This window comes from Clostridium sp. UMB9555A, assembly GCF_030222355.1.
Classification (GTDB): Bacteria; Bacillota; Clostridia; order Clostridiales; family Clostridiaceae; genus Sarcina; species Sarcina perfringens.
In genome coordinates, this window is record NZ_JASORQ010000006.1 from 57672 (window position 1) to 115342 (window position 57671).

General features: G+C 27.0%; 49 protein-coding genes and 1 riboswitch (1 of these 50 only partly in view). Of the genes, 14 read left to right on the forward strand and 35 right to left on the reverse strand.

Annotated elements, in window-relative coordinates; genetic code table 11:
- Positions 1-153 precede the first annotated feature (153 nt).
- The 15 genes from QP548_RS13885 to QP548_RS13955 form a co-directional block, all read right to left on the reverse strand.
- Positions 154-972 carry a class C sortase gene (locus QP548_RS13885; protein WP_061426129.1) on the reverse strand — a complete coding sequence of 273 codons (819 nt, stop codon included), beginning with the start codon at positions 970-972 and terminating at the stop codon, positions 154-156.
- A gap of 455 nt (positions 973-1427) precedes the next feature.
- Positions 1428-2996 carry a SpaH/EbpB family LPXTG-anchored major pilin gene (locus tag QP548_RS13890; RefSeq protein ID WP_061426128.1) on the reverse strand — a complete coding sequence of 523 codons (1569 nt, stop codon included), beginning with the start codon at positions 2994-2996 and terminating at the stop codon, positions 1428-1430.
- Positions 2997-2999: 3 nt separating this feature from the next.
- A complete protein-coding gene (locus tag QP548_RS13895; protein ID WP_061426127.1) occupies positions 3000-5174 on the reverse strand; it encodes a SpaA isopeptide-forming pilin-related protein in 2175 nt (724 codons plus the stop codon).
- Positions 5175-5235: 61 nt separating this feature from the next.
- A riboswitch (cyclic di-GMP riboswitch) is annotated at positions 5236-5319 on the reverse strand.
- Positions 5320-5810: 491 nt separating this feature from the next.
- The gene (locus QP548_RS13900; protein ID WP_061426126.1) at positions 5811-7580 is read right to left on the reverse strand and encodes a glycoside hydrolase family 3 protein; all 1770 of its coding nucleotides are present in this window, start codon (positions 7578-7580) and stop codon (positions 5811-5813) included.
- A 66-nt stretch (positions 7581-7646) separates the two neighbouring features.
- The gene (locus QP548_RS13905) at positions 7647-9035 is read right to left on the reverse strand and encodes an MFS transporter (RefSeq protein ID WP_061426125.1); all 1389 of its coding nucleotides are present in this window, start codon (positions 9033-9035) and stop codon (positions 7647-7649) included.
- A gap of 117 nt (positions 9036-9152) precedes the next feature.
- Positions 9153-10553, reverse strand: coding sequence for a glucuronate isomerase (gene uxaC, locus QP548_RS13910; protein ID WP_061426124.1), 1401 nt, complete (start codon positions 10551-10553; stop codon positions 9153-9155).
- Positions 10554-10581: 28 nt separating this feature from the next.
- Positions 10582-11634, reverse strand: a complete 1053-nt coding sequence (uxuA, locus tag QP548_RS13915) for a mannonate dehydratase (protein WP_003452650.1) — start codon at positions 11632-11634, stop codon at positions 10582-10584.
- 90 nt (positions 11635-11724) lie between these two features.
- Entirely contained in the window at positions 11725-12333 is a 609-nt protein-coding gene (locus QP548_RS13920; RefSeq protein WP_061426123.1) for a bifunctional 4-hydroxy-2-oxoglutarate aldolase/2-dehydro-3-deoxy-phosphogluconate aldolase, read from the reverse strand.
- A gap of 14 nt (positions 12334-12347) precedes the next feature.
- Positions 12348-13199, reverse strand: coding sequence for an SDR family oxidoreductase (locus QP548_RS13925; protein WP_003452601.1), 852 nt, complete (start codon positions 13197-13199; stop codon positions 12348-12350).
- A gap of 201 nt (positions 13200-13400) precedes the next feature.
- A complete protein-coding gene (locus QP548_RS13930; protein WP_061426122.1) occupies positions 13401-14090 on the reverse strand; it encodes a GntR family transcriptional regulator in 690 nt (229 codons plus the stop codon).
- Positions 14091-14230: 140 nt separating this feature from the next.
- Positions 14231-16030, reverse strand: coding sequence for a beta-glucuronidase (gene uidA, locus QP548_RS13935; RefSeq protein ID WP_061426121.1), 1800 nt, complete (start codon positions 16028-16030; stop codon positions 14231-14233).
- Positions 16031-16096: 66 nt separating this feature from the next.
- Complete coding sequence (locus QP548_RS13940; RefSeq protein ID WP_003452612.1) at positions 16097-17122, reverse strand: sugar kinase; 1026 nt, start codon at positions 17120-17122, stop codon at positions 16097-16099.
- A 28-nt stretch (positions 17123-17150) separates the two neighbouring features.
- On the reverse strand, positions 17151-17996 hold the full coding sequence (locus QP548_RS13945) for an HAD family hydrolase (RefSeq protein ID WP_057258231.1): 846 nt from the start codon (positions 17994-17996) through the stop codon (positions 17151-17153).
- Between the two features lie 731 nt (positions 17997-18727).
- Entirely contained in the window at positions 18728-19180 is a 453-nt protein-coding gene (locus tag QP548_RS13950; RefSeq protein WP_061426120.1) for a hypothetical protein, read from the reverse strand.
- A 464-nt stretch (positions 19181-19644) separates the two neighbouring features.
- On the reverse strand, positions 19645-20061 hold the full coding sequence (locus QP548_RS13955; protein WP_060669444.1) for a MarR family winged helix-turn-helix transcriptional regulator: 417 nt from the start codon (positions 20059-20061) through the stop codon (positions 19645-19647).
- Positions 20062-20230: 169 nt separating this feature from the next.
- Between QP548_RS13955 and QP548_RS13960 the strand changes: the two genes are divergently transcribed.
- The 4 genes from QP548_RS13960 (at position 20231) to QP548_RS13975 (ending at position 22049) form a co-directional block, all read left to right on the forward strand.
- On the forward strand, positions 20231-20689 hold the full coding sequence (locus QP548_RS13960; protein WP_061426119.1) for a DUF2798 domain-containing protein: 459 nt from the start codon (positions 20231-20233) through the stop codon (positions 20687-20689).
- Positions 20690-21062: 373 nt separating this feature from the next.
- Positions 21063-21281, forward strand: coding sequence for a DUF3955 domain-containing protein (locus QP548_RS13965; protein WP_043013051.1), 219 nt, complete (start codon positions 21063-21065; stop codon positions 21279-21281).
- Between the two features lie 52 nt (positions 21282-21333).
- Positions 21334-21822: a DUF2975 domain-containing protein gene (locus tag QP548_RS13970; RefSeq protein ID WP_061426118.1), complete on the forward strand. Its 489-nt coding sequence runs from the start codon at positions 21334-21336 to the stop codon at positions 21820-21822.
- 20 nt (positions 21823-21842) lie between these two features.
- A complete protein-coding gene (locus QP548_RS13975; protein WP_061426117.1) occupies positions 21843-22049 on the forward strand; it encodes a helix-turn-helix domain-containing protein in 207 nt (68 codons plus the stop codon).
- A gap of 186 nt (positions 22050-22235) precedes the next feature.
- On the opposite strand, the gene QP548_RS13980 is transcribed toward QP548_RS13975, so the two are convergent.
- Both QP548_RS13980 and QP548_RS13985 read right to left on the reverse strand, forming a co-directional pair.
- Positions 22236-23792: an ABC-F family ATP-binding cassette domain-containing protein gene (locus QP548_RS13980; protein WP_061426116.1), complete on the reverse strand. Its 1557-nt coding sequence runs from the start codon at positions 23790-23792 to the stop codon at positions 22236-22238.
- A 267-nt stretch (positions 23793-24059) separates the two neighbouring features.
- The gene (locus tag QP548_RS13985) at positions 24060-24185 is read right to left on the reverse strand and encodes a hypothetical protein (RefSeq protein ID WP_003448566.1); all 126 of its coding nucleotides are present in this window, start codon (positions 24183-24185) and stop codon (positions 24060-24062) included.
- Positions 24186-24586: 401 nt separating this feature from the next.
- Between QP548_RS13985 and QP548_RS13990 the strand changes: the two genes are divergently transcribed.
- Positions 24587-25132 carry a 2'-5' RNA ligase family protein gene (locus QP548_RS13990; RefSeq protein WP_061426115.1) on the forward strand — a complete coding sequence of 182 codons (546 nt, stop codon included), beginning with the start codon at positions 24587-24589 and terminating at the stop codon, positions 25130-25132.
- A gap of 153 nt (positions 25133-25285) precedes the next feature.
- On the opposite strand, the gene rbr is transcribed toward QP548_RS13990, so the two are convergent.
- The 3 genes from rbr to QP548_RS14005 form a co-directional block, all read right to left on the reverse strand.
- Entirely contained in the window at positions 25286-25873 is a 588-nt protein-coding gene (rbr, locus tag QP548_RS13995; protein WP_061426114.1) for a rubrerythrin, read from the reverse strand.
- 831 nt (positions 25874-26704) lie between these two features.
- Positions 26705-27631, reverse strand: a complete 927-nt coding sequence (locus QP548_RS14000; protein ID WP_061426113.1) for a CPBP family intramembrane glutamic endopeptidase — start codon at positions 27629-27631, stop codon at positions 26705-26707.
- 649 nt (positions 27632-28280) lie between these two features.
- Positions 28281-29519, reverse strand: a complete 1239-nt coding sequence (locus tag QP548_RS14005) for a competence/damage-inducible protein A (protein ID WP_061426112.1) — start codon at positions 29517-29519, stop codon at positions 28281-28283.
- 333 nt (positions 29520-29852) lie between these two features.
- Between QP548_RS14005 and QP548_RS14010 the strand changes: the two genes are divergently transcribed.
- Positions 29853-30746, forward strand: a complete 894-nt coding sequence (locus tag QP548_RS14010) for a DMT family transporter (protein ID WP_061426111.1) — start codon at positions 29853-29855, stop codon at positions 30744-30746.
- A 220-nt stretch (positions 30747-30966) separates the two neighbouring features.
- Here QP548_RS14010 and QP548_RS14015 read toward each other — a convergent pair whose 3' ends face one another.
- From QP548_RS14015 to QP548_RS14035, 5 genes are all read right to left on the reverse strand, one after another.
- Positions 30967-31119, reverse strand: a complete 153-nt coding sequence (locus tag QP548_RS14015; RefSeq protein WP_003457587.1) for a hypothetical protein — start codon at positions 31117-31119, stop codon at positions 30967-30969.
- A 200-nt stretch (positions 31120-31319) separates the two neighbouring features.
- A complete protein-coding gene (locus tag QP548_RS14020; protein WP_061426110.1) occupies positions 31320-32339 on the reverse strand; it encodes a YeiH family protein in 1020 nt (339 codons plus the stop codon).
- Positions 32340-32851: 512 nt separating this feature from the next.
- On the reverse strand, positions 32852-33859 hold the full coding sequence (locus tag QP548_RS14025; protein WP_061426109.1) for a TDT family transporter: 1008 nt from the start codon (positions 33857-33859) through the stop codon (positions 32852-32854).
- Positions 33860-34328: 469 nt separating this feature from the next.
- A complete protein-coding gene (locus QP548_RS14030; protein ID WP_061426107.1) occupies positions 34329-34655 on the reverse strand; it encodes a hypothetical protein in 327 nt (108 codons plus the stop codon).
- Positions 34656-34942: 287 nt separating this feature from the next.
- A complete protein-coding gene (locus QP548_RS14035; protein ID WP_061426106.1) occupies positions 34943-35659 on the reverse strand; it encodes a class A sortase in 717 nt (238 codons plus the stop codon).
- 642 nt (positions 35660-36301) lie between these two features.
- On the opposite strand from QP548_RS14035, the gene QP548_RS14040 reads away from it, so the two are divergent.
- Positions 36302-39178 (forward strand): VaFE repeat-containing surface-anchored protein, encoded by a 2877-nt coding sequence (locus QP548_RS14040; protein WP_139315344.1) that lies wholly within the window; start codon positions 36302-36304, stop codon positions 39176-39178.
- Positions 39179-39300: 122 nt separating this feature from the next.
- On the opposite strand, the gene QP548_RS14045 is transcribed toward QP548_RS14040, so the two are convergent.
- The 3 genes from QP548_RS14045 to QP548_RS14055 form a co-directional block, all read right to left on the reverse strand.
- Positions 39301-39498, reverse strand: coding sequence for a BhlA/UviB family holin-like peptide (locus QP548_RS14045; RefSeq protein WP_061426104.1), 198 nt, complete (start codon positions 39496-39498; stop codon positions 39301-39303).
- A gap of 330 nt (positions 39499-39828) precedes the next feature.
- On the reverse strand, positions 39829-41808 hold the full coding sequence (locus QP548_RS14050) for an ABC transporter permease (protein WP_061426103.1): 1980 nt from the start codon (positions 41806-41808) through the stop codon (positions 39829-39831).
- Positions 41798-42568, reverse strand: coding sequence for an ABC transporter ATP-binding protein (locus QP548_RS14055; protein WP_003448577.1), 771 nt, complete (start codon positions 42566-42568; stop codon positions 41798-41800). The genes QP548_RS14050 and QP548_RS14055 overlap by 11 nt, the downstream gene beginning before the upstream one ends.
- Before the next feature lie 497 nt (positions 42569-43065).
- Between QP548_RS14055 and QP548_RS14060 the strand changes: the two genes are divergently transcribed.
- From QP548_RS14060 to QP548_RS14070, 3 genes are read left to right on the forward strand one after another with little or no spacing between them, the layout of a single operon-like run.
- Positions 43066-44181, forward strand: coding sequence for an ABC transporter permease (locus tag QP548_RS14060; RefSeq protein ID WP_061426102.1), 1116 nt, complete (start codon positions 43066-43068; stop codon positions 44179-44181).
- Between the two features lie 3 nt (positions 44182-44184).
- A complete protein-coding gene (locus QP548_RS14065; protein ID WP_061426101.1) occupies positions 44185-45408 on the forward strand; it encodes a hypothetical protein in 1224 nt (407 codons plus the stop codon).
- Complete coding sequence (locus QP548_RS14070; RefSeq protein WP_061426100.1) at positions 45409-46089, forward strand: ABC transporter ATP-binding protein; 681 nt, start codon at positions 45409-45411, stop codon at positions 46087-46089.
- Between the two features lie 123 nt (positions 46090-46212).
- On the opposite strand, the gene QP548_RS14075 is transcribed toward QP548_RS14070, so the two are convergent.
- The 5 genes from QP548_RS14075 to QP548_RS14095 form a co-directional block, all read right to left on the reverse strand.
- Positions 46213-47226 (reverse strand): sensor histidine kinase, encoded by a 1014-nt coding sequence (locus tag QP548_RS14075; RefSeq protein ID WP_061426099.1) that lies wholly within the window; start codon positions 47224-47226, stop codon positions 46213-46215.
- Positions 47223-47903 carry a response regulator transcription factor gene (locus tag QP548_RS14080; protein ID WP_061426098.1) on the reverse strand — a complete coding sequence of 227 codons (681 nt, stop codon included), beginning with the start codon at positions 47901-47903 and terminating at the stop codon, positions 47223-47225. Before QP548_RS14080 ends, QP548_RS14075 begins: the two co-directional genes overlap by 4 nt.
- Positions 47904-48071: 168 nt before the next feature.
- Positions 48072-48296, reverse strand: coding sequence for a DUF2922 domain-containing protein (locus tag QP548_RS14085; RefSeq protein WP_061426097.1), 225 nt, complete (start codon positions 48294-48296; stop codon positions 48072-48074).
- Positions 48297-48588: 292 nt separating this feature from the next.
- A complete protein-coding gene (locus tag QP548_RS14090) occupies positions 48589-48816 on the reverse strand; it encodes a DUF1659 domain-containing protein (RefSeq protein ID WP_061426096.1) in 228 nt (75 codons plus the stop codon).
- A gap of 145 nt (positions 48817-48961) precedes the next feature.
- On the reverse strand, positions 48962-50515 hold the full coding sequence (locus QP548_RS14095; protein WP_061426095.1) for a DUF1002 domain-containing protein: 1554 nt from the start codon (positions 50513-50515) through the stop codon (positions 48962-48964).
- 443 nt (positions 50516-50958) lie between these two features.
- On the opposite strand from QP548_RS14095, the gene QP548_RS14100 reads away from it, so the two are divergent.
- From QP548_RS14100 to QP548_RS14115, 4 genes are all read left to right on the forward strand, one after another.
- Complete coding sequence (locus QP548_RS14100; protein ID WP_003448558.1) at positions 50959-51210, forward strand: TM1266 family iron-only hydrogenase system putative regulator; 252 nt, start codon at positions 50959-50961, stop codon at positions 51208-51210.
- Between the two features lie 105 nt (positions 51211-51315).
- Complete coding sequence (gene hydG, locus QP548_RS14105; protein WP_061426094.1) at positions 51316-52737, forward strand: [FeFe] hydrogenase H-cluster radical SAM maturase HydG; 1422 nt, start codon at positions 51316-51318, stop codon at positions 52735-52737.
- Between the two features lie 831 nt (positions 52738-53568).
- A complete protein-coding gene (locus QP548_RS14110; protein WP_061426093.1) occupies positions 53569-53853 on the forward strand; it encodes a hypothetical protein in 285 nt (94 codons plus the stop codon).
- Between the two features lie 769 nt (positions 53854-54622).
- Positions 54623-55945, forward strand: coding sequence for a GTP-binding protein (locus tag QP548_RS14115; protein WP_061426092.1), 1323 nt, complete (start codon positions 54623-54625; stop codon positions 55943-55945).
- A 137-nt stretch (positions 55946-56082) separates the two neighbouring features.
- On the opposite strand, the gene QP548_RS14120 is transcribed toward QP548_RS14115, so the two are convergent.
- Complete coding sequence (locus QP548_RS14120; protein ID WP_061426091.1) at positions 56083-56955, reverse strand: DUF975 family protein; 873 nt, start codon at positions 56953-56955, stop codon at positions 56083-56085.
- A gap of 102 nt (positions 56956-57057) precedes the next feature.
- Positions 57058-57671, reverse strand: the 3' portion of a protein-coding gene (locus QP548_RS14125) for a DUF975 family protein (protein WP_061426090.1). Its footprint extends 127 nt past the window's final position; 614 of the gene's 741 nt are visible here — the last part of the coding sequence; its start codon lies off the right edge, out of view — the gene reads right to left on this strand; it ends in the stop codon at positions 57058-57060.

Sequence of the window (57671 nt, forward strand, 5' to 3'; positions counted from 1 at the left end):
AATTACTATTTCCTATTAATAAAACTTATTTCATAACTCCACCACTTACAATTAATATTTGTACTTTAATTTATTATCATATGAATTTCACTAAAATAACTAGATTTAAACTTATTAATTAAGGCTTTAATTTTAATCTAAATAATTTAAACTTTACTTTTTATTCTTACCTTTAAATTTCATAATTAAAAACAATAAGAAAATAATTATTAGTGTTGAAATTAATATTATAACTATTAGTATTAAATTTTCATTTGAATGATTAAAAGTACTTATTTCCTTTTGAATATGCTCTACATTACTTTGACTTAAATCAGTTCTCTCTCCCCTTACTAACAAACGTTCAGTGTTAATTCCATAAGGATAACAAGTTAGTAAAGTTACATAGTCATTTCCCTCAGATATTTTTAGTTCATCAATTTCATCTGGGTGAACAACTTTTATTTGATTCACTTTATAAGCAAGATCTTTTTTTAAAATGTGTAGGTAAAAAACATCCCCATCTTTTAGCTTGTCTATATCAGTAAAAAGTTTTTGGTTTGTTAATCCAGTATGAGCTGATAAGACTGAATGTGTGTTTTCTCCTCCTACAGGAAGTGATGTTCCCTCTAAAACTCCAACTCCCTTTTTTAAAATATCAACTGAAGTTCCATAGTATATAGGTAATTTAATACTTATACTAGGAATTTCTATATACCCTAAGACATCCCCCTTATTAATATTTAAGTAATCTGGTAATTCATTCTCGGCAGTTCCATTGAATAAATCTTCATTATATTTATTAATATTTTTTATAAAATCATCAACTTCTTCATCATTAACATTATTTATCTTCTCTGTATAATCAGAAATTGTAGAAACTGCAAATTTATTATTTATGTAATTAGAAAAACTAGGATATAACAAAAATCCTAGGGCAATAAGTGTAATCAAAATTAAAATAGAAAAATATATTCTTTTTAGCCTTTTCAAAAAAATCTGGCGCTATATCAAACCTCATTAGCTATAAGTTATTTTGATATGCACCAACTCACCTCCTAAAGTTTAATTAGCCTAAAAGACGTAAATCCTCATGTCATAAAAAAACTTCTTTTTATAATTCAAATTAAAAAGAAGTTTTTATTTATATGCTCTATATCAAAATACTTTTATAAAACTTACAAACATATTCCGAGAATTACTAGATTTTAAGTGAAAGACCAAATTTTTAATTTAGATTTTTGAACTTATGCAATCTAACTTTGTGAGATTGTATTCCTAAGAAATTAACAGTCTCAGCTTTTTAACGTAATATCTTCTCCGTAATAATTTAAATTCTAAATCTTATCTAGATATTATCTTCATACTGTTTGTAAGTTTTGTTATTTTATTTTGATTTATAGCTCTGTATTTAATTTTTAAGTCTATTTTTAAGTCTATTTTTAAGTTTAATTCTTAGTCTTTCTGCTATTTTCAAATTTAGTGTAACCAAGTCCTAGTATAGCTAAAACACAAACTATACTTAATAAGATAATAGCTATTTTTATAAATCCTGTGTTTCCTAATCCCCCTGTTGATGGAAGAGAAAATCCAGCATGGTTTTCTATTTGAACATTAAATAATATATTTCCATCATTCTCTGAAATATCATTTATTATTTTTCCTGCTTTATTACTATTAGAAACCTCTATAGTTGCAGCTCCTGTATAATTTCCAGACTCATCTTTATTAGCTGTAATTGTCACTTCTACTGGATTTTTTAATAAGCTATATCCAGATGGAGCTACTTCCTCTTTAATACTGTACTTTCCTTCTTTTAATCCTATGAACGTTGTAACTCCCTTTGAATTAGTTATCCCATTTCCACTTAAAGAAACTACTTGTCCTTTTTCATCATATGTATATTTAGCTACTGTTTTTCCACTTTCATCCTTTACTGAAAACTCAGCACCTTGTAAAAGCTTAGAATTAACTTCTGAATCAACTTTTTTAATTCCAAATCCCCAAGTATAAGTAGTAACCTTGTCATTTAATTTCTTATAACTATCTTTAACATGTGGGTTATTTGTATAATCTAATTGTATATTATTAGGATTTCCTTCATTAGCTTGAGTATTAATAACTGCATCCTTATTTAATGTAGCTTGGTAATTTAAAGTTATTCCAGTTTCTGAATAAGCTTTTATATTATCATAATTAAAGTTAATTATAATAATTGTTGACCCATCTTCTTGTTTTTTTACATCTACAGTATAATCTGTACCCTTAGTAAAAACTTTATCTCCTGAAGTTACCTTAAAGCCAGTTTTCTCGTCGTATGTTAAGCCTTTGCTCATAGTATCAGTAAATTTATACATTATATTTTGTGCATTCTTTTGATAAACTGGTATAGATGCTTTTACTTCGTATTTAACAACATCTCCAATATTCTCAGATGAAGTTTTAACTCTTTGCTCCTCTTTAACTATGTTTTTTTCTAATATAGGAGTATTATCCTTTGGGTTAATAGTTACATCATAATTCCATGAATCTCCTGAAACTTGAGGAACGGAAACTATTATAGGTGTTGAAGCAACAGCTGCCCCATCTGAAGTACTTGAAGTTTCTGTAACTAGGTAATAACCTAAGTCAACAGTATTCTTTTGTCCATCTGTAAGTTCTTGTCCAGATATCTTATTATCAAGAACATATTTATGTAAGTTAACAGCAAATTCTTTTACTTCTTCTCCACTTAATTTCGGTATTGCTTCTTGGCTATAAGATCCATACTGAGAATTATTGAAAAAATCTTTAAAATTATTACTTGGTGAGTATTCATATGCATCACCACTTTTAATCGCATCTAATAACTTATATGCAGTAAAAACAGCACCTTTTTTTGATATTGTGATGCTTCCCTTGCTAGGAGCATCTTTAGAAATTGATGGCGTAGACGCAAATACAGGTATTGATGTTGTAATAAAAATAAACATAAACGCCATTATAAAACTAAACTTTTTTAATATATTGTTTCTCATCTATTAATTCTTCCTTTCTCTTAAAATAAATTTTGTAGTAAATAACAAGCTTAATACACCTGCTAGCAATGTAATTCCAATGAATGAAAACTTAAAAGTTCCACTGCCACCTGTTTCAGGTAATATTATTCTTGGAATATTTTTAACTGAAATATCGTATGTATCTGTTTCTGCGTTTTTATTTAAATTTATTTTTTCTCCTTCTTTTCCAACTCTATAAAAACTTTCTTCAGAATTTAGAGTTATATAAATATCGTCACTTAATTTATATCCCTTAGGAGCCTGTACTTCTTTTAATATGTAATTGCCATAAGGTAAATTGTTAATTTTAAAAGATGCATTTTTCCCTAAAGGTGTTAATTTCCCAATTCCATTTGGATCTAATTCATAATTATTTTTCTGAGAACTAAATTTTAAAACTTTTTTTTGATTCCTCTCTTCAAACAATTTAAATTTAGCTCCTAAAATAGGAATTTCCTTTTCATTTATTTTGTTTATAACTAAGTTGCAAGTAGTTGGTAGAGGATCATCCTTAGCCACCACCTTAACAATCTTACTTTCATCATTTACAGTAAATTCAATAGGAGTTTTATCAAGTTTATACCCCTTAGGAGCCTTTATTTCTTCTAATTTATAATCTCCATTAGGTAATTCAAATCTTATTGGCCCTTCAGAACCAGATGTAAACGTTTTAATTTCTTGGTTGTACACATCCTTAACAGCTTTACCATCTTTAGTTGTTAGTTTGAAAACTGCTCCTTCAAGTAAATTTGATTCTGTATCATCTTTAGAAACCTTAATTATTTCTACTAAAGGATTTTTTTTAGTTGAAACTTCATTGGTTGGATTTCCATTTATATATGCAATATTTTTAACTTCATCCCCTGGACTTACATCTTTCATACTTGCTTCTATGGTGATATATGCTGGCTTTTTAGCATCTATATTTCCATTACTATTTTTAATAACTAGCTCTTTTGTATTTTCATCAAAATCAGTTATAAATTGATCCGTAGCTGTAATTTTAATATCACTTAATCTAGAATCTAATTTATCAAAAATATTTAAAGTATCTTTTAAAAAGTATCCATAAGAATCAAACTTAATTTGATATTTAATTTTTTGATCATTAGGATCATTTTTTACTTTTGTTTTATCTACATATTTATAAGCATTTAAAGCACCTGCATCTTTTGATAATTTTGAGTAATGTTTTGAAGGCAAATCTTTATCACCATCATAATGTAAGTTAGCATCATTTAAATATCCACTTTCAGTAGAAGTAATTCTCGTCTGATAGCTAATTGAGTAACGTTCATATTTTATGTCTCCAAAACTTATTTCTAAATGTTTGGTATCAGCTTTTATTCTATTACTCTCCCAAAAATCTTTTGTAACATCTTTACTTCTTTCATCATGATATCCCATTCTTTTTATGGATATACTATTTACATCTAAAGCCATTCCTTTTGGGATATTATCAACAAAATCAGCATTTCTCAAATAACTTCTTGTATTTGGATTTATACCATCACCTAAATTTACCTCTACATAATATTGTATCGGCTCATTTCTATTAACTATTTCTCCGTAATATTCCTTTCCTTGTCCATTATCTGTAGCAGCTGTTGGCAAGTTAGCAGTTTTATACATAAGTGGATATTGACCCCCAGAACTAGGATGTGAATACTCTTCTCCTGTTATATAAATAGTCTTTGGATTCCCATTTAAATCAATACTAACTGGGTAACTTACTCCCTTTCTAATATTGCTATTTCCTACAAATCTTATAATCATATATCCTGTTACGGCTTTTTCTACATTTTCATTAAAGGTTAAAGTTACCACTCCATCCTTAACATCAAAATCTTTAAAATGTTGCTCAGGACATTTAGGTTCTATGTCTTTGAATATATCTGGTAAACTGATAATAATTTTATCACCATTTTTAAGCTTATCTTTATTCAAAATTTTATAATCAATTCTTAAATTATTGCTTATATCTTTAGCTACAGTATTGCTTTCAAAAGTAGCACTTGTAATTTCAACAGCACCATCATTTTGAATTGATTTTGATTCTTCCCCTAAAGCAATAATACCAGGTGACATAATAATCAGCATCATAGAAATAATAATTGACCAAGTTGTAAATATACAACACTTTTTGCTATTTTTCATAAAATAAGCCCTCCTCTCTTAAAAAATGGAAAATAAAAAACCGACTATATTTATAACTTTTTATAAATATAGTCGGTTGCATCACTAACTCAGTATATCCCAGATGCCCAGATACAGAATATACATCAACGTTTCTATAACATTTTAATTATTCACTAATTATTTATTAAAATTCCCTTGTTTTTAAAAATTTAATTTTCGATTTGTATACTACAGTATTTTTGAAAAACTGTCAAAATATATATAAATTTTTTAACAAACAAACTATTAAATATATTTGAATTTTATTAAAAAAATAATATTTTTTATCAACTTTATTTTTCATTTTATTAAAATTCAATTCATTTTTTTATATTTTTCATTTATACAGCTACTGATTATTTTTAAACTTATTTTACACTTTTTCATCCTAAACTTTGTATATATTTTTTAAGTTAAATTTAATTCTTTTATATATTCCACTGGAACATAATCACAAATCCACATGCTATTTTTTCCTTTTTATATGTTACAATTAATTATACAATTTATAACAAAAAAGCATTTTCTTAAATCATTAAGAAAATGCCTTTTTTATTGTTGATTTTTAGTTATAATATTTTAATTGTTTGGTGTTTTTATAGTAACATTATTTTATTAATATCTAGTATCTTTAAGTCCGCAGAAAGCATCTACTGAACTTACTCCTTTAAATTCTGAACGTCCCATCATTTTATCAACTAAAGCTTTAATATTAAATTCTTTAGAATCATAAGCATTTATATAAGTTTTAACTTGTGGAACATCAGCTAAATGGAATGGGCATTGTAAAGATATAAAGATAGTAGGTATTTCATTAACATAGAATGGAATATCTGGTGTACCTTTACTTGGTGGCCATTGAAGACGTTGATCAACACTTGCCCCTACATCAGCTAAATTTATAATTAAATCATATTTTGAAGTTAATTCAGCTATTGGACGCTTGCCAGCATAAATATTTCCAATAGCAGCACCCATCTCTTCTTTTGGTAACTTCATGATCTTATCTACTGGTGATTCATATATTTCTACTTGGAATCCTTCCTGTTCTAATAATTCTTTCATTATATCTACAGGACCCTTTTGAGCTCCTTGCATAAGAGCTAAGAATTTACCAAATCCACCTTCGAAACCTTTAACCTTTACAAGTAATACCCTTTTAGTCTTATCTGGTGAAATTGGGAATATTTCTTCATTATTCTTAACTAAAGTTATTCCCTTATCTGCTATTTCTAAAGCAGCCTTTTTATTTTCTTCTAAACCAATCTTAGCCATAGCTTCTTCTTTTGGTTGTAATATTTCAGTCTTAGCTTTCTTATGAAGTCCTAAAGATGCCTTTAATCCTAATATTCTAGTTAATGCATCATGAAGTCTTTCTTCAGTTATAACTCCATTCTTGTATCCTTCCATCATCCATTGAAAATCTTCATCTGGATCATTAAAGAATAAGAATAAGTCACTACCTGCTGCAATTGCAGTTGGTAACATATCTTTACGCTTCATAGCTGAAGTCATAGCAACCATGTGAGATGCATCAGTTACAACCAATCCATTGAATCCCATTTGACCTTTTAATAAATCTGTTAATATATATTTACTTAAAGTTGCAGGCATATTCATTTCTTTAATTGTAGCATCTGGATTAAAATATTTTACATATTCAGGCAAAGCAATATGTCCAGCCATTATTGATGGAAGACCAGCTTCAATTAATCCAGAGTATACTTTTCCGAAAGTAGCACTCCACTCTTCAACTGATAAAGTATTTGGAGCAAATGATAAATGCTGATCTCTTTCATCTATACCATCCCCTGGGAAATGCTTAGCAGCTGGTAAAATTCCAGATTCCATTATACCTCTCATATATTCTAAAGATAACTCTAAAGTTTGATCGGCATCTGCAGACCAAGTTCTAGTAGATATTATTGGATTTCTCCAGTTTCTATTTATGTCAACAATTGGAGCAAAACTCCAGTTACATCCTATAGCAGATGCTTCAATTCCTGATATTCTTCCTAACTCATAAGCATAGTGTGGATCTTGAGTAGCAGCAATTTTAACCTCATTACCAACATATGTTCCATCTGTACAAGCTCCATTTCCACCCATTTCTGTATTAGCTGCTATTAATAGTGGAATTTTAGAATTTTCTTGTAGTATTCTATTTTGTTCATATACTTCTTCAGCCTTACCTGGATTATAACGAACAGCTCCAATATGATAATTATCTAAAACACTTTTTAAATATTCTTCATCACGGCTTGCTCCCATGTTTACAAATAGTTGTCCTATTTTTTCTTCTATAGACATATTTTTTATTGTATCTTCTACCCATTTTATAGATTCTTCATCTAGATTATATGGCTTTACTTTTAAATTTACCATTTGCCTTTCTCCTTTTATCCTCAAAATTTCTAAGTACCCACATACTTATTGGATGTTTTTATTTTATTAAGCTTCTCTTCTTTCTTCTAATACTTTATTCATTTCATCTACTTTTTTCTTAGAAAGATTATATACAAATACTAAAATTACTGTAGTTAATATAAATCCTCCGGCAGCCATTCCAATTCCTATATTTTTGATACCAATACCAATACTTTCCGCTTGTACTGTAGCTCCTGATTGATATCCTAATAAAGATAAGGCAAATCCTCCCATACCACCAGATATAACTTGACCTAACTTTCTAGCTAATGAATATGAAGAATAAACTGTACCTTCATTTCTTTCACCTGTAGTGTACTCTTGATAATCAATAGCATCTGAAACTAATGCCCAAATTATTGTATTTACTAATCCTGATCCTAGTCCTGCTAAGAATGATAATACAAGGAATATCATTACTGATAAATTAGGTATAAATAACATTACTGTATACATACAAGCTGCAAAAGCTGATCCTAATATTGCTGACTCTTTCTTTCCTAATTTTCTAACTATTGCTCCAGCAAATGGTATAACAATTATAGATGCTAACATACCAATCATTCCACCAAAAGCTGTAAGACCAGGCTCTTTAAAATAATCCTTAAATATATATACATTTAAACTATTTAATGTAAATGAACCACCTAACATTAAAAATGAAGCTATTGCAACTCCTAAAAAAGCTCTATTTTTAAATAATAATGCAATTGTTTGTCCAATACCTTTTTTACTATTACTTGCTTTGTGTACTATTCTTTCTCTAGTTAATCTAAAATTAAAGAAAAATGAAACAGTTGAAATAATTGCTAGTATTACAGCACAAGTTATAAATCCTTCTGCTGTAACTTCACCTTGTGCATTAAAGATTATCTTAGGAACTAATATCATTACTAATACATTAGCTAACATAGATCCAAGATTTCTAAAAGTTGATAATGCAGTTCTTTCATTAGAATCATTAGTCATTACTGAAGCTAATGATCCATAAGGTATATTAACAGCAGTATATAACATACCATATAAAATATATGTTACATATGCATATGGTAATTTCATATTATCTGGTAATCCTGGTATTGCTGTAAAAGCCAGTATTCCAACAATAACCATTGGCACTCCAAATCTAACAACATAAGGTCTAAACTTACCATGTCTAGTGGCTTCTGCCTTATCTAAAAGTACTCCCATTATAGGATCATTAATGGCATCCCAAAATCTAGCTACTATAAATAGTGTACCAACCGCTGCTGCACTAATCCCTAATACATCTGTGTAAAATACCATTAAATAACTACTTACAAAAGCAAAGAATGTTGCACATCCAAAATCTCCAAATGCATATCCAATCTTATCGCCCATGTTAAACGATTTCACTTGTTCTTCTTTTTTACTTATTAAATCAAGAACCATAATTGTTTATCCTCCCAGAATATTTTTCATCATTTAATAAATTTATATTTAAACTCTTATAATACCCATATAGAATGGAAATTTTAATTAAGTAATATTTCCATCCTATATCAATTATTATCTTTTAAAATACTTAGCTGAATTTTTATAGCAAATATTTTGAACAATTTCACCTAGGATTTCTTCGTCATAAGGATATTGTCCTGACTCAACTAAATTGCCTAAGTAATTACATAATATTCTTCTAAAATACTCGTGTCTTGTATAAGATAAAAAGCTTCTTGAATCAGTTACCATACCAACAAATTGACTTATAAGGCCAAGTTGTGATAATGCCATCATTTGTCTTTCCATACCATCCTTTTGATCATTAAACCACCAGCCTGATCCAAATTGTATCTTTCCTGCTATATTTCCACCTTGGAAATTACCAATCATAGTACCAAGTACTTCATTATCCTTTGGATTTAGGCAATATAAAATAGTTTTTGGAAGTTTATCTTCCTTATCTAATTCATCTAGTATTCTTGAAAGTGAATATGCTATTTCTCCATCATCAATACTATCAAAACCAGCATCTGCACCAATTCTATTAAACATTCTTGTGTTATTATTTCTTAATGCACCTATATGTAATTGCATTACCATATTTCTTTCGGCATACATTTTTCCAAGTGATATTAATAAAGCTACTGAATATTTTGATGCTTCTTCATTATTTATATTTTCCCCATTTAATGCTTTAATGAATATTTTGTTAATTTCTTCACATGAAAATGTATAAAAAACAACTCTCTCTAAACTATGGTCTGTAATCATACATCCATTTTCATAGAAGTAATCTAATCTTATTTCTAAGGCTTTCTTTAAGTCATCAAAAGATTTAATTTCAACATTACTTACTTCAGCTAACTTACCTATATACTCTTTAAATCCTTCATTTTGTATCTTCATTGCCTTTTCAGGTCTAAAACTTGGATTAACAGAACATTTAAAGTTGCTATCTTCTTTTAATTGCTTATGATATCTTAGGTCATCTATAGGATCATCAGTAGTTCCAATATAAACTACATTAGCCATTTCAATTAATTTCTTTGCAGTTAAATTATTATTTTCTATGACTTTATTACATTTTTCCCATATAGTACTAGCTGTTTTTTCACTTAATGTTTCTTCTACTCCAAAGAATCTTTTAAGCTCTAAATGAGACCAATGATAAATAGGATTTCCAATTAAATATGGCATCATTTTTGCAAACTGATAAAATTTATCATAATCACTTGCATTTCCTGTTATGTATTCTTCATCTATACCAAAGCTTCTCATGGCCCTCCACTTATAGTGGTCATGGTATAGCCACATTTCAGTTAAATTTTTAAATTTATGATTTGTGGCTATTTCCATAGGAACTAGGTGACAGTGATAATCAAACACTGGCACCTTTGAAGCATAATTATGGTATAAAACCTTTGCTACTTCATTTTCTAGTAAAAAGTCTTTATCCATAAATTTCTTCATTTCATTATCCCCTTATAAATTAATTTTATTAATTTTTCTTATTCTTTTTAATTGCCTCAATTAATCCATTTATATACACTGCACCTAAAGCTCTATCATATAAACCATATCCAGGTCTACCTGTCTCTCCCCATATCATTCTTCCGTGGTCTGGTCTGTATGGACCTGCAAAATCATAATCACAGTATGCTTTTACTATTTCATAGAAATCTAATGATCCTGCTTCTGATAAATGAGCAACTTCATTAAAGCTACTATCTCCAGTTATCTTAACATTTCTAAGATGAGCAAAATGTATTCTATTTCTTTCCTTACCGAAATAATTAATCATTTGAACCATGTCATTTACCTTTGTACATCCTAAAGAGCCTGTACATAAAGTTATTCCGTGATATGGACTATCATATAAATCTATAAATCTCTTTAAATTATCAAAGTTAGTTATTATTCTTGGTAATCCAAATATTCCCCATGGTGGATCATCCGGATGTATTGCCATTTTCATTCTTACTTCGTCAGCAACTTTCATTATTCTTTGTATAAAGTAATTTAAATTGCTCCATAGTATTTCTTCGTCTATATCTTTATATTGTTCTAATAAACCTTTAAGTCCACCTTCTCCATAAGAAGTATCCCAACCTGGTAACTCTAATTCTCCTAAAGCTGGATCCATCTTCTTAACTTGTTCTTCATCATAAATTAAGCATGTTGAGCCATCTTCTAACTTATAATTTAAATCAGATCTTGTCCAATCAAATACCGGCATAAAGTTATAGCATATTGTATCTACACCAGCTTCTGCTAAATTTCTAATTGTTTGTATATAGTTGTCAATATATCTATCTCTTGTTGGTAAACCAAGTTTTATATCTTCATGTACTGGTACACTTTCTATTACTGAAAGCTTTAACCCATGACTTTCTATTTCTTTTTTTAATTCTAAAATTCTTTCTAACGGCCATACTTCTCCAACTGGAATATCATATATAGCCGTAACTATTCCCTTCATTCCTGGTATTTGTTTGATGTATTCAAGTTTAACTGGATCATCTTTACCATACCATCTGAACGTCATTTCCATGATTTTTCCTCCCCTTAATAAATAAACCTTTATTTCTTAACCTTATTAGCATTCTTTGAAATACTAGTATACAAATTTATTCAAAAAATTTTAACAACGAATTTTCTCCATCTTTTTCATGAAAGCTTTAGCTGTGTTTTCTATATCCTCAAGTGATCCTTTTATTAATGAACTTCCAACTCCAACGCAAGAAACTCCATTCGCAAACCACTCTTCAATATTATCTACTGAAACTCCACCAGTTGGCATTATTTCAACATTTGGAATAGGTGCCTTTATTGCTTTTACATATTTTGCACCAAAAACATCTCCTGGAAATAATTTAATCATTTTATTTCCTGCATCCATAGCTTTCATTATTTCACTTACTGTCATACATCCCGGTAAATAAGGAACATTCATTTCTTTGCATACCTTATTAACTTCTTCACTATATCCTGGACTTACAACATACTTTGCCCCAGCTTCAATAGCATCGGAAGCCATTTTACCATTTAAAACACTTCCTACTCCAATTAATGCTTCTGCATGTGAGCTATATTCTTTAATAAGCTCACATACATTTGGTATTGTATAAGTAAGTTCTAATGATTTAATTCCACCTTTTAAACAAGCTTCCATGTATCCTCTAGCTTCTTCATGACTTTTCCCTCTAACTACAGCTACAATTCCACTTGCTTTTAATTCATCTAAAATCATTACTTCTTTTCCTCCTATACTCCTGAGTAAGCTGAAAATGCTCCATCAACTGGAATAACTACTCCATTTACAAATCCTGATGCTTCTTCTGATACTAAGTATAATAATGTTCCTATTAATTCACTAGCTTCTCCGAATCTTCTCATAGGAGTACTATTTAATATCTTTTCTGTTCTTGGTGTTGGTGTTCCATCTTCATTAAATAATAATTTTTCATTTTGAGCTGTTACGAAGAACCCTGGTGCTATAGCATTAACTCTTATTCCAACTTTAGACATATGTACCGCAAGCCATTGAGTAAAATTACTTACTGCAGCCTTTGCTCCTGAATATGCAGGTATTTTAGTAAGTGGTGTAAATGCATTCATTGATGAAATATTAATGATTGTTGCACCTTCTTTATTAATCATATCTTTACTAAACTCTTGTGATGGAAGTAATGTTCCTAAGAAATTTAAGTTAAATACAAATTCTACTCCCTTTGCATCTAAATCAAAGAATGTTGTTATGTCTTCATTTTCTAAATCTTCTACTTCTAAGTATTCTTTAGTTGTAGTTCCTTTTGGATGATTTCCTCCAGCTCCATTTATTAATATATCAACTGTTCCAAACTCTTTAAGAATTATTTCATGAGCTTTTTTTAGATTTTCTTTATCTAAAACATTAGTTTCAATTCCTATTGCTGTGCCGCCCTTTTCATTTATCTCTCTAGCTTTATTATCACAAGCTTCTTGTCCTAATGCTAAAATTGCGACTTTCGCTCCACATTCTGCAAGTGCGTCTGCCATTGCTCCACATATAACCCCTGTTCCACCTGTTACAACACAAACCTTATCTTTTAAATCAATATTAAACGGTAATTTCATTTTCCATTCCTCCTTGCAATACTATACTTGTATACTAGCATATTAATATATGAATTACAACAGCTTTTTTGAAAACATTTAAATTTTTTTTATAATAAAAAAGTCACATAATATTAAATTTAATATTATATGACTTTTAACCATGTTATGACTTATGATTTTATTGTTTATTTCTATTTTATAAATGCTTTAGAATATTTCTTACCATATTATAAGATTAGCTATTTCAGGTTCTTCTTTTATTAGTTTCTTCCACTGTTCAACTGGCGCTTTTATATGCTTTGATACAACTTCATCGATAATATTACTATCTTTACTTTTTATAATATCTAAATACGTTATATGTTGATCTACTAAAAATTCTTTATTTAATTTTATTTCTGCCAATAATCTCATTCTATTATAATGAGTACTTATATTACAGATAGATTCCCATACATTAGATTTATTTATCCCAACAAATAAAAACTTATGGAATTCTTTATCTAAATTATGAAACTCTAATAAATTATTGCCCTTTTGTGCAACTAACTTTTGAGCAAATAAACATTTTTCCATTTCAATTAATATATCTTCAGAGAAATTTTCACAAGCTTCTCTTAGCGCTTCTTTTTCTAGATTATATCTAATAAAGATAGCCTCTTCTATTAAATTCCAATCTATTGGAGAAACATAGGTACCAGCTTGTGGCTTAACCTCTATTAATTTTTCAGCCTTAAGCTTTATTAATACTTCTCTTATAGGTGTTCTTGATACATTTAATTTTTTTGACAAATCCGATTCACTTAATATCTCACCTGGACTTAACTCTAAAGACATAATATTATCTTTTAATACTCTATAAACATACTCTTTACAAGTTTCCTTATCCAATTTTTCATAAAGAATCATCTTAAAATTCCTCCCCTTATATTTATCTAAAAACTTAATTTTAAACCTTAAAATCTAGTACACTAGTATATGCCATTATAACATAAGAAAAATTAGGTACACAATGCATACCTAATTTTAAAATAAAAACTAATAAAATTTTATTTTTTGTAGCCAAATTCTGGTATATTTGTCCATCTTTCACGTAAAGAATGAGCTATCATTTTAGGCTTTCTTTCTCTAGTAAATATACCTTTTTTATTTCCTTGAACTCTTATAATTCCTTGGCTTGTAGCAAAATCAGCAAAATTCCATACTTGTTCACCAACAAAGTTTTTACACTTATCCATAACTTCATGATTTGCCTTATAATATTCTACTTGATATTCTTCAGTAAACATAACTGGAACTGTGTCATGAAGCCCTGCAACAGTATCTGCTCCATATTCAGTAAACATTATAGGAGTATTAGGACATCTCTCTTCCCATCCTTTTAATTCATCCTCTAACATTCTCTTAGCTTCCTCTAAATCGCCTCCAGCTACATACCATCCATAATATCTATTTAAACATAATACATCTACTATGTCTCCAACCTTACATCTATCTGGTGTAGACATTAAATAAGTAACTACAGTAACAGGTCTTTTTTGTGGATCTAATTCTTTAGTTAATTTTATTAATGGTTCAAAATATTCTTTTGCTCCTTCTGAATCTGAGTCTGGCTCATTTGCTACAGACCACATTACAACACATGGATGATTCTTATCTCTAGAAACTAATTCTCTTAAAATTCTTTCATGAGCTTCTTTAGTACCAATTTCTTTCCATGTATCTCTTTTAGTAGCATCACCACCAAATCCTGTTGCCATAAAGTTTAAATGTAATCCAACAGCTGGCGTTTCATCAATTACAACTATACCTTCTCTATCTGCAAGTCTCATTATTTCTTCAGAATATGGATAATGAGATGTTCTGAAAGAATTTGCTCCAATCCACTTCATTAAGTTAAAGTCTTTTATATTGATAGCTTCATTTATTCCTCTTCCATTAACATAAGAATCCTCATGTTTACCAAAGCCCTTAAAGTAAAAAGGTTTATTATTTATTAAGAATTTACCATCTTTTACTTCAACAGTTCTTACTCCGAATTCTTCAAAATAAGTATCAATAATCTCTTCATCATCTAATAATTCTACTTTTAACTTATAAAGATATGCATTCATAGGCTCCCATAAATGTACATTATTTATAGTAAGCTTTCCTGACTCACCTTCTCCTTCTGCAACTATATTATTTTCTTCATCAATTATAGTTACTTTAATATTACATTTACCTACAGCTTGTACTTCATAATTAACATATCCATTGTTTTCTTTAAAATCTGTAACAATAGTTATGTCTTCTACATAACTCTTTGGTGTTGTATATATTTTAACTGGTCTATGTATCCCTGCATAATTAAAGAAATCAAAGTTAACTGAATTTTTTATAACCTTTTTTCCATCCACTTCAACTTCTTTTACTAATCCTACTGGTAAAGTAGTTTCATCAATTATATTATTAACTGCTACAGTTAATCTATTATCCCCTGATACTAATAAATTATTTATTTCAGCCTCAAAAGGAGTAAATCCTCCCTTATGTTCAACTAATAATTCTCCATTTAAATATACCTTTGCTTCATGTGTTGCTGAACCAAATCTTAATACTATTCTTTCATTAAGTAATGTTTTAGGAATAGTAAAATTTCTTTCATACCATACCCATCCAACATGATCTCTTACTTCTTGACTTTCTACTAAATCATTATATGATGATGGTACAGCCATCTCTATAGTATCCTTTAATGGAGCTTTACTTAACTCTTCTGTTAAGCCATTTCCTTCATTCAACTTAAATTTCCATATACCACTTAAGTCTATTAATTGTCTTGATTCTGTGATTATTGGATATAACATATATAATTCCTCCTAAAATATAAATTTTTAACCCTTTTTTTTATTATAAAACTGTATATGATTTTATTATCTTTTTACATTGCATAAACCATTATCTATAACTGAATTAATAGTATCTTCATCAATTATATTTATATCACCTATTATTGAATGCTTTAATGAACTAGCACATGTTCCAAACTCAACAACTCTTTCATTTGGCATTTCATTTAAAATTCCATGTAAGATTCCTGCTGTAAATGCATCTCCACCACCAACTCTATCTAATATATCAAAAGTATATGAATTTGATTTTAATAATTCTTTTCCATTAAATAGGTAGCCTTTTAAAGTATTATTATTAATTGAATTTACAATCCTTTTAGTACAAGCTGCATATCTTAAGTTTGGATATTTTTTAAATAACATTTCATAATGATATTGTAATTTTTCATCAAAATCTAAGCTATTATCCTCAAATTTTAATATATTAATCATATCTAGAGATCCTAAAAAAGCAAAATCTACATAATTTAATATTTCCTCTAATACTTCCTTTGCTTCATCTATAGACCATAATTTTGATCTATAATTTGAATCATAGGAAACTAAAATCCCTTTCTTTTTGCATTCCTTTGCAATCTCTATTATAAGCATTTTTAAATCCTTACTTAAAGCTGGAGTTATTCCCGATAAATGAACTAATCCAACACCTTTTAGCATATTATCTATATTAAATTCATCCTTTGAGGCCATAGATATTGCAGAATATTTTCTATCATATATAACTTCAGTACTTCTAAGACCATGTCCAATTTCAGAGTAATATACTCCTAATCTACCTTCTCCAATCACAATATCGTTTACATCAACATTATAACCTCTAAATTTACTAATAACCTTTTTTCCTAGATAATTATCTGGAAGTTTAGTTACAAACTTAGTATCATGTCCTAATATGGCAAGACTTGCTATTACATTTGCTTCTCCACCTGAATACACAGCTTCAAAGGAATTTGCTTGTATTATTTTTTGGTTATTTGGAGGAGTAAGCCTTAACATTATCTCTCCAAAGCCCAAAACCTTTTTACTTCTAAATCCTAACTCATTCATACTTACTCCATCTCCTCGTTAAATGGCTTTATTTAGATAAATTTTCTTTAAATTCAGCTATAACTTTCTCTTGGTATTCACCATAATAAGAATTACTAGTAAATCTTTCTAAAGCCTCTTTAGAAAATCTACTCCATGATTCTTTTTCTTTTCTAACCATTATTGGGTAATATAAAGCTTCGTTCTCTTCAGCTGCCTTAAGATCTCCTAAAGCATCTCCAACCATTAATACATTATTTCTACTATATCCTTTTGCAATAAGTTTATTTATACAATAAGATTTTGATCCAATGTTTTGAGTTAAAACTATATCAACATTTTCTAAAAGACCATGTTTATTCCACTCATCTAAAACTGCTTTTTCATTTGCAGATGATACTATTGCTATATCTGCAACTTTTTTAGCCAATATAATAGCTTCTTTTACTCCTTCAAATGGACATTTTTCATCATCACTTAATAAATCAATTGATTTGTTTACTGACTTAGACCATTCTAAAGCCTTTTTTAAACAAATATTATTTGTTTTTTCTATTTCAACTTCTAAGGATTCATTTGAAAGTTCTTTAGTTTCTTCAGTCCATCTTACAAATTCATCTAATCCTTCTATTGTTATATATTTTTCATTAATTTCTATAAGCGCTACAGCTAACCCCTTGAATCTATTTATTCCTCTAGTTAATGTATAAAGATTAACTTCATTCCATCTCTCTAGTATAGGTTCTTTCCACTCTTCAAGATTCCATTCTGTTACCATACATGGCCCAAAGCACTTTATATGCTTTATATCCATAGTATCTATTGCGCATCCATCAGAATCTATACAAATTAAAAAATCTTTTTGCTTATTAAAGTTATCTAAAATATTACTCATTCATTTCACCTACTATTATTTATTTTAAGGCATATATGTAATTAGTATCACTACTTTTACGTGAACATTATATTTTATGAATAGTTTAATTTTGACAATAAAGTTCAAACCCCTTATTAGTATACTAGCATATTAGTATTTTCATTTCAATAATATTTAAATCTATTTATTATTTATACACAAAATAAATGCAAGTAAATAGATATTATCCAATTTACTTGCATTCATATATTACTTATTTTTGAATCATTATTTTTCATGCCACCACTCCCATTACTCTCCTATGATATTTCTAACTTATCCTAATAAAGAATAATAAAATTATCTTCAAAAATAAATTTTACATTATTCATAGGATTCTCTTCTTAATAAGAAAATTCTATCATAAATAGAATCTTTTTTACTGCTTAGACCATGTAAATTTAATCTCTAAAAGTATTGTGACAGACTTGTACCAGACTTTTATAAATCCGTCACATGCTTTAAACCCTTGATATAACTTACTTAGAAGGACTTATGACGGACTTTGACGGACTTTTTTCTATTTCTATGTATACATGTATACTATATATTTTTTTATCTATATATTTTATTATTTTTTTCTGTATACTACAGAAAAGGAAAAAGTCCGTCACTTCCGTCAAAACCATTGGTATCACTAGAAAAACTCCGGTTTCAACTCCGTCAAAAATACGTCACAACTCCGTCACTAAAAGATAAAACATTAAAATTTATTTATATTTTTTCAACTCATCATCTACCTGCTTTTGAACCCTTTCAAAGGAAATTTTTTTATCTTCTCCATCTAAAGTTAAAAAACTTTTAGATAAATCTTCAACAGTAGATTCTAATATATTCATGAATTGTGTATACGCAAAATCAAATTTAGGATCATTTTCATCTTTTCCAAAAATTAAATAAATTAATTGTTCAATCATCTGATCCATTCCCCATAATTTTAGATTAAGTAATTCATGTATAATTACTGGCTCTAAATTATTTTCCTTAGGATTATAATTATTTATCATAACTATAGCTTTTTTATCTGTCATATCAATTTTAATATCACCAGTCTTATTCCATTCTTGATTGATCAATTGAAGTTTTATATCCCAATCTTTTAATCTAAGCCTTTCTTGCCATTTTCTTAAATACTTTTCTATTAAATTCTCATCAAAACTCATATGCTAGCCCCCCCTAATATTTATCTTAAATTTACTTTATTATTCTTTATATTCTTTTATTTATTTGTTATTTAAAATTAAACTTACAGTCTCCCATTAAATAGAATTGAATTTATATCTTTATACAAATTATACTATATCAATTATATTTTAAATATTATCCCTATAAGTATTTATAATTAAATATTAGATAAATATAGCCTCCAAATAGAGCTATGATTAAAAATTTATTTTGTAATTATTTTAATCTAAACTCCACATACTAAAAATTATTCTTTTAACTTACTAATATTATTACCTCATCTACAGGATAATTTCTGAAACTTCCTAATTGCTTATTTGAATAAATATCATACTTCTCTCTTCTAAACATAAAAAACTCTTACTTGTATATATAAATACAAGTAAGAGTTTATTTTTTCTAAATTAATAATCTAAACTCATAAATATTAATACTAAATCTATTATTTAATACTCCAATCCCTACTTAATAAATCTTTAAGGGCTTCTACTTTATCTTTCCCTAGAACCTCTGCTATTTCTCTCTCCATTTGTTCTTTCAGTTCTGTACTCTTTTTACAATAATCTTTTCCCTTATCCGTAAGCTCTGTATACTTATTATTACTTTCATTTACTACAAATTTTAAGTATCCTCTTACCTCTAATTTTTTAGCACACTTAAACATGGCTTGACGAGATATGTTAGCCTGTCTTGCTACCTCTGCAATAGATATCTTCCCCATATTAATTTTAGCTAGAAGAAGTGCTTCTGTATGTGATATATCCTCTTCTTCAAGCTCTGCCCATCGCTCTTCAACACCCCTTCTAAGTATAATATGTTTTTCACTTATTAAATCAATTATATTTAAATCTCTCTTCATTTTCTCACCTTATTTTTATATAATAATATATTTTACCATATATATTATTATATTTTAATTTAGCATATCCATCCAGTCAACTAAGTTGACACAATCCATGTTTACTGTTATACTTTCTTAGTCAACTAAGTTGACTTTTTTGATTTTATCATAGGAGGAAATTTTTATTATGGGAGAAACAAAATTTCAAAAATTTATTTTTACATTAATGATGTGCTTTGGTATGGTTCTGGGTATGACTATTTATAATATGCTTTTAAATGAAGGATTTCATCCTCAATTCTTTAATAATCTTTTAAAGGACTTTTGGCCAGGATTTTTTGTAGCACTTGTATTAGATATATTTATTGTGGGTAAAATTGCAAAAACTATTGCATTCAAAATTGTAAAACCAACCAAAGATACAAAACAAATTAAAATCATATTAGCAGTTTCTATTTGTATGGTTACAGGAATGGTATTTTTCATGTCTATGTATGGAGCTATTGTCGCTGTTGGATTTAATAGTACAGCTTTAAAAATTTATCCACTATGTATTGCTAGAAATTTCATTATAGCAGTACCTCTTAACTTAATAATTATATCTCCTTTAGTTAGAATATCATTTAATAAAATATTTTCTAATTAAATTATTTTATTAGAAATTCTATAAAATTTAAAATATAAGTATCAACTTGAATTATAAATTCAAGTTGATACAAGTAAATTCGTAAATATACATCTATATTTAATTATTATATATCTGATTTCTTACTTAACTCTCCAAACATTATCCAAAAAATAAACCTAATTACTTTGTATTGTAAGCAATTATATACTATAAAGTTGATTTATTTTATATATTCCAATACCCTAGATATATGTACTTATAATAGCCTTGCTATTATATCAACCATATTATTTTAAAACAACAATAGTTTATCGTTTATCGATAATTTATTGTTGTTTTTTAATTATATGTATGCTATTATAAACTTACAAATTCAAAAGGAGTACTTTATATGAAAAAATACATTTACATTTTACCATTTATTTTAGGAATATTTTGCTTTATTATATCTGGAATCTCTGGTTCAAGTATTGCACCTAATGGAATGCTTATTGAACCATTTTTCTTTTTAATTCCTATTGGATATATATGCTTCTTCATAGGAATAATCATGTTTCTTACTAAAGTTTTATTTATCTTATATAAAAGATTAAAAAAATCTAATTTTTAAGCTTTTTAATTATTTATTTTTTTGATAATATTTAATTCATGGAGGTAACAAAATGAAAGAACATTTAACTGCAAAGATTTTAAACGTAATTTTAATATTAGGTATAATATTAACATTCTTTGCTCTTTTAGGAACGCCATTAATTGGTACTGCTTTTTTCAAAAGTGAATTTGGAATTTTAAATCATTCATTAATTTTTAAAGTATCTTTTTGTATTTATTTATGTGCAATACCTTATATAATAGCCTTATTTAAATTAAATAAACTTTGCAAGTTAGTAATTAAAAATAAGTCCTTTTCAAACGAAAGTATTACATGTTTAAAAACAATAGCCATATGTGTTTTTAGTGAAATGTTAATCTTTATATTTGCTTCACTATTTTTAAAATTCAACACAAATATTTTCAATGACTTTACTATGATTCCTATAATGATTCTAATTTCAATAATCTGTATACCATTAACGCTTCTATGTTTGGTATTCTCAGAATTGTTTTACAATGCTAAAGAAATTAAAGATGAAAATGACCAAACAATTTAATTGATGAGGAGATTTTTACTATGGCAATAATGATAAATTTAGATGTAGTAATGGCTAAAAATAAAATATCTTTACAAGATTTGTCTAAAAAAGTTAACATAACTAATTCTAATCTTTCTATATTAAAAAACGGAAAAGCCAAAGCTATACGATTTTCTACTTTAGAAGCACTTTGTAAGGAATTAAATTGTCAACCAGGAGATATCTTAGAATATAAAGATACATAACAATACTACTTTTGATATTACACTTATAAAGAAGTATTAATATTTAACTTATATTAATACTTTTAATATTAATACCTCACAACATAAATAAGGTTATACTAAAATAAGCTATAATAAAGAAATAATTTTAAATAAAATAAAAAGCTATGGATTTTAAACCATAGCTTTAATTTATTTAATTATTTATTATACAATCTTAGTCGTCCATTCTTCGCAATTCCATATATCTGTTACTACATCTCTATAAAATTCAGGTTCATGGCAAACTAAAAGTATGCTTCCTTTATATTCTTTTAATGCTCTCTTTAATTCATCTTTAGCTTCAACATCTAAGTGGTTTGTTGGCTCGTCTAGGATAAGTATGTTTGTTTCTTTGTTTATTAGCTTACAAAGTCTTACCTTAGCTTGTTCTCCCCCACTTAATACTGCTACTGAGCTTTCTATGTGCTTAGTTGTTAATCCACATTTAGCTAGGGCACTTCTTACTTCGTATTGAGTGTATCCAGGGAACTCTTGCCACACTTCTTCTATACATGAATTATAGTTTGCTTCTTTTATTTCTTGTTCAAAGTATCCTATGCTTTGGTAGTCTCCTGTTTCAACCTCTCCACTTATTGGTTTTATTAATCCCATTAAGCTTTTTAGAAGTGTTGATTTTCCAAGTCCGTTAGCTCCAACTAAGGCTATTTTTTGTCCTCTTTCCATTCTTATGTTAAGTGGTTTACTTAATGTCTCATCATATCCTATAACTAAATCTCTTGCTTCGAAGATTAATTTACCTGAAGTTCTTCCTTGCTTAAAGTTAAACTCTGGTTTTGGTTTTTCAGCAGCAAGCTCAATTCTATCCATTTTATCTAATTTCTTTTGTCTAGCTCTTGCCATACCTGTTGTAGCAACTCTAGCCTTATTTCTAGCAACGAAATCTTCAAGCTTAGCTATTTCAGCCTGTTGTCTTTCATAAGCAGCCTCTAATTGCTTCTTGTTAGCTTCATATACTCTCATAAAGTTATCATAATCACCTGTGTATCTAGTCAAGGCTCTATTTTCAACATGGTATATTACATTTACTACACTATTTAAGAATGGAATATCATGTGATATTAATATAAAGGCATTCTCATATCCTATTAAATAGTTCTTAAGCCAAGCTATATGTTCCTCATCAAGATAGTTTGTAGGCTCATCTAGAAGTAATATATCTGGTGTTTCTAATAAAAGCTTAGCTAATAAAACCTTAGTTCTTTGTCCTCCACTTAAATCAGTAACATCCTTATCTAATCCAACATCTCTAAGACCTAATCCAGCTGCAACCTCTTCAACCTTTGCATCTATCATATAAAATCCATTATGATCTAACATATCTTGAATTGTAGCTGTTCTTTCTAAGGCTTTAGTCATCTCATCCTCTGACATTTCACCCATTCTTTCATAAAGACCATTCATTTCAACTTCCATATCAAAAAGATATTGAAATGCTTCTCTTAAAACTTCTCTTATAGTTTTACCTTTTTCAAGCTGAGCATGCTGATCCATGTATCCAACTCTAACTTTATTACTCCATTGAACATCTCCCTCATCTGGCATAAGTTTACCTGTAATTATGTTCATGAAAGTTGATTTACCTTCTCCATTTGCTCCTATAAGTCCAACGTGCTCCCCCTTTAAAAGTCTGAAAGACACATCTTCAAATATAGCTCTATCTCCAAAGCCATGATTCATATTTTTAACTATTAAAATACTCATTTAACTACAATCTCTCCTTATCTAAAAATCTCTATAAAAATAATCTCATAAAATATATGAACTCAAAATACTATCCCTTAATAAAAAAATCTATTTTCTAAACTAAATCTCATATTATGTAAAATACTAAATATTTTAAGCTGGAATTTTTATTTACACTCACTTTATCCATATAAAGAAAATCCTTTCCTTAACCATTATTGAAATTTCATTTCCTTATACAGAACTTATATCTATGTAAACAAACTCCAACTAAGTAGTAAATTCTTAAAGAAACATTTGGCTACCAACAAATAAAATTAAAGCTAAAAAGCAAATTCCAACTATATTATATAGAACTGACATCTTAGATGATTTTTTCTTATTTAATCTACTTACTCTGCTTTCTACCATTTCCCTATTCCACCTTTCAAAAATCTTAAACTAAAATATACGTTAATTAAAAATAAAATTATTTTAAAATTCTCTAATACACATTATATATAGTATATTATCTAACTTTAGTTTTTCAAATATATTTTTCTTCCTCTCCATAAAATTTATCTCTTTTTTTATTCTTGGTTTACTAAGACTTTTTTAATTCATTATAAATTTCCTCAATAAACTAATATATACATCTTTTCAAAATTTGTTCTAAAAAATTAATATTACTTTTAAATAAAATCAACTATCCACTTAAACCTGTATATCATATTGTAATAAAGTCCATTTGTAGTATTACTAAGTTTCTATATGATATAATAGATTAAATACCTGGTATAAATTTCACAAATTAGTAAGAAAGGGGTTTATTTATGCTATATTATTTGGTGGCACTATTTGATAAGGTTTCCTATGGAATAATAAAGCCATTGCAAGAATCTATTTCAAATGAATATAAACTTTATGAGAATCTTCCTATGCTTCACATTACCTTGGCTGTAATTGAAGATCCTGATATGGACAAATTAAATGAAGTAGTAAAAAATACTTTAAAATCATATAAAAACTTTGAAGTTCATTTAAATGGACTAATTAAATTTGGAGAGCCTTATAGATCTGTAAATTTAAAAGTAGATGAAGAAAGTGGAGTAATAAAAAAACTTTCCAGAGAACTTTATGAGAATTTATTAAAAGAAGGATTTAAATTGACTTCTAATCCAGATACATGGCAACTTCATGTATCCTTAGCTAACCCATATTTTGCACAAAGGGTATGGGGAGAGGATGAGTTTGAGTCCGCTTATACAAAACTTCAAGATTATAATTTTGATAGGGAGCTTTTAATTGATGAAATTCAATTTTGGAGACCAATAAATGATGAAAATAAAATGGTTGTGTTTAGTTATCCATTAACTTAAAATACTTAAATTATTAAATCATAATCTTCTATACAACCTTAGGTAAATAAAAAAATCAGAGAGAATTTCTTCTCTCTGAAATGAGTTTAGTTTATTAAATTCACATTCAATCCATAAAAATGGTACGAGTTAAGCGTAAATAAAATCTATATTTTAATAAGTTTCTTTGAAAACTTCAAAATAAGCTTGTGGATGTAGGCATGCAGGGCATTTTAATGGAGCTTCTGCACCTTCCCAAATAAATCCGCAGTTTCCACATTTCCAAAGTACTACTTCATCTTTCTTGAATACTTTTCCTTCTTCAATGTTTTTAGCTAATTTAGTAAATCTATTATAGTGAGCTGTTTCTGCTTTAGCTATCATTCTGAAAGCAGCAGCTACTTCTGGGAATCCTTCTTCATCAGCTACATCTGCAAATGATGGATAAAGATTACTTAATTCATCATGTTCTCCTTCAGCAGCAAATTTTAAGTTAGTTAATGTGTCTGTAGGTAATTCTACTGGATAAGCAGCATTTATTTCTACAGCTTCTCCTTGAAGATCATCTTTTAAGAATTTATAAAATCTCTTAGCGTGTTCTTTTTCATTTTCAGCAGTTTCTAAAAATATATTTGATATTTCAACATATCCTTCTTTTCTAGCTGTACTTGAGAAATAAGTATATCTTGTTCTTGCTTGACATTCACCAGCAAATGATTTCATTAGATTTTCAGCAGTTTTAGTTCCTTTTAAACTTTTCATAATAAAAAACCCTCCTACAAATCACTTATTTGAAAAAACACAATTAAATTATTTTCCCAAATAAATAATCTTTAAGTCATATTAATTAATAATAGTTATCTCTTATACATTTATAATATCACTTTCAAATAAAATTTCAAGTATTTTTTGAACATTTTGTTAATAAAATTATTTTATCATATAACTCTTCATATTGTTTCTAAATTCATATATTATTATTCAAATATATAAAAAAATAATATTTATATTTTAATTTTGTCATTACTTAAAATTACATTTTATAGATACCTTTTTAATATGAGTATATAATTTAATCAATAAAGTTAATTTATATATTAAATGTACTTAAATTTATATGGAGGTTTTTATTATGAAGGTTAAAATACATCCAAATACCTTAGATAAAGTTAAAGATATGCTTAATAATAGCGATAAAGATGCCCTTAGAATAAAAGCTTGTTCCTCTGGCTGAGCAGGCTTAAACATTGAAGTTGTTCTGGATGAACAGCATGAAAATGATGATGTGGTTATGGATAATGGTATTAAAATAGTTGCAGACAAGAAAATTTCTCACTTCTTTACAGATGCAACCTTAGAATATAAAAACACTATTCTAGGTAAAAAATTTAAAATATATTAATTGGTATATTTTTTTAATTATCAGTCAATAATACTAATAGCTTAATACACTCTTAAGTTAACCACACAATTTAATAAAAAGGAACTGTTCTCCCAAACAGTTCCTTTTTTTGTTCCTCCAAAGTATTATGCTATTTTAACTTTATCCTAAACTTATTTTTTATACCTCTTTAATATTTTAATAATTGCTTATTAACCTTTCATTATAAAAAATGTATATATAATAAATACTAATACACTTATTACAAATGGTATGTTTATTACTCTCTCTTCTTTATAAGAAACTCTTGTTGCAACATCTAACTCGTCTAAAGTTATATCGAAGTTTCTCTTTTCCATTTTTCTTATTAGATAACTAATTAAAAATGCAGCTACTATTGCAGCAATTAAATAATAGAAGAACATTCCTATTTTCAAATCCATTGAAATATTTTTTATAGAATCCATTGAATGTACTAAATCCTCTGTAGTTATTCCCTCACTGACTACTCTTTGAAGAATTAAATTCCATGAATTAATTAAAAAATGGATTAACATTGATAAAAATATACTTCCTGTAGCTCTTACTACATAAGCTAAAATTACTCCCATAGCTGTAGCATATAAAAATTGATGTGCATTTAAATGAAGAATACCAAACATTATTCCTGTCATTATTGCCGCCACATTTTTACTTTTAAATTCAAATCCTGATAAAGCAATACCTCTTATAGTTATTTCTTCTGTTATGGCAGGTGTTACCCCTATAACTAAAATCATTAACCATAATGGATATGATCTCATTTGATCTAAAACTAAGGCTACATCATTTGTATAAAAGAAACTTGATGTATATGAGAAGAATGTCATTATTGGAAGCGCTAAAGCAGCTATTAATATAGAAAAGATTACATCTTTTCCCTTTGGTTTTTTAAAGCTAAAAACCTTTTTATAATTACTCTTAGTTACAATTATATATATTATTGCTGGCACTATGAAAAATATTATGTGTATTACCATTAAAACTAATGGCGGCACTAATCCTATCTTATATAGTACTGGCGTTACAAACATTGGCCCTACTATAGATAAAACTAATACTATAAGAAAATATAAACTTACTTTAAATATAGGCTTCATCTTATTTCTCCCTTCTATAAAAGAATTAATTTAAAAATTACATAAATCCAAGTTTAATATTTTAAAACATATTTAATCATTTTAAAATATACCATATTTATCAATTAGCTTATAGTACTAATTACTTACTTTTTTTATTTTACTTACTTTTTATTATATTAATTTTAAAACATATAAATTCTATAAATATTTTAATAAGCTATTTTTATCATCTTTAAGTATAATCAACTTAATCTTTTTCTTAAACTTTTTTCTTAAAAATAAATATAAAAAATATTTTATTTTAACTGTATAAAAAAAATAATACTGTTAATAATATTTACTGAGGCAATAAGCTTCAATCTTATAATAGCCTCTCCCCCATTTTATTTATACTGACAGTTTCGTTAAAGTACGAACTAACGAAACTGTCTCCCCCTTAAAACCCTTATAATGTAATAAATTTTCTTCATGTTTTTCTAGTAGAGAGTATTTATATACTCTCTCACTTTTTGAAATTTTTAAGTAAGACATATATTTTAAAGCTAAGCTTTTTAAAATAAATTATTAGATATTCTAAGCACATATTAATTACCCATTAAGTTTACTTAATGGGTAATTTTTTATTCTTTTTTATTCATAAATTAATATTTTTAAAACTTAATTTTCTTTAATCAATTTTTTCAAGCTCTCTTCTTAACCAATCTAAAACATTCATCATGGTTCTAGTTCTAACCTTTTGTCTATCAGCTTTAAAATTAAATTTTTTAACCTTTGTAATTCCATCTATACATAATCCAGCATAAACAAGACCTACAGGCTTTTCTTCTGTTCCACCACCAGGACCTGCTATACCTGTTGTAGATATTCCTATTCTTGTTCCTGCATTTTTAGCAATACCCTTTGCCATTTCTCTAGCACACTCTTCACTAACTGCACCAAAATCCTCTAAAGTTTCTTTTTTTACTCCAAGTCTCTTCATTTTTGCTTCATTAGAGTAAGTTACGGCACCCTCCATAAACACCTCAGATATTCCTGGGTAGTTTATTAATGTGCTTGCAACCATGCCACCAGTACAAGATTCAGCTGTTGATAGGGTCATCTTTTTATCAACTAATAACTTTCCAACTACTTCTTCTAAAGTTACTTCCCCTTCACCATAAATATTATCTCCAAGTCTTTTTCTAATCTCCTTTTCCATAGGAGCAATAAGCTTTTCTGCCTCTTCCTTATCTTTTCCATTAGCAGTAATTCTTAAAATAACATCTATATTTTTGGCATAAGGAGCAACTGTTGGATTTTCATTATCTAAAAGATCACATACTAAATCCTCCATCTTGCTTTCTCCAATACCAAAAACTCTTAAAATCTTAGATACTAAAACACTATCAGTAAATTTACTTAAGTATGGTACTACATGGTTTGTAAACATTGGCTCCATTTCCCTTGGTGGTCCTGGTAGAAGTATTATTCTCTTATTATTCTCCCCTTCTAAAATAGCTCCTGGAGCTGTTCCATTAGGGTTTGGAAGTATTATGGCCTCCTTTGGAAAATAACATTGTTTTTTATTATTCTCTGTCATTTCAAGGTTATTCTTCTTAAAATAATCCTCCAAATCACAAAGAAGCTCTTCTCTTAAGCACATTTCCATATTGAAATACTTCGCTGCAAGCTCCTTACTTAAATCATCCTTAGTAGGCCCTAAGCCACCTGTAGTAATAATTGTATCGCAATTTTTAAAAGCATTGTCAAAAGCCTCTAAAATCCTTTCAGAATTATCTCCAACTACTGATTGATGATAAACTCCAATTCCTAAGTTAGCTAACTCCTTAGCTAAAAATTGAGCATTGGTATTTACTATGTCGCCTAAAAGTATTTCTGTTCCTATTGCCATTATTTCAGCTTTCAAAAAAATCACCTTCTCAAATTTAATTTATAATTGTATTTCTACCATAAAATTATTTATTATCCTCTAACAAATAATTTTACTCTACTTTCTTCTCTATGTCCTAGTTTTTATTTATATTCTTTCTATTATTCATAATTATTATATAAATATTTTTATAATTAAATTTGACCTCTTATTTTCTTAGCTCTATAATAGTCTTTGTTTATTTATAATAATACTTTTAAATTTTATATAGAATATTAATAGTGTTTTAATAAATAATGAAATGAATACTGACTAAAAAACAAACTATGATTTGAAGACCTATATAAAAATAAATTAAGGAGGGGAAAAATGAATTCAAAATTTAAAGGAATTATTTTTATGATACTTGCCTCAGCAGCCTTTGCTACTATGAATCTACTTAGTAAGCTAGCTGTAGGAGTTAATTCATATCAAAAAACTTTTTTAACAAATGTTGTGGCAACCTTAATAGTTTGCTTTATAATAGCCTCTAAAAAAGGTTCTTTTTTTGGAAAAAAAGAAAGTAGAAAATATTTGCTAGTTAGAGGGGTTACAGGTACTCTATCCATACTAACAAACTATTATGCCTTAGATAAAATGTTTTTATCCGATGCAACAATACTAACTAAATTAGCACCATTCTTTACAATAATTTTTTCTTACTTATTAATTAGCGAAAAAATTACTAAAAAACAATTTACTCTTTTAATAGTAGCCTTTGCAGGAAGCTTATTTGTAATAAAACCTCAATTTAGTACAGCTATAATTCCATCTCTTATTGGTGTAGCTTCTGCTGCCTTTGCAGGAATAGCATATACAATGATAAGAGTTATTGGCGATAAAGAGGACTTCTGGACAATAATTTTATCATTTACAAGCATAGCTACTATTGTTATGTTACCTTCAATGTTTATGAATACAGATAATTTAACACTACAAAATATACTTTTACTTGTTAGTGCAGGAATAGCTTTTACATTAGGACAAGTTGCCTTAACCATAGCTTACAAAAATGCTCCAGCATCTGAAATATCAATGTATGATTACATTGGGCTTATTATAGCAGCTATATACGGCTTTATGTTCTTTAAAGAAATTCCTGATTTCTTATCATTTACAGGTTATATAATAATAGTTGGCTCTTCAATTTTAAATATTTTAGGAAATAAAAAGCCTTCTACTAAAGAAGTAAATGAAGATAGCTCTTTAGTTTCTACAGATTAAAAATATTATTTAAAACAAAGAAAAAAGCTGTGATAACTTCACAGCCTTTTTCTTTTTGTCGAAAATTAAAAATTATTATTTTATAATGAAATCAATTAATTATAAATTTTTATTTTATAAAAATCAATGTTATAAATTCTAAAAAACCAGTGTTTTACTCTACTAAAGTATTTAACACTTCTCAAATCAAATTTATTCACAAATATACTTACTAATGCACCTAATTAGCTTTGCTTTTACTATTAAAAAGCTTCAATACAATTATAGCTAAAAGTCCAAGATATATAACTAATCCTTCCATAGCTCCAAATCCCATAGCATAACCTAATTTAGCACATTGATCGTAACCAAAACTTAATACCTCTCCTATCATTTTATTCCTCCTAATAAACTCTTCATTTAAGATATATGAATTTATCTAGTATAAAATGATGCTTTAATTTATCATATAAACTTTCAATACATTTTAGAAACAACTATTTAACTAATAAAACCTCATAATCAAAGTATATAAAAATTAAAAAGTTGAATAAAATACTGTTTAAATATTTTATCCAACCTTTTTGACGATTTTTATTTTATAAATATATTAATCAATGATATAGCAAATATAATTTGACAAACTCCTACAAGACCTCCATAAAGCATAGCCTTTGGACCTTCCTTTACTAAATCTCCAATTTTTACTCTCATCCCTATACCAGCTAAAGCTATGATTTCAAAATTAGAACTAATCCACTTAAATATTCTTCCAAGTATTCCTGGAATAATTCCAATAGAATTTAAAATACATATAATAAAAAATCCTATTATAAACCATGGAATACGAACCTTATGTGTTGGTTTGTGATGATGAGCTATTTCTTCTTTATTTTCTTCATTAACCTCTATCTTAGCAAAAACTAAAACTACAACAACTAAGAATATTATTCTTATTATCTTAAATACTGTAGCTAGCTCTACAACTGGATCACCAATAAATTTAGCAGAACCAATAACTTGTCCTACAGACTGTAATATTCCTCCCATTAATGCAGAACTCTGCAAAACATCATTATTATATAAAATAGATGTTATTAATGGTAAAAGTATCATTAATATTGTACCTGTTACATTTACTACGGTTATGGCAATTACTTTATCTGAATCCTTAGCTTTTATCACTGGAGAAACTGATCCTATTGCTGATGAACCACACACAGCATTCCCTGCTGACATGAGTAATGAATACTTTTCTCCAAAGCCTAACTTTCTTCCTATAAAGTAAGTTGTACATATTGTTAATGTCATTAAAATAGCTATATAAAAAACTCCATTAAATCCTAGAGCCATTATATCAATAATATTTAAAGATGCTCCCATTAAAACAATTGAATAGTTTAAAAGATCTTTTTCTGAAAATTTAGTACCTTCATCATACTTATCACTTTTAAAAAGTGTATTCCCTAAAAATATTCCAATAAATATTGCAAAGGTAGCTGCACCTACAGTAGGAAAGCTTTTTCCTAAAATTTCAGCAATAATCCCTATTATTAAGCATATAAAAAGTCCTGGTAATATGGACTTAGATTTTTTTAATATTTTATTCCTCATATGTTACCTTTCTTGTTCTCATATTAAGTAAGCTCACAAACTTTTCTCTTTGGTTGCATTACGAAATTATTATACATACCTAAATATATAAATAAAAATACTAAAAAATTATATTAATAATAAGTTTTTAATTATATAAAAAAGATAAGTGGAATGACCCTAAATCATTCCACTTACCTTTTAGATTCTCTAAAAAATAGAAAATACAGCATGACACATTATTTTGGTAGCATCTTATAAAAAGATTATGAGTAGAGGCTAAATTTGTTTATTTTATCAGTTTATAAAGTCGGTGGGAGTTTGACTTACTATTAAAGAATTACCCATAATCTTTATTATAAAACACTGTAAAGTAATTGAGATTTTTATTATGTTGTTTAACTAAAAGCTTATCTTATAACAATAATAGATATAAGATTTTGTATCTCTAGAAGTTGAGCCCCATTCTAGAAATTTTCGACTTAAATTCAACTGTGAATCAAGTCTGAGGTTTATATGTAAACTCTATTCAATTATTTTGAATAAAGAGTTCCACCTATTAATTCTTCTTCTTCCTCTACATATTCTCCAAGTTTTGGACTTATAGCTTTGAAGAACATATTCAAGAAGTTTATTAACATAAAGAATATTACATAGGTTGCTATAAATATTTCAACATCACCTAAGAATTTAAATAAACTAGCCATTCCAGCATATCCTAAACCAGTAAAATAAGTTGATAACTTATATGCGGATAAAGTAGCAATTGCTAATGGGAATGTAAATGCTGCGTATGATGGTTTAAAACCTTCTTTAAATAGTTTTAAAATATATCCATAAACAACTACAAGTAATATTAATCCTGTTATTACTAACCAAGCTAACATATATGGGTTAGGGTTTGGTTCTATAGTTAATATACCAACTACTCCAAGTGGAGCTGGTGAACAAATTATACCTACTGTTGGTAATTTATGATCATCTAATATTTCACTTTTAAATACTATATATAAAACTAATGGTAGAAGAATTGTATAGAATATAAATCCAAACATAAGCATAAAATGTGCTATTTGAGGGATTACCCCATCCATACCTTTACTTGCTACACTACCTGTTATCATACCTGTATAAACTATGAAACAAGTTGGCATTATGTTTTCAAACTTTCTTTCTTTTATTCTGATTATTGTATAGAAAATAACTATTCCATAATGATATATTACAGCTGCTATCCAAAGCCAACTACATACTACTGGAAAGTAAGGATAAAAGAATCCTGATACTAACCAAAGAACCATACCCATTGTAGGATAAAATGTTCCTGTTACTGGGTTTTTAAGTTCCTCATACATAACCTTTGGGAATCTTATAAGTCTTAAAATCATTAAAGATAGCATACAAACTGCTATAAATATTGCTATTGGTTTAAAATAATTTATTCCTTTTAATTTCCATGAATTACTTAATGTTATAAATGCCAAGCAAGTTCCACTAATTCCTATTGGCATGTTTTGAAGCTTATCTAAATATTTTTTCATCTATCCAATCACCACTTCCTACTCACTTGATGATTTTATTATACATCTATTTTATTATAAGTAAAAATACTTATTTTGCATATATATAATAAGTATTTAATTATATATAGAATTATCAATATGTACTTTATATAATAAAATCTCACCTTTAAATTTTGAAATATTTAATACTAAGACAATTAAATTTTCAAGAACTATTTTCTTTAATAATCTGTTAAAGCTTCCTTTATAAAATAATAAATACTCTAAAATATTTGCAAATACATAAACTTTTAAGGCCTTTAATCTATACACTAAAGTATACATAATTTATTTTTTCGATACAATATTAATAATTATTTTATAATATTTACTTATTATAAATATTTTACTTTATAATACTAGTACTTAAATTTAGGAAACTATTTACTATGTAAATAAAAATAAGATTAAGATAAATATCTTAATCTTATTCTTATTTCTGTAAAAACTATGCTAAACTTATCGCATTACCACATATATCTTCCTTTAGTTCTTTTAAATTTATAATTACATCAAATATTTTTTCTTTTTCATTATCCATAAAATCTAGAAATTCATTTTTTAATTCATAAACTAAACTTTTATTTAATTCTTCCTTTTTATTGTTATACTTGGCTAAATCAATTTTTAAATCATCCTTAAAAAACTCTTTCACTACCCCATCTTCTATTTTGACCAATCTTATATTTAAAATAGAATTCTCTTCTTCAAAGTAAATATTATCAAAATTATCTATCTTTAAGAAAACATTCTCATCATAAATATATTTACTCATATTAATTCTCCCCTTCTTTTGCTTAAAACTAAACATATTATTACTAATATATAAATTAGTAAAGATGTAATCAAATCCTCTTAACTTATAATCAACTTATATACCCTATATTAAAATTTTACCAAAAATTAATGATTTTGTTAATAATTTAACGTATAAATCATTCTAATATTTATCAAATTTAAATAATCTATAGCTTAATATTTTTAAAGTTTAATTATAAATAAAAAAAGTAAGCTTTTAATTAAAATACCTACCTTCTTTTAATAACCTATAATAAATTTAAATTAGTATGTTTTCGAATCAATATTAAATGCATTCTTCATATCCTGTGTAGATTTATTTAATGGAGTAATTGATACCAACTCACCTTGAACTACTATTCTAGTAATACCTTCACTTTCTCCACAGGTTACAAGAGTAACAATATTTTTACCTGGAATTTCATCTAATACATATACTGAATCTGGTGATACTTTTTGATTTGATGTAATATCATAAACATAAATATTTTCTAAGTCAGTTAAATAAATTTTCTCACCAATTTTAACCTTTTCTAATGGAGTAAATAAAAGTTCTGGATTTTTTGTATGGTGACTTGCTAATGAATAGTTTCCCTTTCCCATTACTTGATCCTTAGACATAGTACCTGCACCATAAATCAATGCTTCATTAGATAATCCTTTAAAAATTGGCAAATTTATACCTACACTCGGAATTGCTATTCCCCCTATAGTTGGCAATTCTTTATTTTTATACTGTTCAATAAATACCGATTTAGAATCAATTTCTTTAACATTATCAAAGTCAAAAGAAGCAGGCATTTCCTTATTTTTTTTAATATCATTTATTTCTAAATTTTCTACAGAATACTTTTTGCTATTTCTCTTTATAAAATAATCTTTAATTTGATCATTTAATATAAGAATTATACCTATTATAGACATAGTCACTAACAAAATATTAATTAAGTATCTTCTAGATTTTGATTCTTTAAACTTCAAATTTATCTCCCTCCATATAATATTTTAAAAATTAAAATATACTCTTAAACCACTTTAAATAACCAATTATTCCTATAATCATTTCTACTTATTATCATTATAATACCACTCATTTTTTCTTAATAAAATAATATGAATTTTAAGCTTATTATTAAATTCAAGGAAATCATATTTAACAACATAATTATAAACTATATTTCTTAATATTTTTTATGTTTATGTAAATAATGTTATCAAATTAAAATAATTAATTAATAATTTTTACAAATTATTATGTTAAAATTTTCTTTTCTATGTTAATATATAATTAAAAATATATAAATTTTATAAACAGATAACGATAACATTTAATTATTTATTAAAATCCTAAGTAGCTTTTTTTATTTATTAATTTTTATTCGTTATTTTTTTATTAATTTTATATTTCACCTATATAAAATTAATTGCAAAAGTTGGACAAGTACTTGGCTATAAATTTTTTAAATTATATTTTTATATCTTTTAAAAATAGCATTAAATTTAATGCTATTTAGCTACTTATTTAAATAATAGATTTTTTATTATATTAAAAAGGATGTGATTATTATCAAATCAAAATTAAGAAAAATAATTTCATGTATTGTAATTCTAACATTTATTTTTATGAATTTTGGATCTCACTTTGTTTTTGCATCTGAAAATCCTAAAATATTAATTAAATTTAGTAATACTGAATCTAATACTAAGACGGAATTAAAAGGTGCAAGTTTTAAAATTGTAAAAGGTACTGACCCATCGGGTCCCCCAGTGGATGGATTAAGTTGGGTGTCAGATGGAAAGATTAAAGAGTTTAAACTTGAAGGTGGTACATATACCTTAGTTCAAGTTTCTGTGCCTAAGGGATATATAAAGGCAGATCCTATTACTTTTACTGTTTCACCTACAGGTGGACTTCAAACAAGCACAAAATATAAAGGATACACTCTACTTGATAAATATCCTAAAGAAGATGATTTTAGAGAAGCTATTTACATTGAAGATATAGATAATGCTGATACTAACTCTGTTGTTTATTGCTTTAATGTTACAAAGGCTACTCCTCCTTCAAAAAATTCAATTACTAAAGTTATATATGATAAACTTTTTGGTAGTCCTGAATTATTTACAGAAAAAGCTATTAAACCAAGAATTAAAGGTAAAGAATTGCAAAATTCAGTTTTAAGAGTTATATATAACGGTTATCCTAGTAACGCATTGGGCATTAAAGAAAGATATAAATTAACAGATGGACAGTTTAGAAAAGTTACTCAAAGAGCTATCTGGAATTTTACAGATAGTAATTATGGAACATTGAATTTATCTCAAAATGAGAAGAGTGCCTTAGATGAATTAATAAATTCAAATAACAATATACCTGATAATTTGGTATTAGATTTATATATTCCAGATAATACTTTTTATCAAAATTTACTTGGAACAAAATTTGTTACTCCAAACCTTATTAAGTTGGAAAATGAAAAACTTCCTAATACCATACCTGAAGTTAAAGAAGGTACTTTAAAAACTACTGTAGCTGCTGATGGAGTAAATGGTTCTTCTGAAAAAGAAGCTTTAGTAAACTTTGAAGATTCTAAAGACGGTGTAGATGTTAAAGATACTATAAACTATGAAGGTTTAGTAGCTAATCAAGACTATACTTTAACAGGTACTTTAATGCACGTAAAAACTGATGGTTCCTTAGAAGAAGTTGCTACTAAAACAGCTAAGGTTACAGCCGGTGAAAACGGAAGTGGCCAATGGGAGTTAGACTTTGGTAATCAAAAACTTCAAGTTGGTGAAAAATATGTTGTCTTTGAAAATGCTGAATCCGTTGAAAACTTAATTGATACAGATAAAGATTACAACCTAGATACAAAGCAAGTTGTAAAACATGAAGATAAAAATGATAAAGCTCAAACTCTTGTAATAGAAAAACCTACTCTTCCAGAAGTTAAAGATGGTACTCTAAGAACTACTGTAATTGCTGACGGAGTAAATGGTTCTTCTGAAAAAGAAGCTTTAGTAAGCTTTGAAAATTCTAAAGACGGTGTAGATGTTAAGGATACTATAAACTATGAAGGTTTAGTAGCTAATCAAGACTATACTTTAACAGGTACTTTAATGCACGTAAAAACTGATGGTTCCTTAGAAGAAGTTGCTACTAAAACAGCTAAGGTTACAGCCGGTGAAAACGGAAGTGGCCAATGGGAGTTAGACTTTGGTAATCAAAAACTTCAAGCTGGTGAAAAATACGTTGTCTTTGAAAATGCTGAATCCGTTGAAAATCTAATAGATACAGATAATAACTATGAATTAGATGCTAAACAAATAGTTAAACATGAAGATAAAAATGATAAAGCTCAAACTCTTGTAATAGAAAAACCTACTCTTCCAGAAGTTAAAGATGGTACTTTAAGAACTACTGTAACTGCTGACGGAGTAAATGGTTCTTCTGAAAAAGAAGCTTTAGTAAACTTTGAAGATTCTAAAGACGGTGTAGATGTTAAGGATACTATAAACTATGAAGGTTTAGTAGCTAATCAAGACTATACTTTAACAGGTACTTTAATGCACGTAAAAACTGATGGATCTTTAGAAGAAGTTGCTACTAAAACAGCTAAGGTTACGACTAGTGAAAACGGAAGCGGTGCTTGGGAATTAGACTTTGGGAATCAAAAACTTCAAGTTGGTGAAAAATACGTTGTATTTGAAAATGCTGAATCCGTTGAAAATCTAATAGATACAGATAATAACTATGAATTAGATGCTAAACAAATAGTTAAACATGAAGATAAAAATGATAAAGCTCAAACTCTTGTAGTTGAAAAACCTACTCTTCCAGAAGTTAAAGATGGTACTTTAAAAACTACTGTAACTGCTGACGGAGTAAATGGTTCTTCTGAAAAAGAAGCTTTAGTAAACTTTGAAAATTCTAAAGACGGTGTAGATGTTAAGGATACTATAAACTATGAAGGTTTAGTAGCTAATCAAGACTACACTTTAACAGGTACTTTAATGCATGTAAAAGCTGATGAATCTTTAGAAGAAGTTGCTACTAAAACAGCTAAGGTTACAGCCGGTGAAAACGGAAGTGGTACTTGGGAGTTAGACTTTGGTAATCAAAAACTTCAAGCTGGTGAAAAATACGTTGTCTTTGAAAGTGTTGAGTCTGTAGAAAACCTAATTGATACAAATAATGACTATATACTAGATACAAAACAAATTGTAAAACATGAAAACAAAGATGATAAGGCTCAAACTCTTATAGTAGAAACACCTAAATCACCAACAACCGAAGGTACTTCTAATAAAGATAATTCTAATAAAAATAATTCTAATTTAACAAAACATGATAATTATGATCAAAATAAAAAAGAATTAAAATTACCTAAAACTGGAGAAGGATTAACTAATATAGGTTTCACTATGTTAGGTATTATAATCTTATCAATAGTTTGTTTCCTTTCATTAAAACTAAAAAAGTTAGAGAATAAACTTTAATTAAACAAGGAGCATAGTTTAAACACTATGCTCTTTTTTTATTAGTAACTTCTATTTAGATATCTTAAACATAAAAATCTGCTGTACTAATATTTAGATTTATATTCTATTAAAACTTCTTTTCATTTATTATTTAAATTACTTTTAATATCTTCTACATCCTTTTTTATAGTTGTTAATAGTTCTGTAAGTTCTTGTATTATACTTTGATAATTATCTTCTCTTTTACTATTTTCTTTTAAAACATAAAATAACAAATAAGAAAATAATATTGCAAATCCTCCTTGTGTAGCTATTAATTTAAAAATTTCACCCTCCATATAAACTCATCCTCCAATCTACTTTTAAACATTCCCTCTCTATGTGCATACCACTTATTCAATTTATTATAAAATCATTTTTTGCGCATTTTTCTAATTTAACACGAACATACGTTCGTATTAAATATTAAAACTTTTACATAAAAATGTCAAGGAAATTATCACCTCAACACATAAATTTTAGAATTATATTTTGTAATATAAAATAAAAGTAGAACTATAAAATTTTATAGCTCTACTTTTATTAATAAATTTATAATAGTATTGATTTATAATCTAATATTTTATCTGAAATTTCTTCAGCAAATAATTCAGTATAGAAAGATAATATTATGATCTTTCATTTATATTTTTCTTAGCCCCTAAATATGTTGCTAAGAAGTACCCTCCATAAATTATAACAAAAATTATTGCTGTTATAATTATATTTGGCATTATGCTAGCATTTCCAAATACCCCTACTATAAAGGAAGATACCTTTAAACCAACTATTGCGTGGACTATGGCAAGTGATAAAGGAAGCATGAAATATACTCCTACTTGAGTGAATATAGCTTTATTTATCATCTTTTGATCCACACCTATTTCTTTTAATAATCTATATCTTTCTACATTATCAGTAGATTCTGTAAGCTGCTGAATAGCAAGTACAACTGCTGATGTTATTATAAATATTAAACCTAGGTATATTCCTAAGTAAGCCATTGTTGCACCAAGTCCAGCTGCATTATCATATATTTCTTTTTTTGTTATTGAATAAACCTGACTTTCTACTAATTGATCCCTTACATTCTCTAATTCTTCCTTTGTATTAGAGTTATCCTTTAGCATCATATTAAATCTACTAGACACAGGTTTTAATCCTTCAAGGAGAGAATCCTTAACAACAAAAATTAAAATATCACCTTTCATAGTAAAATTATATAGATTAATATTTTCATACTTTTTATTTGCAGGATCTAAGGTTTTTCCTGAAATATTTATCTTATTTCCACTTTCTAAGCTCTCATTAACCCACTTTTTCATTTCATCAATATTTCCAACTGCTAAGTATTGATTTTCCTTTAAATTAACAGGCTCTTTCCCAACAAGTTTTAATGTATTATTGTATCCATTTTCACCAATTACTAATATATCATTATCATTAGCTACTGGAAAATAGTTTTTCATAGCAGTCATTCCCTCTTTTGATAAGAAATTACTGTATTTAACTCCACTATCATACATAACCATGTTTGAATCTTCTTTAGCTATATTAGATATATCAATGTTTTTTTCCTTCAAAAGTTTTTCTATATTTTCACCACTATTACTCCAAAATGTAACATCAAATTTAGTTAAATCCTTTAAGTCAGCATTTATAGCTCTATTTATTCCTAATCCTCCTGAGAATGTACAAATAGCTAAAAATAACATTAAGCATATAAATGATAAGGATACAAAGGTTGTATTTATTTTGCTGCTTATTTGCTTCATAACAAACATATTTAAATCTCTCAAATAGAATTTTTTATTTCCTTGAATAACCTTTAAAAAGAATCCTGTTAGTGAGTAAAAGAATATAAATGTTCCAACACATCCTAGTACAATTGGTAATCCAAGGACATTAAAACTAGCAACGGCAATTCCATCATGTATGACCTTATAATAAGCTATCCCTAAGATTCCCACACTAACTAAAAATAATATTACTGATACCCAAAGGTTTTTAATAGTAGGCTTTTCATTTCTCTTTGAAGCTGTTAATAAATCTATTAATTTAATCTTTCTAACACTTATAAAGTTAAAAATTAATACAACAAGATATATTATTGAAAAACAAAGTACTGTTCTCTTAAATCCAAGGGGAGAAAACACAAATTGAAACTTTGTAAGGTCTACCTGGAACATATAGGCTGTAAGTACTGAAAGTGCTTGAGATAACATTATTCCTAGTATTACTCCTATTCCTAAAGATATAGCCCCTATAAATAGAGTTTCTAAGAATATCATTTTTGATAAGCTTCCATTTTCCATTCCAAGAGTCATATAAATTCCAAACTCTTTTTTTCTTCTTTTTATTAGATAATTATTTGCATAAACTATTAAAAATCCTAAGACAAAAGCTATAAACACAGAGAAATATCCTATTAATTGTTCTGCCATCATAAAGGCTGACTGCTTTTGCTCATTAAGTTCCATCATTACACTTTGTGACTCTATGGAGTTAAAAGTATAAAATATACATATTCCAAATATCAAGGTTAAAAAATATATTACATAATTTTTATAACTCTTTTTTATATTTTTAAAGGCTAACTTAAAATACATTATTACTGTCACCTCCAAGAAGAGTTATGACTTCAATTATTCTATTGAAAAATTCTTTTCTAGAATCAGTTCCTTTTATAAGTTCATTAAATATCTTTCCATCCTTAATAAATAAAATTCTATTTGCATAACTTGCTGTAAAAGCATCATGAGTTACCATCATAATTGTTGCATTTAAATTCTTATTTAAATCTTCTAAGCTTTCAAGAAGCATGGTAGCTGCCTTTGAATCTAAGGCCCCTGTTGGTTCATCAGCTAATACTAAAGATGGATTAGTAACTATTGCCCTTGCTGATGCCACTCTTTGCTTTTGTCCCCCTGACATTTCATAAGGATATTTATTAAGCTCATTACTTATATTTAATGCTTCTGCAACGAGTCTTACTCTTTTATCTATTTCCTTGTTATTTACTCTTTGAATTGTAAGGGCTAAAGCTATATTTTCGTAAGCTGTTAAAGTATCCAAAAGATTAAAATCCTGAAATATAAACCCTATTTTTTCTCTTCTAAACTTAGCTAACTTTTTTGAGCTAAAACTTGTAACATCCTCACCCTCTAAATATATATGACCACTAGTCACCTTATCTATAGTTGATATACAATTTAAAAGTGTTGTTTTACCACTTCCTGAAGCACCCATTATTCCAACAAACTCACCTTCTGAAACAGTAAAACTAATATCATTAATGGCCTTTGTAACATTTCCTTTTTTACCATAATACTTTTCTATATTACTTACTTTTAAAACCTCTTTACCCATTAGACTACACTCCTTATCCTTACTTATATTATCTTAAATCTTAAACCTTAAAAATCTCTATTTAAGTAATTTTTTCTATACTTTAATTCTATTTCATATAAAAATTTCAATCCATAGAACTATATAACACTAAACTAACAAAAGTGTCACATTAACTGGTATTAGTATAAAATAATAAAAATAATTTATCGAACTAAGTGAAGTAATATTTAATTAAAACCTTTAATAGCTTTGACATCTAATACTTATCTAAAAACTTATATATAAATTTCAACATCAAAAAGAATTAATACTTATTGTAATTTAAACATTCTACAATTTATTTCAAAAATTTAAAGTATATTTTAACGAATTACAAATTAACAACATTTTATTACTTTTTAATACATTTATGTTATTATTAGTAAGTAGACTTTAGTATTTATACTAATTAATAAATCTTATTAATTAGCACCTTTACTTTTAGCGAATACTTTTTAATTTTAAAGGAGTATCTAATGAGAAAATATCTTAAAAACAGCTTATTTATTACATTATCATTAATATCAATTTTACTCATATTTTCTATACTAATAAGCGAAATAATTAATGAAAAAAAAATATTAGATATGAGAGGATTTACATATAAAAATTCGATTTCATTTTCAATAAACCGTAATCAATTTTTGTCAGAAAAATCTATCGATAATGATATATCAGAGATTGATTTAAACAATATGTTAGATAAATTAAATGAATTTTTTTCATATTTAATGAAAAAAGATGACTTAGTAATAAAGTTAGTAGATGGTAAACTTTTTACAAATGGATTCTACACAAACGGAATATATTTCAATTCTAACTATGAACACAATTACGAATTAATAGAAGGTCGCTTTATAGAAATTCAAGACTTTAATTCCAATGATAAAGTTGCTGTAATTCCTAAAACAGCACTTAAATATGTTGAAGAAATTAATAATTCAAAATTTATATATTCTGGAAATGAAAAATATAAAGTTATAGGTGTAATTGATAACGGTAAATCCGATCAAGCTCATTTTAACACTATATTTTATAACCTCACTCCAAAAGATATAAATTATAATCTTTCTTTAAATGAAATAATAATAGAAAGTAATATTTACTCTTATGAATATTTACAGGAAATACTTCTTAATAATACTTCTTTAATTTTAGATAACATTAGTTCAAATATTTCAAATAAAGTTAGTACATTAGATTTTATTAAAATTGGAGTAATAGGATTTATAAATTTATATTTCCCCTTAATTGTTGTTATTTTTATTTCTCTAATTCTTTGCATGTATTATTGGATAAATAGAATACAATATGAGATTGGAGTAAAAAAAATGTGTGGAGCAAATAATTTTAGTATTTTGAAAGAATTAATAATTAAAGTTTTACTTATATCGTTTATTTCTTTAGTTATATGTCCTTTTATACAAAATATTTTAGAATACTCAAAAATTTTAAATAGGTCAATTTCTTATACTAGTTATAATTTTATACTAAATATAATTTTTATGTTTACTATTTGTACCATATTAACTATTGTATCATTCTATAAAATAAATAAACTTGAACTTACTAAATTAATACGAAGGAGATAAGCCATGTTTAAATACTCTTATTTCTATATTAAAAAAAATTTATTTATAACAATATTAATTATAATTCAATTAATATTTTTAATTATAAATTTATATACTAGTTTTGATTTATTTTCAAAACTAAATTATGAGAAAAAGCAAATTTCTAAAATATTTTCTGATGATATAATTTATGGAATTGAATTTCGATCCAGTATAAACTCAATTAATTCTGATAATGCATTTACACAAGCTGAAAAATTAATTGATGATTATGTAAATAATCAAAAAGACAGAAATTTTTTGCTAACATTAAATAGTGTTGAACCCATTGTATTAGATAAATTTAATAATTATGAAAATTTTAAAATTCCTAATTCACCAGAAATTCCTGATAAATTTTATGCCAATTCATTGCATATAAATTCTGATACTTTAAAAAGATTTCCATTTAATATTTCACATGGACGTAGCTTTAATGATGAAGAACTAAGCCTAGATTATACTAGTAAGGATTTCATTCCTTTAGTATTAGGTAATAAATTTACTGGTATTTATGATGTTGGAGATTCCATAACTCTTGACGAAACTTACACTGGAATAGTCATAGGAATTCTAGATGATAATCAACTTAATCCAGGTAATATAACATCAGATAAAAGACTTATAAACTTAGATAATTATATAATATTTCCAAATAAATACATTGATAACGGATCATATATTACTGGTGGAGCTTTAATACACTTTGAAAAGTCTGCATCAAAAGAATATATAAATAGCGTATGCTCAGATATTCGAAAAATATTTGATGATATAGGTGTGGCCGTAGATAGTAGAGATTTTTCTGAAATTCTATATGCAAATATAAACAGTTATTTAAGCTCTATTAAAGATAAATTAATGATATCAGTAATAATAACAATTTTTATCTTTGTTTCAATTACTTTAACTTTATTAAATAATATTTTATTATATAAAAAAGATTTTGCTATCCATCATTTAGCTGGAGCAAATACCTTGAATATAATATCAATAATTGCAAACCAATTAACAATAATTTCTTTAATAGCAACCATACTATCTATTCCATTTTTTGCAATTAAAACAATAACTGATGGATTAAATATCCCCCCCTTATTTCTATCAATTATTTTTATAGTATTTTTAAATATTATTGTATTAATTATCCCTATAATTAGTATAAAAAATTTAAATTTAACACAACTAATAAAAGGAGAAGAATAGATGAGTGTAATTAAGATAATTAATTTAAATAAAATATATGGTAAAAATGATAATGAAATAAAAGCTTTAAATAATATTAACTTAGAAATAAAAAAAGGTGAATTAGTAGCTATAACTGGAAAATCTGGTTCTGGTAAATCAACATTATTAAATATATTAGGTCAACTAGAGAACGCTTCTTCTGGCGAAATATATATAAACGGTGAAGCTACAAATAATCTTACAAATAATCAAAAGGCAAAATTAAGAAGTACTAAAATAGGTTTCGTAGTTCAACATTTCGCTCTTATTAATAATTATACAGTATATGATAATATTGAATTACCACTTAAATATTCCAATGTCAAAAAAAATCAGCGAAAGCAATTAATTAATCAAGTTAGCTTTTACCTTGGCATTCATGATAAACTTACTACTACTCCTTCTACACTATCTGGGGGACAATCACAAAGAGTTGCTATTGCTAGAGCTATTGTAAATAACCCAGATATACTACTTGCAGATGAACCCACAGGTTCATTAGATAGCAAAACTTGCTCTGAAGTTTTTAATATTTTTAAAAAATTAAATTCTAATGGAAAAACAATAATTATAGTAACTCATGACTTAGAACTAGCCAATAAGTGTACTAGAATTGTTGAATTAAAGGATGGATATATTAATTCAGATAAATGTTTATAAAACTTTAAACTTAATAGGACAGTAGGTAGTTTTATTTTTTACATAAAACTTCTACTGTCCCTTTTATAAAGATATCCTATTTGCCCTAGTATGACTATTATATATTTTTAAAATCACATACTTTTATTCAAAAATCATCATCCTGTTTATTGGAAAGATAATTGAAACTCTTGTGAACTTACCTTCTTCTGAAATCAATTTTATATCTAAACCAAGTTTCTTACAAAGCTTTTTACATAGATATAGTCCTATACCTGTAGACTTTCCAAACTTACGTCCATTTTCTCCTGTAAATCCTTTATCAAAAACCCTAGAAAGATCTTTATCACTTATTCCATCACCATTGTCCTCAATATTTAAAATCACATATTTACTACTTTCACTGCAATATATCTTTAGTTCCTTATACTCCTTATTAATGTATTTAATAGAATTTGATATTATTTGCCCTAAAATAAACTCAATCCACTTACTATCTGAATAAACCCTTTTTTCTAAATCTCCTAAATTTATTTTTACTCTTTTCTTTATTAAAGAATCTGCATTATTGTTTAAAACCTTGTTTACGCAACTACTTAAACTCATTTCTTTTATTATATAATCCTTCTCAATGGTATTACTTCTAGTGTAAAAGAGAGCTTGATCTATATAATTTTCTAGCTTACAAACCTCTTCTCCTATACTCTCTGTAAGTGGCGATTCATTATTCTCTATTAATAGCTTGCAAGTTGCTATGGGAGTTTTTATCTCATGAACCCATAATTCTATATACTCCCTATAATCATTTATCCCTCTCTTAAATTCCCCTATTTCATCATTCATAGCCTTATTACCCTTACATATAACATCATATATTAACTTACTCTCTGTAAAAGTTCCCTCTTCTATTACTTCTGATATTAAATATTTCTTATCCAAAGACTCCATATTTTCCTTTATCTCATCATAATATTGCTTCTTTCTTAAATAATCAAAAATATGATAAATTAGAATTCCTGCCCCATTTATAATAACAATAAATAAAACTGCAAAGCTATCAACCTTTAAAACCATAAGCAATAGAGCTGTAAAAAGTAATATTAATGAATTTATAATAATAAAAACTATTCTTTCTTTTATGAAATCTCTTAAATTCATGATAATATATACCCTTGCCCCCTCTTAGTTTGTAAATATCCCTCTGCTCCTATTCCTTCAATCTTTCTTCTAAGTCTATTTACATTAACAGTTAAAGTATTATCATCTATAAACTCATTACTTTGCCATAAAGCCTTTATAATATTATCCCTTGATACTATTTTCCCTTTATTTCTTATTAGAATATTTAAAATCTTACTTTCATTTTTAGTAAGCTCCTCCACTTCATCCTTAAATGAAACCTCACTAGTAGACATATTGTATTTTAATCCTCTACAATTAAATATTTCTGTTTCCCCCTCAATCCCCGAATAGGTTCTTTTCATAATTGATGCAATTCTAGCTAAAAGTATTTGAGTATTATAAGGCTTAGTAACAAAATCATCAGCACCTAAATTCATACTCATGAGCTCATCCATCTCACTTTGTCTACTAGTTACAACTATAATTGGAACTTGGCTTTTCTTCCTTATCTCCCTGCAAATATAGTAACCATCATAATAAGGAAGATTTATATCTAGTAAAATCATATTAGGATTACAACTTAATGAGATATCAACTATATTTTCAAAGTCATCTGATGACTCTACAAAGTAGCCATACCTCTCTAAAAATTTAGTAAGCTCTTCTCTTATCTTTTCTTCATCTTCTATAATAAAAATTTTTTTACTTTTCATTAATCTACGCCCCTTATAAAACTAAAGCCGCACATATATTGTACGGCAAAAAATTCCTTTTAATAATTATAACACAATTACCTTAAAAGACATTTATTAAATTTATATATGTAAAATAATAAAAGAGTGTAGAAACCTAATTGAATTCTACACTCTCTAAATTATAAATTAAGCCATCTCAAAGCTTTCTGTTGTTTTTTCTACTATTTCACCCTTAACTTTAGAAACTAAATCTCCACCCTTAGAAACAAATATATTTGCTGTCACTATTTTTTCCATAAGATTTTGAACTTCTTCCTCAGTTACATCTTCCTTAATATTTTTAAGAGTTATTTTTGTTATACTTCCTCCAGCATTTTTAAAAGACAATACAAGATATAATTCTTTCTCCATTTTAAAGTCCCCCTTTTCTCTTTACCATTAATTTATTATGTTACATCTTTTGTTCTTCTACTTCCTCTTCTAAAATGCATATCTTACTCATTAATCTCTTTTAATTCTTTTAATACTTTTTGTTAGCATGTAATTTATCTTTAAAAGTTCTTATCTATAAATTCTAAGGTTTCTCTTAGAAAAACTAATATCCTCTCTATTCTTTTGATTACCTTTAATGTAGAATTTAAAAACATTTTTATTTTTTTAAATTCTACAAAATCAGCTGATCACCCCTCTAATTTTTATTAGATTATTGAGTGTCTTCTACAAACTTAAAGTCATCTTCTTTTAATACAGAATTAACTCTTGATGATAAAAGATCTGCTAATGCTTTTCCCACCTCATAAAGTTTTGCATCCTCTGCATCAACCTTTATCTTAGAAAACTTTTGTGTTGAAAATTTAGGGCTTCCACTATCATCTACCCCCTTTTGATACTTTAATACTAAGCTTTTCTTTGTTAAGATTGCCTTTGCCATGTTTATCAACTCCTTTCACTATATAAATATTCCTTACCCTTTATTTCTGTTGTAAAATAATAAAAAAAACTGTAATAAAAACATTTTTGTTTCTATTACAGTTAATTTATATTTATAATACTAAGTAAAGTTATTTGACTATTTTTTAGTTATCATCAGGATCTCCATATCTTCCTGTCTCAGGATTATACTCTCTTCCCTGTTCATCATGAAGTGGAACCTTCTTACCATCAACTATTATATAATCTATAGTTTGATCAGAATCTTTTCCAGCATCTTCAGTTTCTTGAATATGGCCATATCCACCAGTAACAGGATTATATTCTTCACCCTTTGAGTTATATCTAGAAACTACAGTACCATCTTCAAGTTTTATAGTTTCCTTACTTTTATCCTTTGAATTATTATTGCTTTCACTATTATTTTTATTTGAATTATTCTTGGATGAACTTACACTATTTTTAGATTTATTATTCTGTGACTCTTTATCACCTTGAGTATCCTTATTTTGAGATTCTTTATTGCTTTGGGAATCCTTATTCTGTGAACTATTTCCCTTATTTTGATCTCCTTCAGTATTAGAACCAACTTGTTTATTACCATTGGCATTATTAGTTGCTTTCTCATTAGAATCACTCTTTTGTGATTTATCTTCTATATTATTTTTACTTTCACTATTATCCTTAACCTCATCATTTACTGAAGTTCCTATATTCTTTAATTGATCCTTATTTATCATATTACCATCTTTATCATATGTAACTCCATTTATGGTGACTTCTCCATCTCCAAAGTGTGATATAAACCAATTTTTTATATCAGTGCAGACTCCTAAAATCTTATTTAATATTCTATCTAAAGTCCCACTCTCTTTAAGTTCTTGTCCATTTTCTTTTAAAGCTTCTTGTATGTTATTAGAAATACTATCTAACTCTCCTTTTAAGTTAGAATAATCTAATCCTAAGGAATTTATATTAGCTAAAAGTCCAACTAACTCTTGCTCTTGTGTTGGAGTTAACTTAATATTATAGTTATTTGTAATATTATTTACTATTTCCCCAACCTCTTTATCATTTTTAGGCTTATCCTTTATTACCTCTTCTTTAGCCTGATTTACTATAGCACTTGCTCCATCTTTTCCAATATCTTGTCCTTCGCTATTCTTAGCATTAGCTAAATTATTTGTTATACTTAATTCTTGTCTTGCCACTTCCTTATTTTCAACAGGTATATTTTCTCCAGTGGCCTTTTCAAATGCTTGAAGAACTCCAGCTAAAGCGGATGTCCCAGTTACAGGGAATGGAGATGTAGCAATAACATCAGCATCAGTAACCCCTGATGTTAACAATGCATTACTTAACATAGTTGGAGTAACCTCTGTTAAATTATTTGTTTTTACCTTTATACCATACCCTTTTTCTTCTATCTTAACAAAAGCACTTGAGTAAGCATTACCTTTAAATTCTCCTACTATTTTAGGCAATCCAAGTTGCTCTCTTATTTCATTAACATTCATAGTTATAACCTTAACATCATTAGGTTTAACTCCGAATTCCTTAAACATCTCTTGTTTTTGACTTGAATTTAGATTAGCTCCTAAAGTTACTACTTCCTTAGTATCGGCAAAAACTGTTGTGAATGAGCCAATACTTATTGCTCCAGCTAATATCATTGCTGTCATTAATTTATTTCTCTTCATTTGCCTTCTTCCTTTCTAATCCTTCATATCAAAGATTAATTAAACCAATATATTAAATCCTACACTTTATTTTTAAGCTACTATTAATTTAAATGACTTTACCATAAACCTAATTTTAAATAAAACTTATTATTTCAAAAATATAATAAATTTAAATCTTACTTAGATTATATCAAAATAAATTCTCAAAAGTTTACAAATTGTTTTAATTTAGTATAAAACTTATATTTTTCTCTACTAGAAATTTAACCTATATTTTTGAAAATTTTGTAGTATAATTATAATATGTCTTCTTTGTTGCGAGATGATATATAAAAATACTTCTTTCAACCGAGAAACCAGTCAAAAAAATAATATAAATATACTTTATCCCTAATTGTAAGGAATTCTCTGAACAAAAAGGTAATAAAAAATTTTGAATTTTAGAAAGGTTTGATGACAGTATGAGTACTAGAATTGCCGTTGTTGGCATTGTTATTGAAAGCCTTGATAATATAAAAGAAGTAAATTCTATCTTAAGTGAATACGACAAATTAATTGTTGGAAGAATGGGGTTACCATACAAAGAAAAGAACATTAGAGTTATATCTATTGTAGTTGATGGAACCACCGATGAAATTTCAGCTATAACAGGAAAAATCGGTAAACTTAAAGGTGTTTCCGTTAAAGCTGCCATATCTAAAACTAGCTTTTAGCTTAATCGCTTTAAGCCTCTTAATCATTGAGTTCCCATAAGTATATTTTAGTTGTTTATATTATTTTTTGACATACCCTAAAAGTAATTTTAAAGGAGATTTGTTATGTTAAAAGATAACGAAAAGTACAATGCTTTAGATTTTATTAAGGATTATGAAATTAATAGTCTTATAGCAAAAGGAAAAGAGCTTGTTTCTGACAAAGAACTAGTTAGAGAAATCATTGAAAAAAGTAAAAGTGCAGAAGGGTTAACACCTGAAGAGACTGCTGTTCTTCTTAATCTTGAAGATAAAGAGCTTATTGAAGAAATGTTTAAAGCAGCTAGACAAGTTAAGGAAAAATTATATGGAAAAAGACTTGTTGTATTTGCACCTTTATACGTAAGTAACTATTGCGTAAATAACTGTACTTACTGTGGATATAAACACTGTAATGATGAGTTAAAAAGAAAGAAACTTAACAAAGAGCAACTTATTGAAGAAGTTAAAGTTCTTGAAAGCCTAGGTCATAAGAGAATAGCACTTGAAGCTGGGGAAGATCCAGTTAATGCTCCTCTAGATTATATTTTAGATTGTATAAAATCAATATACTCAATTAAATTTGATAATGGGTCAATAAGAAGAATCAATGTTAATATAGCTGCAACATCAGTTGAAGACTATAAGAGACTTAAAGATGCTGAGATTGGAACATATATCTTATTCCAAGAAACTTACCACAAACCAACTTATGAAAGATTACATGTAAGTGGTCCAAAACATAACTATAATTATCATACAACAGCTATGCATAGAGCAAGAGAGGCTGGTATAGATGATATTGGTATGGGAGTTCTATATGGACTTTATGATTACAAGTATGAAACATTAGCAATGCTTATGCATGCAATGGATTTAGAAGAAACTACAGGGGTTGGCCCTCATACACTATCAGTTCCAAGATTAAGACCAGCTGAAAATGTTAGCTTAGAAAATTATCCTTATTTAGTTGATGATGAAGATTTTAAGAAGATTGTTGCTATCTTAAGATTAGCAGTACCATATGCAGGTCTTATACTTTCAACAAGAGAAGAACCAGGCTTAAGAGATGAAATAATAGCTCTTGGAGTTTCTCAAGTAAGTACAGGTTCATGTACAGGTGTTGGTGGTTATTCAGAAGCATACAGTGATCCTGAGGAAAAACCACAATTTGAAGTTGGAGATCATAGATCACCAGTTGAAATGATAGAAAGCCTTATGGAAGCTGGATATATACCAAGTTATTGCACAGCTTGTTATAGAGAAGGTAGAACTGGCGAAAGATTTATGGACATAGTTAAAAGTGGTGAACTTTATAAAATATGTGAAGCCAACGCTTTAATAACTTTAAAAGAATTTATTGATGATTACGGCACAGATAGAACAAGAGAAATCGGAGATAAATTAATTAAAAAATCAATAGATGAAATAGATAACGAATCATTTAGAAAATCTGTTGAAGAAAAAATAAATAAGATAAGTAACGGTACTAGAGATTTAAGATTCTAGTTAATTAAATATGCTATAACTTTTTATATCACATTAATTCACTAACTTTAATTAATTAAAGTTAAAAATTATTTATTCATGCAAAACCCGTATTAAAGATTATAACTTTAACTCCACATTAAAATTTATATCTTTCATATGGGTAAAAACTAACAATCAAAATCAAAACTAAAAACCAATTTATAATTAATATATATATAGCCAGCGAAGCTGGCTTTTTTTATGAAAATTTTAGCTACCATCTTTTGGATTATTTTATACTACTCTTTTTTATATATTTTTTATATTGAAAATTTAGATTAAATTTATATATTAATAATTTAATTCACCTTAAGATTCAATAAGGAATATACTAAAAAAAGTATTAAATTTGTAGCAACTAGAATGATACTAATACTTGAAGTTGGTTATTTAATTAAATTCTTGATAATAAACAAACTCCTAGTTTGAGACAGAATTTTTAATTATTCATATTTTACATTTTTAATAATTCCACTACCATTTTTCTTACCTGTTTTTTCTGGTAAACATTATACAGAATATGAAGAACTCATAAACAATACTGTTATATTATCTACAATGTTGTGCATATTAATCTTTATCATATTCATATTGTTAATTTAAAAAGTTTAATGAAAATTGTTTTTTCTTTAAATTTCTCTTGTTTTCTTATTTTTTCAACCTATTCCTAAATACTTTCATAATAATACACCTTAAAATACATTGTTAAAAATTTGACTATTAAATGTAAAGGTTGTAAAATATAATTAAAGATTATGTAAATATTAGGAATGTTTTGAGAGTTTAAATTATTGTGAGGGAGGTTTTTTTATGGCAGTAGATCAAAATTCATTAGAAAGAAGAACTTGTTGTAATATACACAAGATAGTTTTAACTTTAGAGAAAGGTTTTTCTTCTATGGAGTCTTTAAAATATGCAGTTATAACTCACCTTCAAAATGAAGGTTATAGATGTAATGATACAAAAAACAATATTGGAGATTATCCACTATTAAAAATAAATGCTAATGATTTCTTATTAACTATAAAAGATATAGATGAAAATTTTTTAAACTTCGAAGATTGTAATGAGGTAGTTTTAGTACCTCATCACTAAAATTAATAAATTGATTATTATGGACAACTTCTTTTCTTAAGAATTGTCCTTTTTTTAGTTTTATATTATTTGCTTAAAATCCCTTCTAATCTCATACTCAAAATTATATAATTATTCTTGAATAATTTTTATAATTTTATTTACTAAAAATATATAATAAATCACAGATTTTCTAATAACTTTTAGTAAAATAATAATTATTCTTTTATTATTTCATACTGTTTTTAATCTAAAATTTCTATATATTAAGCTTATTTTGAATTAAATTTAAAGAAATAAACCATTATTTATACCAAATATTGTATCTTAATTACTTATATGTAAACTTTTATTCATGGTTTTTATACCAAAAATTTTCAATATATTTAATTACATTTTTTCCCTTATCAATATTTAGTATATATATATACATGACACAACTATATATTGTGAATAACCTTAAAGTTATCCACACCCCTATGTGGATAACTTGTTTATAAATAAAAAAATTATACTATTTTCTTGTTATATTTTAATGATATTTACTTTTTTAAAAAGTAATTTTTTCAAAAGGTAAAAACTCCTGTAAATGGCTATATTAAGCCATTTATATCTGTAATTTTTTTACTTTTTTCAAGGCTTATTTTCATTATTTAACTAGAATTTGAAAGTAAAAATTCATTAAAAAAGTTATCCACAGGTTTATTCACAGTTGAAAATATTTTCACACAAGAATTAATGCAAGGAGGTGCAATTCTACTATTTATATCTTGCAATAGTAGAAAAATTTATGAGTAATTTTAATGAAACTCCTAGAGGAAGTAGACTACATATTTCTCTTTTTGGTAAAACAAACTCTGGGAAATCTAGCATAATAAATGCCTTAACAGGCCAAAATATTTCTCTAGTATCAGACTTTAAGGGAACAACAACTGACCCAGTTTATAAAGCAATGGAACTTTTACCCCTAGGACCTGTTGTTTTTGTTGATACAGCTGGTTTTGATGATGAAGGAGAAATAGGTAAGCTTAGAGTCGAAAAAACTGAAGAAGTTGTAGGAAAGACTGATGTAGCTCTTATAACCCTTTCCCTTTCTGAAATACTAGAGGCAATAAAATCAAATATAGAATTTAAAGACATGCTTTCTAAGGAAATATTATGGGTTAATAAATTAAAAAAGGCTAAAAAACCAGCTATACTAGTTATTAACAAGTGTGATTTAGTTCCTAATAATCTAATTGAGTCTAAAATTGATTTAAAGGATATTGATAAAACAAATTCATCTAATAAAGATTACTTTGTTGATAATAATTTAAATAATTCCTTAAAAGAAATTGGTGAATTATTAGGAATACCTTGTGTTGCCATAAGTGCTAAAAATAATTTAAACATAAATGAATTAAAAAAGGAACTTATTAATGTATCACCCTCTTCAATAACTGAAAGCCCAATAATAGGTGATAAAATCAAAGCTGGAGATAAAATTCTTTTAGTAGCTCCTCAAGATATACAAGCGCCTAAAGGAAGACTTATACTTCCTCAAGTTCAAGTATTAAGAGATATATTAGATTATGGTGGAATACCAACTATGGTTACACTAGATAAGTTAGATGAAGGATTAAGAATTTTTAATGGTAAACCTGATTTAGTAATAACTGACTCTCAAGTATTTAAACAGGTTAATGCAAAATTAGATAGAAGTGTCCCGCTTACTTCCTTTTCAATACTTATGGCTAGATACAAAGGGGATTTAGATAAATTCTATTCAGGAGCCAAAGCAATAAAGAATCTTAAAGCAGGTGATAAAGTTTTAATAGCAGAAGCTTGTACTCACCATCAATTAAAAGGTGATATAGCAAGAGAAAAACTACCTACTTGGCTAGAAGAAACTTGTCCTGGAATAATAGTTCATAATTGCTCTGGTAAAGATTTTCCTAAAAACCTTAATGAATATGCCCTTGTAATTCATTGTGGAGGATGCATGTTTAACAAAGCTGAAATAATGAATAGAATCGGCATATGTGATGATGCCTTAGTTCCTATAACAAACTTCGGTACATCAATTGCAGAAATTAATAATATCTTAGACAGGGTAATGGAGCCCCTTAAGTAAATATTTTTAATTAGTATTAAGCTAAAGTAATTTCTATTAGTAAATTCATTACACTAAAAAATTAAATAGTAATATATTTTTACTAAAATCAAAATGCCTAAGAAACACATTTTAATTGTATTTCTTAGGCATTTAAACTAATCTCTAAATTCGAAGTCCTCTTCTTCAACTTCAATATCCTGATTTAACTCATCTTTTCCTATTTCTAATGATCTTTCTGAAATTGAAAGATAATAAACTCTATATATAGTATCTCTATATACAAAGAACCATATTAGTCCTATAGAGAAAATAGGTAATATATATACACTTATATTCATAAGAATAATAATTATTACTCCTAACACTAAAGGTAAAGAAGCTAATATTGCCCATCCTATCAAACTTAAAATTAATACAAAAAGCTCCCATTTATGACCTTTCATCATTTTAAAAGCCTTTCCTACAGCTTCCCATATACCAAGTTCTGGCTCTTCAACTATAATATATTTAACAGGGAAGAAGAATAATGAAACTATAATATTGTAAGTAACTACTATTAATATTATTATAATAAAGATACCTATATATTGACTTAATATATCTTCATAATTCATAGAAGCCATAAATAAATACTCATAAAGATGATTTGATATTATACTAACAAATGATACCACAGCAATTATTGATGCTATAAGTGATATTGGAAGCTCAAATAATATTAAAGCAAGGAACTTCTTAATAAAATTTCTCCATACTTTACATGAAGGAATAGATTCTTTTAATCCAACCTTATCATCTCTATCAACTAATTTTATTACAAAAACTACAAGTAAAGATTCAAAAAAGGGTCCTAATAAAAAGCTATTTCCTAAATTCAAAATTGAACTTAGACCTATACTTTCTATATTTGATATGAAATACGTAACTAGTCCTTGTACTCCTAAAACTATTAATACAAGTAAAAGAAAATTTGTCCATCTTCCTCTTAATTTATCTTGTGCTAAACTTTTTATTTCTTTTCTGGTCATAATAATCACTCCCTTCTTTTTAATAAAAGATTAACATCATATCAAATTTATGTCAATTTTGTAAACTAAAAGACTGTACCATTTAATGATACAGTTCTAACTTTAATTTATTTCACTTTCTCTTCCTGTAATTGAAAGATAATATATTCTTAAAGTAACTTGAATATATGGTAAAAGCCATAATAATCCTATTCCAAGGGTTAATACTGATAATATTAACCACCCTAAAAAGCTAAGTCCCATAATAAACAGTTCCCATTTATGACCATTCATTATTTTAAAGCTTCTTTTAATAGCTTCCCATATTCCACAGGTATCTTCAGCCATTAAATATGGTAATGGGAATAATAAAATTCCTACTATAGCAGCTAAAATTAATACTAATATAACTATTAATAACACTACGCCCCAAATTGCTATCATAGGATTCATAGATATTTGCCCATTAAGTAGTGCACTATGTAATGATGTTATAGATAACACTAAAAATATGTTTCCTAAAAACACAACTAAAAGTATAGGAATACTAAATATCATAGTAACTATCATACTTATTATAAACCTTCCCCAAGTCTTAACACTCGGAATAGCCTCACTTAGAGATATTACTCCATTACTTTTAACAAATTTAATTGTGTATATAATCCCAGAAGCCGTTATAGCTGGCATTAATAAAAAGTTATTAGCTATACTTAAAATATTAGAAGTTATTCCTT

Bases quoted from the DNA above. Each gene is read 5' to 3' on its own strand.
- QP548_RS14010 (WP_061426111.1), top strand. From the start codon at position 29,853: ATGAATTCAAAATTTAAAGGAATTATTTTTATGATACTTGCCTCAGCA.
- QP548_RS13950 (WP_061426120.1), bottom strand. From the start codon at position 19,180: ATGAGTTTTGATGAGAATTTAATAGAAAAGTATTTAAGAAAATGGCAA.
- QP548_RS13900 (WP_061426126.1), bottom strand. From the start codon at position 7,580: ATGGTAAATTTAAAAGTAAAGCCATATAATCTAGATGAAGAATCTATA.
- QP548_RS14060 (WP_061426102.1), top strand. From the start codon at position 43,066: ATGAGAAAATATCTTAAAAACAGCTTATTTATTACATTATCATTAATA.
- QP548_RS14070 (WP_061426100.1), top strand. From the start codon at position 45,409: ATGAGTGTAATTAAGATAATTAATTTAAATAAAATATATGGTAAAAAT.
- QP548_RS14055 (WP_003448577.1), bottom strand. From the start codon at position 42,568: ATGGGTAAAGAGGTTTTAAAAGTAAGTAATATAGAAAAGTATTATGGT.
- QP548_RS13960 (WP_061426119.1), top strand. From the start codon at position 20,231: ATGGGAGAAACAAAATTTCAAAAATTTATTTTTACATTAATGATGTGC.
- QP548_RS14115 (WP_061426092.1), top strand. From the start codon at position 54,623: ATGAGTAATTTTAATGAAACTCCTAGAGGAAGTAGACTACATATTTCT.
- QP548_RS14090 (WP_061426096.1), bottom strand. From the start codon at position 48,816: ATGGCAAAGGCAATCTTAACAAAGAAAAGCTTAGTATTAAAGTATCAA.
- QP548_RS13990 (WP_061426115.1), top strand. From the start codon at position 24,587: ATGCTATATTATTTGGTGGCACTATTTGATAAGGTTTCCTATGGAATA.
- QP548_RS14040 (WP_139315344.1), top strand. From the start codon at position 36,302: ATGAATTTTGGATCTCACTTTGTTTTTGCATCTGAAAATCCTAAAATA.
- QP548_RS14020 (WP_061426110.1), bottom strand. From the start codon at position 32,339: ATGAGGAATAAAATATTAAAAAAATCTAAGTCCATATTACCAGGACTT.
- QP548_RS14120 (WP_061426091.1), bottom strand. From the start codon at position 56,955: ATGACCAGAAAAGAAATAAAAAGTTTAGCACAAGATAAATTAAGAGGA.
- QP548_RS14100 (WP_003448558.1), top strand. From the start codon at position 50,959: ATGAGTACTAGAATTGCCGTTGTTGGCATTGTTATTGAAAGCCTTGAT.
- QP548_RS13895 (WP_061426127.1), bottom strand. From the start codon at position 5,174: ATGAAAAATAGCAAAAAGTGTTGTATATTTACAACTTGGTCAATTATT.
- QP548_RS13930 (WP_061426122.1), bottom strand. From the start codon at position 14,090: ATGATTCTTTATGAAAAATTGGATAAGGAAACTTGTAAAGAGTATGTT.
- QP548_RS14065 (WP_061426101.1), top strand. From the start codon at position 44,185: ATGTTTAAATACTCTTATTTCTATATTAAAAAAAATTTATTTATAACA.
- QP548_RS13975 (WP_061426117.1), top strand. From the start codon at position 21,843: ATGGCAATAATGATAAATTTAGATGTAGTAATGGCTAAAAATAAAATA.
- QP548_RS13945 (WP_057258231.1), bottom strand. From the start codon at position 17,996: ATGAGTAATATTTTAGATAACTTTAATAAGCAAAAAGATTTTTTAATT.
- rbr (WP_061426114.1), bottom strand. From the start codon at position 25,873: ATGAAAAGTTTAAAAGGAACTAAAACTGCTGAAAATCTAATGAAATCA.
- QP548_RS13980 (WP_061426116.1), bottom strand. From the start codon at position 23,792: ATGAGTATTTTAATAGTTAAAAATATGAATCATGGCTTTGGAGATAGA.
- QP548_RS13890 (WP_061426128.1), bottom strand. From the start codon at position 2,996: ATGAGAAACAATATATTAAAAAAGTTTAGTTTTATAATGGCGTTTATG.
- uidA (WP_061426121.1), bottom strand. From the start codon at position 16,030: ATGTTATATCCAATAATCACAGAATCAAGACAATTAATAGACTTAAGT.
- QP548_RS13925 (WP_003452601.1), bottom strand. From the start codon at position 13,199: ATGAAATTACCGTTTAATATTGATTTAAAAGATAAGGTTTGTGTTGTA.
- QP548_RS13940 (WP_003452612.1), bottom strand. From the start codon at position 17,122: ATGAATGAGTTAGGATTTAGAAGTAAAAAGGTTTTGGGCTTTGGAGAG.
- QP548_RS14000 (WP_061426113.1), bottom strand. From the start codon at position 27,631: ATGAAGCCTATATTTAAAGTAAGTTTATATTTTCTTATAGTATTAGTT.
- QP548_RS13905 (WP_061426125.1), bottom strand. From the start codon at position 9,035: ATGGTTCTTGATTTAATAAGTAAAAAAGAAGAACAAGTGAAATCGTTT.
- QP548_RS14095 (WP_061426095.1), bottom strand. From the start codon at position 50,515: ATGAAGAGAAATAAATTAATGACAGCAATGATATTAGCTGGAGCAATA.
- uxuA (WP_003452650.1), bottom strand. From the start codon at position 11,634: ATGGAAATGACGTTCAGATGGTATGGTAAAGATGATCCAGTTAAACTT.
- QP548_RS14075 (WP_061426099.1), bottom strand. From the start codon at position 47,226: ATGAATTTAAGAGATTTCATAAAAGAAAGAATAGTTTTTATTATTATA.
- QP548_RS13955 (WP_060669444.1), bottom strand. From the start codon at position 20,061: ATGAAGAGAGATTTAAATATAATTGATTTAATAAGTGAAAAACATATT.
- QP548_RS14025 (WP_061426109.1), bottom strand. From the start codon at position 33,859: ATGAAAAAATATTTAGATAAGCTTCAAAACATGCCAATAGGAATTAGT.
- QP548_RS14015 (WP_003457587.1), bottom strand. From the start codon at position 31,119: ATGATAGGAGAGGTATTAAGTTTTGGTTACGATCAATGTGCTAAATTA.
- QP548_RS13920 (WP_061426123.1), bottom strand. From the start codon at position 12,333: ATGATTTTAGATGAATTAAAAGCAAGTGGAATTGTAGCTGTAGTTAGA.
- uxaC (WP_061426124.1), bottom strand. From the start codon at position 10,553: ATGAAGAAATTTATGGATAAAGACTTTTTACTAGAAAATGAAGTAGCA.
- QP548_RS14080 (WP_061426098.1), bottom strand. From the start codon at position 47,903: ATGAAAAGTAAAAAAATTTTTATTATAGAAGATGAAGAAAAGATAAGA.
- QP548_RS14030 (WP_061426107.1), bottom strand. From the start codon at position 34,655: ATGAGTAAATATATTTATGATGAGAATGTTTTCTTAAAGATAGATAAT.
- QP548_RS14050 (WP_061426103.1), bottom strand. From the start codon at position 41,808: ATGTATTTTAAGTTAGCCTTTAAAAATATAAAAAAGAGTTATAAAAAT.
- QP548_RS14110 (WP_061426093.1), top strand. From the start codon at position 53,569: ATGGCAGTAGATCAAAATTCATTAGAAAGAAGAACTTGTTGTAATATA.
- QP548_RS13985 (WP_003448566.1), bottom strand. From the start codon at position 24,185: ATGGTAGAAAGCAGAGTAAGTAGATTAAATAAGAAAAAATCATCTAAG.
- QP548_RS13970 (WP_061426118.1), top strand. From the start codon at position 21,334: ATGAAAGAACATTTAACTGCAAAGATTTTAAACGTAATTTTAATATTA.
- QP548_RS14045 (WP_061426104.1), bottom strand. From the start codon at position 39,498: ATGGAGGGTGAAATTTTTAAATTAATAGCTACACAAGGAGGATTTGCA.
- hydG (WP_061426094.1), top strand. From the start codon at position 51,316: ATGTTAAAAGATAACGAAAAGTACAATGCTTTAGATTTTATTAAGGAT.
- QP548_RS14085 (WP_061426097.1), bottom strand. From the start codon at position 48,296: ATGGAGAAAGAATTATATCTTGTATTGTCTTTTAAAAATGCTGGAGGA.
- QP548_RS13965 (WP_043013051.1), top strand. From the start codon at position 21,063: ATGAAAAAATACATTTACATTTTACCATTTATTTTAGGAATATTTTGC.